Source organism: Methylobacterium sp. E-012 (assembly GCF_057836545.1).
The window spans coordinates 5,150,080-5,205,838 of record NZ_JBYQEY010000001.1 but is presented as its reverse complement, the minus strand read 5'-3'; the positions used below and the strand labels follow the sequence as shown (position 1 = coordinate 5,205,838).

The following is a 55,759-nucleotide window of genomic DNA, read 5'->3' as shown; positions in this document are numbered from 1 at the left end:
TATACGGGATTGCCGAAGTGTCAATATCCTGCATACTGGTGGAAACGGCCGACGAGCCGGTCCGGGAGGGAGAAGGGTCATGCCGAGCGTGTTGAGACGGCCGCCGCGATGCGCCGGGAATCCGGTGCGGCAGAAGGAACAACGCCGATGATCGTGCTCGGTGTCGCCCTGCTCGCCGCCTGCACGTTGATCGGCGTGTATCTCGGCGATCTGCTCGGCGTCGCGCTCGGCGTGAAGGCCAATGTCGGCGGCGTCGGGATCGCCATGATCCTGCTCATCGCGGCCCGCCTGTGGCTGTCCCGCCGGGGCCGCCTGACCAAGGGCGTCCAGTTCGGCGTCGAATTCTGGGCCGGCATGTACATCCCGATCGTCGTCGCCATGGCGGCGCAGCAGAACGTCGTCGCCGCGATGAGCGGCGGCCCGATCGTGCTGATCGCCGCCACGGGCTCCCTGGTGCTGTGTTTCGGCGCGGTGGCGCTCCTCAGCCGGATCGGTCGCCGCGATCCGGGCAGCGGCGCGGTCGAGCATGGCGGATCGGTGATCGGTGGCGAGACCGAACCGGCCGACGGGCCCGCCGCATCCACTGTCGGGAAGGGGTGAACGCCATGGACCAGGCAACGGGACACGCGATCTGGCACGGGATCGAGCACGTCTTCGTCGAGCAGAGCCTCGTGGCCGCCTTCGCGGTGGTGGGGGCGCTGATCCTCGTCTCGAATTTCGCCGCCAAGCGCCTGACCAACGGGCGCGTCCACGGCTCGGCCATCGCCATCGTGCTGGGGCTGGTGCTGGCCTATGTCGGCGGGGTCTATACCGGCGGCAAGAAAGGGCTGGCCGACATCCCGGCGCTCGCCGGCATCGGGCTCATGGGCGGGGCGATGCTGCGGGACTTCGCCATCGTCGCCACGGCCTTCGAGGTCGACGTGGTCGAGGCCCGGCGCGCCGGCCTGCTGGGCGTCCTCGCCCTCGCGCTGGGCACGATCCTGCCCTTCATCGTCGGCACCCTGACGGCCGTGGCCTTCGGGTATCACGATGCGGTCTCGATCACGACGATCGGGGCGGGCGCGATCACCTACATCGTCGGTCCCGTCACCGGAGCGGCCATCGGCGCCGATTCCACCGTCATGGCACTGTCCATCGCGACGGGGGTGACCAAGGCCGTCATGGTGATGGTTGGGACGCCGCTCGTGGCGCGGCTGATCGGGCTCGACAATCCGCGCTCGGCCATGGCCTATGGTGGGTTGATGGGCACGGTGAGCGGCGTGGCCGGCGGCCTCGCGGCGACCGATCCGAAGCTGGTGCCCTACGGGGCGCTGACGGCGACGTTCCATACCGGAATCGGCTGCCTGGTCGGCCCGTCGATCCTGTTCCTGGCAGTGCGGGCCCTCGTCGGCTGAGCTCCTGTCCGCTGTGGCCGACAGCATCCGCCGCGACGGATGAAGATGGCCGACAGCATCGTTTGCCTTGAGAACCGGAAGCCGCAGCCTGCGGAAGGGTCTAGGATCGGTCGATGCACGGCGATTTCCAGAAGATCGACACGGGATTGCTCTCGGACCGGATCCGCGACGCGCTCACCGATGAAATCGCGTCGGGGACGATGGCGGCCGGCACCGCCCTCGACGAGCAGAACCTCGCACAGCGCTATGGCGCGTCGCGCACGCCCGTCCGCGAGGCCCTGCGGCAGCTCGCCTCGTCGGGGCTCGTGGAGATCCGGCCGCGCCGGGGCGTCGTCGTCGCGCGCCTGACGCCGCAGCGCATCGCCGACATGTTCGAGACGACCGCGGAGATCGAGGCGATGTGCGCGCGGCTCGCGACCTACCGGATGACACCCCTCGAACGCGGTGGGCTGATGGAGCTCCACGCGGACTCCGCCCGCGCCGTGTCGGAGGGCGATGTCGACGCCTACGACCGCTTCAACCGCACGTTCCACGAGGCGCTCTACACGGCGACCCACAACGGCTTCATGGCCGAGCAGGCGCTGGCGATCCGGGAGCGTCTCGCCGCCTTCCGCCGGACGCAGCTGCGCCACGCCGATCGGATCCGCCGCTCCCACGAGGAGCACGGCGAGATCCTGACGGCGATCGCGGAGGGCGATGGCGAGATGGCCGCCCGGCGGATGCGGGCGCATATGCTCCGGGCAGCCGCCGCGCTGGGGCGCTACATCGCGGAGATTGGGTGAGGGCGGCGCGGGGCGGGCGTCCCACCGCTCGGGGTCTGGATTGCGGTGCCGAGATTTCGGCCACAGCGCCCCATGATCGGGGTGGCTGACTGGCCATTTGGATGGGCCGACCCGATTGAAGCAGGCCGCGGATCCCAGCCCCGGATCGGATGCGCGACGTGTCCTCAGACCTGCCATTGCGGCATGAATTCCGTGCGGTACGCCGAAGGGGCGAATCCCCAGACCGGATCGAGCATCTTGCCGAGTGCCTCGCGGGACAGCTTCGCGATCCTCTCGCGAACGTCGACCGGCAGGTCCGGATGCCCGAGGATGTCGAGGCAGTTCGCCAGACAGGCGCGGTATTGGCCCGTGCAGTACGCGTTGACCGCGTACTCGTCCTGTAATCCGTATTGGTAGATCCACGGCTGGAGGAACAGGCCCTCGCTGGGCATGCGCGGCGGCAGCCCGGCCTCGGCGTAGTGAAAGCCTTCCACGAACTTGCGTAAGCGTCTGTAATACCGGCTGGCGCCGTGGCGCGCCTCCGCCCGTTCCGGGCAGATCGCGATCGCGCGGTCGTATAGGGCTTTGATCTTGTCCTCGGGTTCTCGGATGGCTTCCATGATGTAGGCGGCGCTGAGTAGGCTGATGTAGACCTCTTCATGCCAGAATCCATATTCCGTACGCTGTAGATAATATTTTAGCGAATTCTCAAAGTCATTCGAATCTCGGTAACTTTGAGCAAGATAAAATGTATAGCGCGCGATCAGGAACGGATCCTTCTCGGCCTTCAGCGCCGTCTCGAGGATGACAGCGTCGCGCTTGTACGTGTCCGGATCGCGATGCCGTGCACCGTCTTCCCCGCGGCGCATGGCCAGCGGCAGCGAGCCGCGGCTGGCCTTGACCTTACAGTCGAGGAACTCGTGAAGGACACCGCGATAATGCCACGGCAAGGCGTTGCTGACGATCTGTAGTCGCTGGTAGCGGGTGAAGCTGTCCACGATGGTGAGGTGGTAGGCGGAAGCTTCAAGCTTCGGCATCGTGAAGCCCGCTGGGATGACCAACTCGTCGTCGGCGTCGATGATCATCGAATAGTGTCCATGGGGACGCGCCAGGCGCAGCGCTTCACTCCGGTTATAGGCGAAGTCGACCCATGGCCGTTCCACGAGCCTGCCCGGGATATCCGCCATCGCGGCACGGATGACATCCTGAGTTCCGTCGGTCGATCCGGTATCGACGATGATCCAGTGATCGATGATCGGCCTGACTGAATCGAGACATCGACGGATGACATGTGCCTCGTTCTTGACAATCATTGAAAGACAGATTGTCTGTGTAGACGATTTCATGCCGCGAAGACTCTCTGCTGCGAAACCGCACGGTTTCACATTTTAGCCTTTCGCCCCATAGCGTAGCACTGACAGATTTGCAAAGTTCGATCTTCGATAATTTATGCGTCGTGTGCTGAAGTGAGAGCAGAAGTACTGTTCCGTATGAAATTAGTACAATTAAAAGAAAGCAATGAATTTGTATAATCGGCTAGGTTTGGCAGTGAAAACTAAATTTTAAACGTGCCTAACCGGCATCTCGGCATCCTGGGGATCGATAACGATCCGGGTCCAGATGGGCGGCGTCGATCAACGCCGCCGGCGCGTGCTGGAAATGTCAGGGGCACTGCGCGACGGATCGGCGACATCGCAGGTCGCTGCGAAACCGATCGGAGGGTCTAAAATTGAGGCGCATCAGTCGAACCGCAGTCGGTCGGTTCGGCACGCGGGATGGGCCGCTGTTTTCGGGGGCGCGATGCGCGGCCCGGGATCGCATCATTCTTCAGAGCCAAACGCCCCGTCATGGCTGTTCGCGCGAAGAAGCCCTGCATGGCACAGGGTCACGATACCGACGCGTGTCTGACCGCCATCGAGACCGACGATGCGCAGCTGCGGCGGTTCCTCGGGTAGCGGGCGCAAAGGTTGGCTGCGCTACCGCCTGCGCGACCCCATGGCCACGTTCCGCAGGGTCCAGCGCCGCTCAGCCGACACCGCAGGGCGCGTCGAGGGCGACGCGACCCTTGGGACGATGGGCGGCGCCGGAGGGGCCGGTTGCCCGCGCCGGGTTCGGGGTCAGCCCATGGACCGCGTGGCGTCCCGCACCTGGCGCGTCGCTTGGTCGAGCCGCGTGCTCGCCTGGGCGATCGTGTCCATGCCGGCCGCGATGGCCGAGACCCCCCCGGAGGCGGTCTGCAGGCTGCCCGACATCTCGCGCGTCACCACCGATTGCTCTTCCACCGCCGACGCGATGGCGGACGAGACCGCATTCAGCGTGCCGATCGTGGCCCGGATGGCGCCGATGGCATCCACCGCCTCGCGGGTCGTCGATTGGGTGGCGGCGATCTGACCGCGGATCTGGTCGGTCGCGCGCCCGGTCTGCAGGGCCAGGGTCTTCACCTCGCTGGCGACCACCGCGAAACCGCGGCCGGCGTCGCCCGCGCGGGCCGCCTCGATCGTGGCGTTGAGCGCGAGCAGGTTGGTCTGGGCGGCGATACCGGAGATCAGGCCGACGACGTCGCCGATCTGCGTCGCCTGCGCGCTCAGGCCGGCGACGATCTGACCAGTGCGCTGGGCCTGATCCACGGCCTGACCGGCGATCCCGGCGGCGTGGCTCACCTGCTCGCTGATCTCGTTCACGGAGAGCGACAGCTGCTCCGCCCCCGTCGCCATCGACCTGATATCGTGCGAGACCCGGCCGACCGTGTCGGCCGCCTCGCCGGTCTGGCGGCTCACATCCGCCACGGCGTCGCCGATCGCGTCGATCTCGTCGCCCACCGCCTTCTGCGCCTGCGCCCTTCGCTCGCGCTCGTCCACCTGCGCGGTGATGTCGGTGGCGAACTTGACGACGCGAACGGGTCGGCCATCCGCGTCGGTGATCGGATTGTAGGTCGCCTGGATCCAGACGGCCCGGCCACCCTTGCCCATCCGCTTGAACGCACCGGACTGGTATTCGCCGCGGGCGAGCGCCGCCCAGAACGCGCGATAGGCCTCTCCCGAACGCTCGGCCTCGCCGACGAACAGGCTGTGGTGGCGGCCGACGATCTCGTCGAGCCGATACCCCACCGCGTCCAGGAAGTTCTGGTTGGCGCTGAGGATCGTGCCATCGAGGGCGAAGGCGATCACCGCCTGCGAGCGGTGCAGCGCCGTGATCTGCCCTTCGAGATCCAGGGTCCGCAGCTTGTCGGCGGTGACGTCGGTGGCGAACTTGACGATCTTCGTCGGCTTGCCGGCCGGGTCGAGCACGGGATTGTAGGTCGCCTGGATCCAGACCTCGCGCCCCCCTTTGGCGATGCGCTTGTACTCGGCCGTCTGGAACTCGGCCCGCCGCAGCTTCTCCCAGAACTGACGATAGGCCTGACTGTCCCGCGCAGCCGGCTCCACGAACAGGCTGTGATGGCGGCCGCGAATCTCCTCGAGGGTGTAGCCCATGGCCGCCAGGAAGTTCGGGTTGGCATCCAGGATGGTGCCATCCAGTGCGAATTCGATCGTCGCCAGCGAGCGGCTCAAGGCTGCAAGTTTGGCGTGCTGATCCCGCCGGCCGTGCAGGCGCGCGAACATCGATGTCTCCACATGTCGGGCGGATGCGCGCGCCGGACAGGCGCGTTCGTCCGAGGGGGCAGGGCTTTCGGTGACCGTTAAAACGCAACCTAAGATACTTTATTGATTGCGTTTGCGGCGCTTATTTCGCATCCCTGTATGATGTGCTTCTTATTTCTTAGGGGTTAAGATAGCACTTTGCTAAACAAATATTGATCTGTCCTGTACGCGAGTTGAGCTCGCATGAATTCACCTGGAGATTGTATCGATCTAGCCCCTCCGTCATCCCACTGACCGTCTGTCATCGACGGTGGGCGGATCCCGCGCGGACTCGACGCCCGTTGGCTCACGCAGACCGGCCGATCGCCGCCTTGATCCGTGAGCAGGCCGTCGGTTCCCGCGTTCGCCTGTGCGAAGACCGGGGTAGGATCGCGACGATCCGGGCGTCGACCACCCCCAGTGAGTCGTCGCCGCCCATAGGGCCGCCGGCAACGGCTCCGGGCTTGCCTCTCAATACCCTCGTTTCTACCCGGCGCGCACAAGGACCCTTGACCGGGCCCGCGGGCCGGCACGCATAGTGCGTGGCCGGGTCCCCCGGTACCCAGGTGACGAGCGCGCATGGACCTCACCGCCGTCGAGACCGTCCTTCGGCCCCGCAGCCGTTCCGAATTACCGGCCTGGCAGGCTGGCGACGCCTGTCTGGCGGGGGGAACCTGGCTGTTCTCCGAGCCGCAGCCCGGCACGCGGCGCCTCGTCGACCTCGCCGGCCTTGGATGGCCGCCATACGCGCTCGTGCCGGAGGGTCTGATGCTCGCGGCGACCTGTACCATCGCGCAGCTCGATCGCCTCGATCTGCCGCCTTCATGGGTCGCGGCGCCGCTGGTCCGGCAATGCTGCCGCGCCCTGCTCGGCTCGTTCAAGATCTGGAACACCGCCACGGTGGGCGGCAATCTCTGCCTGGCCCTTCCGGCCGGCCCGATGATCGCCCTGGCAACGGCGCTGGAGGCCAGTTGCGCGATCTGGTCCGCCGACGGTGCGGAGCGGTCTCTATCCGCCACCGATGTCGTCCTCGATCCCGGGCGCAACGCCCTGCGCCCGGGCGAGATCCTGCGCAGCCTGTCGATCCCGGCGGCCGCGCTGACCCGGCGGACGGCGTTCCGGCGCATCAGCCTCAGCCCCAACGGCCGGTCCGGCGCGTTGCTGATCGGGACCCGGGACGCGTGGGGCGGCTTCGCGCTCACCGTCACGGCCTCGGTGCGGCGCCCCCTGCGCCTCAACTTCGACGCCCTGCCCGACAGGGCGGCCCTGGTGCAGGTCCTCGATGAGGCGATCCCCGAGACCCTCTACCACGACGACGTTCACGGCCGACCCGACTGGCGCCGACACGTCACCCGGCACCTCGCCGAGGAGATCCGCGAGGCCCTGTCGGAGGAGACCGACCGATGCGGCTGACGGTCAACGGCGCCCCCCACGAGGGTGAGGCGCGGCCGGGCCAGTGCCTGCGCACGTTCCTGCGCGAGGCCGGCTGGTTCGGCGTCAAGAAGGGCTGCGACGCGGGGGATTGCGGCGCGTGCACGATCCATCTCGACGGCGAGCCGGTGCACAGCTGCCTGATCCCGGCCTTCCGCGCCGAGGGGCGTTGCGTGACCACCATCGAGGGGCTTGCCGGCCCCTGCCGCACGAACGACCCGGAACCCTGCGATTTCCATCCGATGCAGGCCGCCTTCCTGGCCGCGCAGGGCTTCCAGTGCGGCTTCTGCACGCCGGGCATGATCATGACGGCCGCCGCCCTCGATCAGGGCCAGCGGCGTGATCTCGGTGCAGCCCTGAAGGGCAATCTCTGCCGCTGCACCGGCTACCGGGCGATCCGCGACGCCATCGCGGGGATCGCCCATACGGAGGGTGGAGCCGGCGACCCGGTGGGCCGGAACCTGCGCGCTCCGGAGGCGCCCCTGGTGGTGTCCGGACGGGCGCGCTTCACCCTCGACAGGGCGGCCCCCGACGCGCTCCACCTGAAGGTCCTGCGCTCGCCGCACGCCCATGCCCGCATCGCGGCGATCGACACCGCGGCCGCGGAGGCGATCCCCGGCGTCGTGGCGATCCTCACCCACGCGGACGCGCCGCCGGGCCGCTTCTCCACCGGGCGCCATCAGGATCCCCGGGACGACGCCGCCGACACACGGGTGCTCGACCCGATCCTGCGTTTCGTCGGCCAGCGGGTCGCCGCCGTGATCGCGGAGACGGAAGCGGCCGCCGAGGCCGGTTGCGGGGCCTTGCGGGTCACCTACGAGATCCGCCAGGCATTGCTCGATCCGGACCGCGCCCTCGAACCCGGCGCCCCGCCTGTCCACGACCCGGGCGACCGCCCTGGCGCGGACGCGCCGCCGCTCGCGTGCCACCCGAATCTCGCCGCCGAGGTCCGCGGCGAGGTCGGCGACGTGGCGGCGGGTTTCGCGGCGGCCGATATTGTCTACGCGGAGACGTTCCGATCGCAGCGGGTCCAGCACGCGGCCCTCGAGACCCATGGCTGCATCGGCTGGCGCGGGGCGGACGGCCGGCTGACGCTGCGCACGAGCAGCCAGGTGCCGTTCCTGACCCGGGACGCGCTCTGCGACCTGTTCGGCCTGGAGCGGGCGGCCGTGCGCGTCGTCTGCGGCCGGGTCGGCGGCGGCTTCGGCGGCAAGCAGGAGATGCTCACGGAGGATCTCGTCACCCTGGCGGTGCTGCGCACCGGCCGGCCGGTGCGCTGGGAACTGACCCGCCAGGAGCAGTTCGCCGCGACCACGACGCGTCACCCGATGCGGGTCGCCGTCACGGTCGGCGCCCGCCGGGACGGGACGCTCACGGCGATCAGCCTCGACGTCCTGTCCGACACCGGGGCCTACGGCAATCATGCGGGCGGCGTGATCCACCACGGCTGCAACGAGGTGCTCGCCGCCTATGCCTGCCCGAACAAGCGGGTGGCGGGTCGGGCGGTCTACACCAACACGGTTCCGGCCGGGGCCTTCCGGGGCTACGGCCTGAGCCAGACCATCTTCGCCGTCGAATCCGCCCTGGACGAGGTCGCCCGGCGCCTCGGGCTCGATCCGTTCGCCCTGCGCCGCCGCAACGCCGTGAGGCCGGGCGACGCGCTGGTATCGAACAGCCTTGAGCCCCACGACGTGGTGTTCGGCAGCTACGGCCTCGACCAGTGCCTGACCCTGGTGGAGGAGGCGCTGCAGGCCGATCCGGGGCCGGACCCGGAGCCGGGCTGGCGGAGCGGCACCGGGATGGCGATGGCGATGATCGACACGATCCCGCCCCGGGGCCATCACGCCGAGGCGCGGGTGAGCCTGGAGGCGGATGGGTGCTACATCGTCCGGGTCGGCACCGCCGAGTTCGGCAATGGCACCAGCACGGTGCATCGTCAGATCGCGGCGTCCGCGCTGGGCACCGATCCCGCGCAGGTGCGCATCCTCGGCGCGGATACCGACGCGGTCGGCCACGATACCGGCGCCTACGGCAGCACTGGCACCGTGGTGGCGGGCCTGGCAACGCTGCGCGCCGCCGAGGCCCTCGCCGAGCGAATCCGGGCCCGGGCAGCGGCGCTGTCCGGCGCGGAACCGGAATCCTGTCGCCTCGCCGGCGATGCGGTGGAGACGCCCAGGGGCCCGCGCGCGCTCGCCGCCCTCGGGCCGCTGGCGGCGGTGGGCCGCGCCGACGGCAGCCCGCGCTCGGTGTCGTTCAACGTCCAGGCCTTCCGGGTGGCGGTCCACCCGGTGACCGGCGAGATCCGCATCCTCCGAAGCGTCCACGCCGCCGATGCCGGGCGGGTGATCAACCCAATGCAGTGCCGCGGCCAGGTCGAGGGCGGCGTCGCGCAGGCGATCGGCGCCGCGCTCTACGAGGATTTTCGGATCGACGGCGCGGGCCGCGTGATCACGCAGGCGTTCCGCGACTACCACATCCCCGCCTGCGCCGACGTCCCGGACACGCAGGTCCTGTTCGCTGACAGCCATGACAGCGTCGGTCCGCTCGGGGCGAAATCGATGAGCGAATCGCCCTACAATCCGGTCGCGGCCGCCCTGGGCAACGCCATCCGCGACGCCACCGGGGCGCGCCTGACCGCGACGCCCTTCGCGGCCGACAGGATCTACCGGGCCGTGGCGGCCGGGCGGGGCGGGGACGCGGCAGCGCCCTGAAGCGCGGCGCGTCCCCGGCGGGCGGGTAGCGCCGCCGGCCGGAACGCACCGTCCAGCTCGCCGCGCCCGGCACCACCGTGCGCGTCAGGCGGCGACATCCTTCGGCGCGCTCCGGGCCGGGACCGGGAGGGTGATGGTGAAGCAGGCGCCGCTGCGGTCGCGCCGGTTCGCGGCCGTGACCGTGCCACCCATCGCTTCGACGAAGCCGCGAGAGATCGCCAGACCCAGGCCGGTCCCGGCCCGGACCCGGTCGCCCTTGCGGGCCCGGTAGAACTTGTCGAACACCCGCTCGAGGTCGGCATCCGGCAGGCCGTCGCCCTCGTCCAGAACCGCGATGCGCAGCTCGGCCCCCGCGCGCAGCGCCCGGATCGTCACGGTCGAGCCCTCCGGGGCGTACTTGGCCGCGTTGTCGAGGAGGTTGACCAGGACCTGCTCGAACAGCACCGGATCGAGCGCCAGGGCCGGCAGGTCGGGGGCGATGTCCACGGTGACGCGATGGCCGGCCAGGATCGTCTGCGTCCGCCGCAGGGCGGTATCGACCGTCTCGCCGATGTCCTGCGCCGACAGATTCGGCGCCACCGCCCCGGCCTCGAGGCGGGTCATGTCGAGCAGGTTGGCGATGAAGCGGTTGAGCCGCTCCGCCTCCTCGATGATCGTGCCGAGCAGCTCCGCCTTCGCCTCGGGCGGCAGGGCGGCGTCGAGGTCGCGCAGCGTGCTCGCCGCCCCCAGGACCGAGGCCAGCGGTGTGCGCAGGTCGTGGCTGATGGAGGTGAGCAGCGCCTGGCGCAGCCGGTCGGTCTCGGCGGCCCGCTCGGCGCGGTCGAGATCCTCCACGAGCCGCACCCGCTCGATGGCGAGCGCACCCATGTCGGCCAGGGCATCGAGCAGGCGCCGGGCCTCGGGCGTCAGGATCGGCCCGGTCCCGTCCGCATCGAGGCCGATCACCCCGATCGTGCCGCGCCCGGTGCGCATCGGCAGGAACAGGCGCTTGGCCCCCGGCAGGGTGTCGGCACCGCGGCCGGCGGGCCGGTCGTTGTCGAAGGCCCACTGGGCCGCCGCCACGTCGGCCGCGTCGAGCCGGTCCTCCGGCGGGTAGCCCGCATGGACCGTGACGGCCTTGCCGTCGGGCAGGAGGAGGACGACGCGGACCCTCAGCATCGCCGCCACCTGGGCGCAGGTGGCCCAGAGCACGTCGTCGAGCGTCCCGCAGGCGGCGAGCTTCCGGGAGAAGCCGAACAGGCGCTCCGTCGCCCGGGCGCGGCCCTGGCTGACCATCGCGATCCGCCGGGTCCGGGCGGCGAGGTTCGAGACCAGAACCGCCACCAGGGTGAAGAGCAGGAAGGCCGCGACGTTGGTCGGGTCGGCGATCGTGAACGTGTAGACCGGCGGAAGGAAGAAGAAGTTGTAGGCCAGCGAGGCCGCCAGGACGGCCGCCAGGGCTGGCCCGAGGCCCGACCGCACCGCCACCGCCACGACGGCGGTCAACAGGAACAGGTCGGCATTCTCCACACCCGCATAGGGCTGCGCCAGGAGCGCGGCGCCGAGCCCGATCGCGATGGCGACGATCGCGATGCCGTAGGGCCGGACGGCGAAGCCGGTCCGCGGCGCCGCCGCCGTGACGGTGCGGCGGGGCTGTCTCTCATCCGGAACGGCCTCACCGGGCACCACATGCACGCTGATATTGCCGCTGCGGCGCACGAGGTCGTGCACCACCGAGCCGTTGACGAGCTCGAACAGCCACGACCGGTTCGCCTTGCCCACGACGATGTGGTTCACGTTCGCCGAGCGGGCGTAGTCGATCACGTCGTCCGCGAGGCGCCGGCCGCCGGGCAGGGTCACGGCGTCACCGCCGAGCCGGTCAGCCAGGCGCAGGGCCTCGGCGATCCGGTCGCGCTCCGCCTCCCGCAGGGACGCCGCGCGGGCGCCCTCGATCGACAGCGCCGTCCACGGGGCGTGCAGGCGGTCGGCAAGGCGCTTGGCGTAGCGCACGAGGCCGGCCGAGCGGGGGTCCTCGTTCACGCAGACCAGCACCCGCTCGCCCGCCGCCCAGGGCCCGGCGATGGCGTTGGCCCGCATGTGGCCGAGGAGTTCGTCGTCGACCCGGTCCGCCGTGCGACGCAGCGCCAGTTCCCGCAGGGCGGTCAGGTTGCCGCGCGAGAAGTAATGCTTCAGGGCGCGCTCGGCATTCGTCGGGACGTAGACCTTGCCGTCCTTCAGGCGCTGGATCAGGTCGTCCGGATTGAGGTCGACCACCTCGATATCGTCCGCCCGGTCGAGGATGCCGTCCGGGACGGTCTCGCGCACGCGGATGCGGGTGATCTGCGCCACGACGTCGTTGAGGCTGTCGACGTGCTGGATGTTGAGCGTGGTGTAGACGTCGATGCCGGCGTCGAGCAGTTCCTCGACATCCTGATAACGCTTCGGGTGGCGCGAGCCCGGTGCGTTGGTGTGGGCGAGTTCGTCCACCAGCGCCAGGGCCGGCCGGCGGGCGAGCAGGGCGTCGAGGTCCATCTCCTCCAGCACGGCGCCGTGATAGGGCACCGCCCGGCGGGGGATCACCGCGAACCCGTCGAGCAGGGCCTCGGTCTCGGCCCGGCCATGGGTCTCGACGACCCCGATGACCACGTCGGTCCCGGCCTTCAGCCGGGCCCGCCCGATGGTCAGCATCTCGTAGGTCTTGCCGACGCCGGGGGCGGCCCCGAGGAACACCTTGAGCCGGCCGAGCGTCCGCTCTTCCCGGCGCGCCGCGTCGAGCAGGGCGTCGGGGGAGGGGCGGTTCGGGTCGCGGCCGGTCTCGGGCATGATCCCCCTATACGCCGCTCAGCGGCGGACGAGATCCTCGAGGGCGAGGTTCAGCGCCAGGACGTTGACGCGCGGCTCGCCGAGGAGCCCGAGGGTGCGGCCCTCGACGTGGGACGCAACGAGTTCGCGCAGCCTGTCCTCCGGCAGGTTCCGGGCCTTGGCGACGCGGGGAATCTGGAAGTCGGCGGCCTGCGGCGAGATCTCCGGATCGAGGCCGGACCCGCTGGTGGTGACGAGATCGACCGGCACCGGGGCGGCCGCGTTCTCCGCCTTCAGGGTGTCGAGGTCGCCCTTGACCCGCTCGGCCAGCGCGGCACTGGTCGGGCCGAGGTTCGAACCCGAGGAGTTCGCCGCGTTGTAGGGCGCCGGCACCGTCTTCGAGGCGTCGGCCGGGTCGGGTGCTGTCGTGGCCGAGGGCCGCCCGTGGAAATAGCCGGCGCCCGCGAAGGTCTGCCCGATCAGGCGGGAGCCGACGATCGTGCCGTCGCGCTCGATCAGGCTGCCGGCGGCTTTGGCCGGAAAGATGACCCCAGCGAGGCCGGTCATGGCGAGGGGGTAGGCGAGCCCGGTGACCACCGTGAGCGCGGTGAGGAGGACCAGGGCGGGGCGGATCTGTTTGAGCATGGCGGGTCTCCCAGGGACCGGTTCAAGCGAGGCGCAGGGCGGTAACGGCGAGGTCGATGGCCTTGATGCCGATGAAGGGCACGATCACGCCGCCGAGCCCGTAGATCAGGAGGTTGCGGCGCAGGAGCGCGGCCGCGCCCACGGCCCGGTAGGTCACGCCGCGGAGCGCCAGCGGGATCAGGGCCACGATGATCAGCGCGTTGAAGATGATCGCCGACAGGATCGCGCTCTGCGGCGAGGCGAGATGCATGACGTTCAGCGCCTGCAGCTGCGGGTAGAGCGTCAGGAACATCGCCGGGATGATGGCGAAGTACTTGGCCACGTCGTTGGCGATCGAGAAGGTCGTCAGCGCGCCGCGGGTCATCAGCAACTGCTTGCCGATGCCGACGATCTCGATGAGCTTGGTCGGATCGCTGTCGAGGTCGACCATGTTGCCGGCCTCGCGGGCCGCCACCGTGCCGGTGTTCATGGCGACGCCGACATCGGCCTGGGCCAGCGCCGGGGCGTCGTTGGTGCCGTCGCCGCACATGGCGACGAGCTTGCCCTCGGCTTGCTCCTTGCGGATCAGCGCCAGCTTGTCCTCGGGTGTGGCCTGCGCGAGGAAGTCGTCGACGCCGGCTTCCGCCGCGATGGCCGCCGCGGTCATCGGGTTGTCGCCGGTGATCATCACCGTGCGGATGCCCATCCGCCGCAGCTCCGCGAAGCGCTCGCGGATGCCACCCTTCACGATGTCCTTCAGGTAGACGATTCCGAGCAACCGGCCGTCGCGGGCGACGGCCAGGGGCGTGCCGCCGGCCTTGGCGATCGTCTCCGCGATGGCGCGGATCTCGCCGACCACGCGTGATTCCGGATCGGGCTGGAAGGCGAGGGCGGCGTTCGAGCCCCGGCTCGCCATGGGCTGCGTGGCGAGCGAGGCGATCACGGCCTCCACGGCGCCCTTGCGGATCGAGGCCCCGTTGAGATCCACGCCGGACATCCGCGACTGCGCGGTGAACGGCACGAAGGTGGCGTTGAGCCCGGCCATGTCGCGGGCGCGGATGCCATACGTCTCCTTGGCGAGGACCACGATGGAGCGGCCCTCGGGAGTCTCGTCCGCCAGGGAGGCGAGTTGCGCCGCGTCGGCCAGTTCCTGCTCCGAGACCCCGGAGACCGGGCGGAACTCGGTCGCCTGCCGGTTGCCCAGGGTGATCGTGCCGGTCTTGTCGAGGAGCAGCGTGTCCACGTCGCCCGCCGCCTCGACGGCCCGGCCCGACATGGCGAGCACGTTGAAGCGCACCAGCCGGTCCATGCCGGCGATGCCGATGGCCGAGAGCAGGGCACCGATGGTGGTCGGGATCAGGGTGACGAACAGGGCGACCAGCACGATCACCGGAATCGCGCCGCCCGCATAGCTGGCAAAGCTCGGGATCGAGGCCACCGCGAAGACGAACACGAGGGTTAGCCCAGCGAGCAAGATGTTGAGGGCGATCTCGTTCGGGGTCTTCTGCCGGGAGGCACCCTCGACCAGGGCGATCATCCGGTCGACGAAGGTCGAGCCCGCGGCCGCGGTGATGCGGACCTTGATCTGGTCGGAGAGCACCTGCGTGCCGCCGGTCACGGCCGAGCGGTCGCCGCCGGATTCGCGGATCACCGGGGCCGATTCGCCGGTGATGGCGGCCTCGTTCACCGAGGCGACGCCCTCGATCACCTCGCCGTCGGAGGGGATCAGATCGCCGGCCTCGACCAGGACGACGTCGCCGACCTTGAGGGTCGTGCCGGGCACCGTCTCGTAGCCCCCGCCCGGCCCCTTGAGGCGCTTGGCGGTCATCTCGGTGCGGGTGCGCCGCAGGCTGTCGGCCTGGGCCTTGCCGCGGCCCTCGGCGAGCGCCTCGGCGAAGTTGGCGAAGATCAGGGTGAACCACAGCCAGAGGATGATCTGGCCGGAGAAGGCGAGGTCGTTGCCCCCGGTGACGAGGTCGCGGGCGAACAGCACGTTGGTCAGCGCCGCCACGACCTCGACCACGAACATGACCGGGTTGCGGATCATGGCGCGGGGATCGAGCTTCCTGACTGAGCCGAGGAGGGCCGGCCCGACCAGGGCGGCGCTAAACAGGGATGACGTCTGACGAGACATGGATGATGTCCGAAGCGGTGAGGGAGCCCGGCGCGGCGCGCCGGGCGCTGTCTTGGTCAGGGAACGAGGGTGCCGGTGGTCAGCGCGATCGCGGCCAGGAGGGCGAAGCCGCCGAGCAGCACGACGCCGAGGAGCGCCAGCACCAAGTCCGAAGTCCGCACCGGCGGTGCACGCCCGGGCCGCTGCGGTTGCCGGTGCAGCACGAGGTGGTGGCGCGGCATGCGCCGGGACGGGAGGGCACGCGGCATCTCAGCCCCCCGTCGCGAAGGTCTGGCCGGCCGCGCCCGCGAGGTGCTCGACCACGGGGCCGAGCGCCAGGGACGGGAAGAAGGTCAGGCCGCCGATGATCAGGATCACGCCGACGAGGAGACCGACGAACAGGCCGCCATGGGTCGGGAACGTGCCCGCCGAGGCCGGGACCGTCTTCTTGGCGGCGAGCGAGCCCGCGATGGCCAGAACCGGGATCTTCACGAAGAACCGACCCACCAGCATCCCGATGGCCAAGGTGCTGTTGTAGAACAGCGTGTTGGCGGAGAGACCGCCGAAGGCCGAGCCGTTATTGGCCGCCGCCGACGTGTAGGCGTAGAGGATCTCCGAGAAGCCGTGCGGGCCGGCATTGGCCGGGCCGGCGAGCCCGGCGGGCAGCACGGTGGCCAGCGCGGTGAAGCCCAGCATCATCATGGGCAGGCACAGGATGCCGAGCATGGCCATTTTCACCTCCTTGGCCTCGATCTTCTTGCCGAGGTATTCCGGGGTGCGGCCGACCATCAGGCCCGCCACGAAGATCGCCACGATCACGAAGATCAGCATCCCGTAGAGGCCGGCGCCGACGCCGCCGATGATGATCTCGCCGAGCTGCATGTTGATGAGCGGGATCAGGCCGCCCAGCGCCGTGAACGAATCGTGCATGGCGTTGACGGCGCCGCAGGAGGCCGCGGTGGTGATCACCGCGAACAGCGCCGAGGCCGCGATGCCGAAGCGCGTCTCCTTGCCCTCCATGTTGCCGCCGGTGAGACCCAGGCCGTTGAGGACCGAGCTGCCGTTGGCTTCGGCCCAGTAGGTGACCCACACGCCGGCCAGGAACAGCACGCCCATGGCGCCCAGGATCGCCCAGCCCTGGCGCTCGTCGCCGACCATCCGGCCGAAGACGTTGGTGAGCGCGGCGCCGATCACGAAGATCGAGACCATCTGGACGAAGTTGGACAGGGCGGTGGGGTTCTCGAACGGGTGCGCGGCGTTGGCGTTGAAGAACCCGCCGCCGTTGGTGCCGAGCATCTTGATTGCTACTTGGCTGGCCACCGGCCCCAGCGCGATGGTCTGGTGCGCACCCTCCAGCGTCGTCGCATCAGCGTAGGCGCTGAACGTCTGCGGCATGCCCTGCCAGACCAGGAACAGCGTGTAGGGCACGCAGATCGGCAGCAGCACGTAGAGGGTCGCCCGGGTGACATCGACCCAGAACGAGCCGATCGTGCCAGTGGAGGCCCGGGCGAAGCCCCGGATCAGCGCCACCGCCACCGCGATGCCGGTGGCCGCCGACAGGAAGTTCTGGTGCGTCAGCCCGACCATCTGGGACAGGTACGAGAGCGTGGTTTCGCCGCCGTAGGACTGCCAGTTGGTGTTGGTGATGAAGCTGGTCGCGGTGTTGAACGCGAGGTCCGGCGCCACCGCGGCCTGATCGGCCGGGTTGAGCGGCAGGACCGCCTGCAGGCGCAGGATCGCGTAGAGGACGGCGAAGCCCAGCACGTGGAACAGGATGACCGCGCCCGTATAGGCGAGCCAGTGCTGCTCCTGCCGGGCGTCGATGCCCGACACACGGTAGAGCCCGCGCTCGACGGGGCCGAGCACGGGCGAGAGGAGGGTGCGCTCTCCCGTGAAGACGCGGGTCATGTACGACCCGAGGGGCTTCACGAGCGCCAGCACGACCGCGCAGTAGAGCGCGATCTGGATCCAGCCGTTGAGGGTCATGGGAGGAGGTCCACGAGGGCCGCTCAGAACCGCTCGGGGCGGACGAGGGCGTAGGTGAGATAGACGAGGAGCCCGGCCGTCACGAGGGCGCCGAGGGCGAGGTCGAAGGTCATGACGGGCCCCTCAGAGGCGTTCGCAGAGGACGGCGTAGCCCTCGGCGAGGCTGAAGAAGGCGAGCGCCCCGGCGATGAAGACGATGTCGAGCATGGCGATCCGCTCCGGTTCGGCGGACCGGCCGCGGAAGCGCCGCGCCCGGCCTTGGCCAGGCGGGATTGTGGCCGGAAACCGCATTAGGGTTCGAGCGCGAGCGAGGCCCTCCGCATAAGGGCCGTGTTAGGATCGGCTGCCTGTGGCGGTCCGCGCGATCCCGGCCCACATTCCGCTCCTGCAAGGACCTCGACGATCATGCGCCCCGTCCATACCGAGCGTCATCTCATCGACCGGATTGGCTGGCTGCGCGCCGCCGTCCTCGGGGCCAATGACGGCCTCGTCTCCACCGCCAGCCTGATTGTCGGGGTCGCCGCCTCCGCCGCCAATCCCAGCGAGATCCTGGTCGCGGGATCCGCCGGGCTTGTGGCCGGCGCCATGTCCATGGCCGCCGGCGAGTACGTCTCGGTGAGTTCGCAGGCCGATACCGAACGCGCCGACCTCGACCGGGAGCGCGGCGAGCTTGCGGCCGATCCGGCAGCGGAGCGAGAGGAACTCGCCCGAATCTACATCGATCGGGGCCTCGACCCGGCGCTGGCCCGGCAGGTCGCTGATCAGCTCATGGCCAAGGACGCGCTCGGCGCCCATGCCCGTGACGAGCTCGGCATCTCGGAAGTCACGACGGCGCGCCCGGTCCAGGCGGCGCTGACCTCGGCGGCGACCTTCTCGGCCGGCGCGGCCCTGCCGCTGCTGGTGGCGGCGCTCGCCCCCGGAGCGACAGCGGCCTACTGGGTGTCGGCCGCCTCGCTGGTGTTCCTGGCGGTCCTCGGCGCCCTGGGCGCCAAGGCGGGCGGCGCCCCCCTGGTCCGGGCCACGGCCCGCGTGACCTTCTGGGGGGCGCTCGCCATGGCGGTCACCGCGGGGATCGGCAGCCTCGTCGGCAAGGCCGTCTGACGCGGACAGGCCGCGTCAGCGTGCGGTGCCGGCCCCGGTCGATCCGGTGACATCGCCCTGGCTTGGCTTGATCGCCCAGAGTTCCGTCGGAAGGCTGATCGGTGCGCCGGGCTTGTAGTCCGCGGAATCCTGGATGTGCGACGTCGTCACGTAGACCGTGCCGTCCGGCCCCTCGCTGAACGTGTCCGGCCACCGCAGCTGCGGATCCTGGACCAGCGTCGTCAGGCCCGCTCCGGTACGGGAGAGGTCGCGGACCTTCACGGCGTTGTCCTGCGGCGACGTCACATACATCCGGCCGTCCTTGCGGGAGATCATCAGGCCGTCGGCGGGGCCGTTCTCACCGACGGTGACGATCTTGCCGCTCAGCGTCCGGTCGCTGAGCGACTCGGGCACGAAGGACGCGGTCGCCCAGCCGGTGAGCGCATCGGTCGGCAGGCTGTAGAGCGTCTTGCCCTTGATCGCCTGCCAGTAAAGCGTCTTGCCGTCCGGCGAGAGGGCAATGCCGTCCGCCGCGAAGTCGACGCCGCGCCCGTCCGGGCGGCGCAGGGGCTTGCCGTCGTACTGCACGGTCACGCTCGTGTCCGGCATCGTCGAAGCGTGGCCCGAGAGCAGGCGCTTGGCCGATCCGCTGTCGAGATCGACCACGATCAGCGCGCCCTCGGCGCCGGAATCAGTGAGGTAGGCGGTCTTCCCGTCCGGCGCGATGCGCACGTCGTTGATGTAGGACGCCTGTAGCACGGTGCTGCTGTCGAACGGGATGGTCTTCACGACCTGGTTGGTCTTCAGGTCGATCCCGACGAGCTTCGGCCCGTCCTTGATCACGTGGGCCATCGCGGGGGCCGCGGCATCGACCACCCAGAGGCGGTCCTGCTGGTCGGCGACGACGCTCTGCACGCAGACGAAATGGGTCTTCGGATCGACCGTGTCGGCCTTCGCGTTGCGCCAGCTGTTCCACCCGGCATCCGGGAAGGGCACCGGCTTGCCGTCCTTCAACTCGGCCACGGAAACGGGGGCGTCCTCGCTCCAGCGGGGAAAGTTGACGAACATGCGCCCGTCCCGGCTCACGGTGATGCCGGTGACCTGATGCTCGAAGCTCGCGATCTTGGTGAGCGGCGCTTGCCCGGCGGCAGACCCCTGCCCGGGGGTCCGATCCTGGGCCGAAGCGAGCGTCGGCAGACTGGCCGCGCCGGACATGAGCGAGAGGGCAAGTCCGAAACGGATGCCGGCGGAAGACGTCATTGTGCACACTCCTGGGATTCGGCGGGGCAACGCGTCAGCGGGCGCGGGGGTCCCGGGAGCGATTGGCTGTGCCGTCCGTGGCCGCCCCGAGCACCGGGTCGCCACTCCTGATCGGACGTGCCGCCATTCCACCAGGGACTTTGAATCGAGCGGGCGGCTCGTGAGAGCCGCCCGCTTGCCGTCCGATCGAACCAAGTAACGCGTCGAGATTGCTGCCCGTCACTGCGGGCCGCAATCATCCCTTCAAAGGGTCTACGAGCAACCGGTCGTGGACCCGCAGGTGTCGCATTTCAGGCAGGTGCCGTTCCGGACCAGCGTGAAGTTCGCGCATTCCGGACAGGCCTCGCCGACATAGCCCTTCATCTTCGCCTCGGCGCGGCGGTCGGCGACGCTCCGTTCCCCCTTGGCGAAGGGCAGGGTGTCGGCGATCGTCTCGGCCAGGCCCGCGGTAACGGGCTCCGCCTTCAGCGCCGTGCTGCCGCGGATCGCGTGGACCGTGCCGCCGGCCGGCGTCGTCTGGCCGGCGCTCGCCGCCCCGATGCCGAGGCTCGCCCCGGCCGGGCCGCCCTGGATCAGGGTGAGCCGGTCGGCGGAGCCCCGGAGCAGGCCCCGGGAGACGACCGAGGACGCCGGGGCGGGCTTGGGACCCTCGCGGGTCGTGTCGCCGCTCTCGCCGCCGCCGATCACCGTCCCGCCGATCTCGGAGGGGCTGACATGGGCGAGGTCGGCGCGGCCGAGATACGACACCGCCAGCTCCCGGAACACGTAGTCCAGGAGCGAGGTGGCGTTCTTGATCGCGTCGTTGCCCTGCACGAAGCCCGCCGGCTCGAACCGCGTGAAGGTGAAGGCCTCCACGTACTCCTCCAGCGGCACGCCGTACTGGAGCCCGAGCGAGATCGCGATGGCGAAGTTGTTCATCAGGCTTCGGAAGGTGGCACCCTCCTTGTGCATGTCGATGAAGATCTCGCCGAGGCGTCCGTCGTCGTACTCGCCGGTCCGCAGGTAGACCTTGTGCCCGCCGACCACCGCCTTCTGGGTGTAGCCCTTGCGCCGGGTCGGGAGCTTCTCACGGGAACGGATCCGTTCCACCCGCTCGATCACCCGCTCGACGATCTTCTCCGCGACCTGGGCGGCCCGGGCCGCGGCCGGCGCCTGCAGCACGGCCTCCAGGGCGTCGTCGGCCTCATCGTCCTCGTCGACGATCAGGGCCGAGTTCAGCGGCTGCGACAGCTTCGAGCCGTCGCGGTAGAGGGCGTTCGCCTTGAGGGCGAGGCGCCAGGACAGCAGGTAGGCCGCCTTGCAATCCTCCACCGTGGCGTCGTTGGGCATGTTGATGGTCTTGGAGATCGCCCCCGAGATGAAGGGCTGCGCCGCCGCCATCATGTGGATGTGGCTCTCCACCGAGAGGTAGCGCTTGCCGATCCGGCCGCACGGGTTGGCGCAGTCGAACACCGCGTAATGCTCGAGCTTGAGGAAGGGCGCGCCCTCCAGCGTCATCGCCCCGCAGATATGGGTGTTGGCGACTTCGATGTCCTTTTTCGTGAAGCCGAGGAACGGCAGCAGCTCGAAGGTCGGGTCCGCGAGCTTCTCCGCCGGCACGTTCAGGGTCTGGGTGAGGAAGTCGTCGCCCAGCGTCCAGCGGTTGAACACGAACTTGATGTCGAAGGCCGACTTCAGCCCCTTCTCCACCGCGGCGATCTTGTCGTCGGGGAACCCTTTGGCGCGCAGGGTCGTCGGGTTGATCGCCGGCGCCTGGCCCATCGAGCCGTGGCCGACCGCGTAGGCCTCGATCTCGGCGATCTCGGATTCCCGGTAGCCGAGCGCCCGCAGGGCGTCGGGCGCCGCCTGGTTGATGATCTTGAAGTAGCCGCCGCCGGCGAGCTTCTTGAACTTCACCAGGGCGAAGTCGGGCTCGATCCCGGTCGTGTCGCAATCCATCACCAGCCCGATCGTGCCGGTCGGCGCGATCACGGTGGCCTGGGCGTTGCGGTAACCGTGCGCCTCGCCGAGCCTCAGCGCCTTGTCCCAGGCCGCCCGGGCATGGTCGCCCAGATCCGCCTGCGGGATGTTGGCATGGTCGAGGGCGACCGGGGCGACGTTGAGGAACTCGTAGCCCGCGGTCTCGCCGTGGGCGGCCCGGCGGTGGTTGCGGATGACCCGCAGCATCGCATCGGCGTTCTCGTCATAGCCCGGGAAAGTGCCGAGTTCCGCGGCCATCTCGGCCGAGGTGGCGTAGGCGATTCCGGTCATGATCGCGGTGAGCGCGCCGGCCAGCGCCCGGCCCGCGTCGGAATCGTAGGGCAGGCCCATGGTCATCAGCAGGCCGCCGATATTGGCGTAGCCAAGGCCGAGGGTCCGGTAGCGGTAGGACAGCTCCGCGATCTCCTTGGAGGGGAACTGCGCCATCATCACGGAGATCTCGAGCACCACCGTCCAGAGGCGGTTCAGGTGCTCGAAGGCGTCCACGTCGAAGCGCTTGGTCTCCCGATCGTACATCGTCAGAAGGTTCGCCGAGGCGAGATTGCAGGCGGTGTCGTCGAGGAACATGTACTCGGAGCACGGGTTCGAGGCCCGGATCCGGCCGCCCGCCGGACAGGTGTGCCAGTCGTTCATCGTGGTGTTGAAGTGCAGGCCCGGATCCGCCGAGGCCCAGGCGGCCTCGCCGATCCGCTCCCACAGCTCACGGGCCTTCAGGGTCTTGGTGACCTTGCCGGTGGTGCGCGCCGTCAGCCGCCAGTCCGCATCCGCCTCGACGGCGCGCAGGAAGTCGTCGGTCAGCGAGACCGAGTTGTTGGAGTTCTGGCCGGCGACCGTGAGATAGGCCTCCGAATCCCAGTCGGTGTCGTAGACGGGGAAGTCGATTTTGGTGAAGCCCTGCCGGGCGAACTGCACCACGCGCTTGATGTAGGCGTCCGGCACGGAGGCGCGGCGCGCAGCCTTGATCTCGCGCTTGAGGGCCGGGTTACGCTCCGCGTCGAAGCAGGCATCGCCCTCGGCTTCGCACTGGGTGCAGGCCTTCATCACCAAGCTCAAGTGCTTGGAGACGACCTTCGAGCCGGTCACCAGGGCGGCGACCTTCTGCTCCTCCTTGACCTTCCAATCGATGAAGGCCTCGATGTCCGGGTGGTCGATGTCGACGATCACCATCTTGGCGGCGCGTCGGGTGGTGCCGCCGGACTTGATCGCGCCGGCCGCCCGGTCGCCGATCTTGAGGAAGCTCATCAGGCCCGACGACTTGCCGCCGCCGCCGAGTTTCTCGTTCTCGGCCCGGAGATGCGAGAAGTTCGAGCCGGTGCCGGAGCCGTACTTGAACAGGCGCGCCTCCCGCACCCACAGGTCCATGATGCCGCCCTCGTTGACGAGGTCGTCCTGGACCGACTGGATGAAACAGGCGTGCGGCTGCGGGTGCTCGTAGGCCGAGGCCGACTTGGTCAGCGCGCCCGTGTGCGGATCGCAGTAATAGTGCCCCTGGCTCGGGCCATCGATGCCGTAGGCCCAGTGCAGGCCGGTGTTGAACCATTGCGGCGAGTTCGGCGCCACCATCTGCCGGGCGAGCATGAAGCGCAGCTCGTCCAGGAAGGCCGAGGCGTCCTGTTCGGACGAGAAGTATCCACCCTTCCAGCCCCAGTAGGTCCAGCAGCCGGCGAGCCGGTCGAACACCTGGGTGGCGGAGGATTCGGAGACGAAACGCTCCTCCTCGGGGAGCGCGGCGAGCGCCGCCTCGTCCGGTACCGACCGCCAGAGGAAGGACGGGACCGCGTTCTCCTCGATGCGGCGGAGCCGGGCTGGGATACCGGCCTTGCGGAAGTATTTCTGCGCGAGCACGTCGCTCGCCACCTGGCTCCAGCTCTCGGGCACGTCGATGCCGTCCAGACGGAACACCACCGATCCATCCGGATTGCGGATCTCGCTCAGCGCCTTCCGGAACGGGATACCGGCATAGGGCGATTGCCCGGCCGTGGTGTAGCGACGCTCGAACCGCATGAAACACACCTCTTCGACGGGACACGACGGTCCCGGCCCCGCTGGAGGCGGGGATGTTGGCCCGATGATGGGGGCGAATCCGGCCGTATCCCTGGAACGGGCGGCAGTCGGATCCGCAAACGTGAATTAAGGTTGGTCGAACCTGCCGAATAACACCACAAGGGCGGCGCGACCGATGAAGGGACCTTACCGCCGTCCGCGTTCTCACGTCAACAAGTGGTGTGTGAGGCGTCGGTTCCCCGCTAGATGTTGTGCCGGCTCCCAAAAACCTGTGGATATCTGGGCGGGACTCGATAAGTGTCCTTCCGGTATTCTGGAATCGCGTCGGGAAAATTTTTGCTCCACACCCAGAAGTGGAGACAGTTTATCGCAGATCGCGAAGCACCCGGGTATCGCCGGGGTCGGGCGTGGCCGCGCGGCGACAGTTGGACCATGTGGCTGGACTCGTGCGCGCACGACCACCATAACGGCCCCGGAAAGCGTCCTGGCGGCGCGGCACGATTCCGGGACCGACGATGGCGCTGAAGGACACTTTGCTGCGCGTCTTCACGTGGTGGAACGGCCAGACCGTCTCCCTGGCGCTCCAGACCGCACGGACCGGCATCTTCGTCGGCGAGGACGATTTTGGGAACAAGTACTACAAGGCGGAAGGGGCGCTGATCGACCGCTCGGTCGGCTCCGAGCGACGCTGGGTGGTCTACAACGGCTACGCCGACGCTTCGAAGGTGCCGCCCGGCTGGCGCGGCTGGCTGTGCCACAACGTCGACCTCGCGCCGAGCGAGGAGGACTACACGCCCCACGCCTGGCAGAAGCCGCATCTGGAGAACCAGACCGGGACGCCGAACGCCTACCGGCCGCAGGGCTCGCAGCTATCCTGGGGGCAGCGGCCCGCCGCGACCGGCGATTACGTGTCCTGGACGCCGGGCGAGTAGCGCGGCCGACCCCGGCTTCGGGGCGCCCTTTTGCCGCCACCGTTCCGGTGTTCAAGGCGAACCCATCCCGACCGCCCGCCGCGCAGTCCGACGGCGCGGACGGCCACCCTCGTTCCGGGGTTCGAGCCTTGAGCCGCATCACAGCCCTCGCACGCCGCGCGCTCGTCCCGAGCTTGGCGCTCGCCCTATGGGCCGGCCCGGCCGCGGCCGACAAGATCAAGAACCCGACCGCCGTCTTCTCCGGCCTCGACAAGATCACCGGCCGGATCGTGTCCTTCGAGGTCGCGGTGGATGAGACGGTGCAGTTCGGCGCGCTGCAGCTTACCCCGCGGGTCTGCTACACGCGGCCCCCGACCGAGAGCGCCAAGACCACGGCCTTCCTCGAAGTCGACGAGGTCACCCTCGACAACAAGTATCGCCGGATCTTCACCGGGTGGATGTTCGCGTCGAGCCCCGGCCTGCACGCGATCGAGCATCCGATCTACGACGTCTGGCTGGTCGACTGCAAAGGCGGCAGCGACGTGATCGCCGAAGCGAAGGAGCAGGAGGACATCCCCGCCGTCGCGGCCAAGCCCGAGAAGACTAGGCGCGCCAACAAGGACGCGACCAAGACCGCGCAGCAGATCAACGCCGCCGGCCAGGTGGATGTCGAGGCTCCGCGCGGCGTGCCGGTCCAGCCGCGCCAGAAGCCCTCGCGCAAGTTCTTCCCGTCGAACGAGGGCCCGGCACCGGCGCCTGCGCCCCCGCCGCAGCCGCAGAACCTGTTCGACGCGCTGTTCCGCTGAGGCGCTAAGCCCCGTCGTCGGCGCCTAAAGCTTCCAGCACCCGGGCGCCCGGCACCGAGCCGTCGCCGGGCCAGACATGCCAGTCGGCCACGTGGTCGAGGGCATCGGCAAGGCGCCGCTTGTAGACGTGGCGCGGCAGTTCCTCCGCGCCGAACTGCGTGAGGTGCTCCGTCACAAACTGCGTGTCGGCCAACCGGTACCGCCCGGCGCGCAGGCGTCCCATCAGGTGGACCAGGGCGACCTTCGAGGCGTCGCGGACCTCGTGGAACATGCTCTCGCCGAAGAACGCCGCCCCGAGGGAGACGCCGTAGAGGCCGCCCACGAGCCGCCGGTCGTCGCCCGCATAGACCTCCACCGTGTGGACGTGCCCGAGGTCGTAGAGCGCGCCGTAGAGTTCGCGGATGCGGCCGTTGATCCAGGTGCGCTCGCTGTCCCGGCGGGGCGCGGCGCAGCCGTCGATCACGCCGTCGAAATCCGTATCGCACCGGACCTCGAACTGGTCGGACCGCACCGTCCGGGCGAGGCGCCGGGGCACGCGGAACGCGTCGAGGGGCAGGACGCCGCGCGCCTTGGGCTCGACCCAGTAGAGGGTCGGGTCCTGCGCGTCCTCGGCCATCGGGAAGATGCCCGCCGCGTAGGCCTTCAGCAGGATCTCGGGGGTGATGTCCACGCGGGTGGGGTCGTGCATGGGGTGAGTGTCGCGCGGAGCCGGCCCGAAGACCAGAGGGCTCACGCGGCCTTCACGCCGCGGGGGAGGCCGCTCGGGGTCAGGCTTTCATGCCGCCATCGGCGAGGAAATGCTCCAGCCAGTGGATGTCGTAGAGGCCGTTCTGCACGTCCGCATTGCGGACGAGGGTGCGGAACAGCGGCAGCGTCGTGTCGATGCCGTCGATCACGAACTCGTCCAGTGCCCGGCGCAGGCGCATCAGGCACTCGTTGCGGGTGCGGCCGTGGACGATCAGCTTGCCGATCAGGGAATCGTAGTGCGGCGGGATCCGGTAGCCCTGGAAGGCAGCCGAATCGACGCGGACACCGAGGCCGCCGGGCGTGTGGTAGTGGGTGATCTCGCCCGGGGAGGGGCGGAAGGTCTCCGGGTGCTCGGCGTTGATCCGGCACTCGATGGCATGGCCCTCGACCTTGATGTCCGACTGCGACACCGAGAGGGCACCGCCCGAGGCCACCTGGATCTGCTCGATCACGAGGTCGATGCCGGTGATCATCTCGGTGACCGGGTGCTCGACCTGGATCCGGGTGTTCATCTCGATGAAGTAGAACCGCCCGTCCTCGTACAGGAACTCGACGGTGCCGGCGCCGAGATAGCCGAGTTCCTTCATGGCGTTGGCGCAGATGCCGCCGATCTCGGCGCGCATCGATTCGTTGAGCGCGGGCGAGCCGCCTTCCTCCCAGACCTTCTGGTGGCGGCGCTGGAGCGAGCAATCGCGCTCGGCCAGGTGCACCGCGCCGCCGCGCCCGTCGCCCAGAACCTGCACCTCGATGTGGCGGGGCTTCTCCAGATACTTCTCGAGATAGACCGCGTCGTCGCCGAAGGCGGCCTTGGACTCGGACTTGGCCATGCCGATCGCCTGTTCCAGCTCGGCCTCGGTGCGCGCGACCTTCATGCCGCGGCCGCCGCCGCCCGCCGCAGCCTTGACCAGGACGGGGTAGCCGATCTCGGCGGCCACGCGCTTGGCGTCTGTCGGGTCGTCGACGCCGCCGTCCGAGCCCGGCACGCAGGGGATCCCGAGCTTGAGCGCCGTGCGCTTCGCCTCGATCTTGTCGCCCATGGTGCGGATGTGCTGCGCCTTGGGGCCGATGAAACCGATCTGGTGGTGGGCCAGCACCTCGGCGAAGCGGGCATTCTCCGACAGGAAGCCGTAGCCCGGATGGACCGCATCCGCCCCAGTGATCTCGCAGGCCGCGATGATGGAGGGGATGTTCAGGTAGCTGTCGCGCGCCGCCGGCGGTCCGATGCAGACGCTCTCGTCGGCGAGCCGCACGTGCATGGCATCGGCGTCGGCGGTGGAGTGGACCGCCACGGTGGCGATCCCGAGCTCCTTCGCCGCCCGCAGGATGCGCAGGGCGATCTCGCCGCGGTTCGCGATCAGGATCTTGTCGAACATCGGATCCGTTAGGGCGTCCGCGCGGTCTGGAGCGCGCAGGAGGCTCTATCCTCTTGTTATGCGGCGGCGTCCAGGCGCGGCGCGACCGCCCGGGCGGACATCCTAGCTGATGACGAGCAGAGCCTCGCCGAACTCCACCGGCTGCCCGTCCTCCACGAAGATGGCACTCACCGTACCGGCGCGGGGCGCTACGATCTCGTTGAAGGTCTTCATCGCCTCGATGAGCAGCAGCTTGTCGCCGACCTCGACCCGCGCGCCGACATCCACGAAGGACTTGGCGTCCGGCGAGGGCCGGAGATACGCGGTCCCGACCATGGGGGAGGGGACGGTGCCCGGCTGCGTCCGCGTCGGCTCCGCCGGGGCGGCGGCCGGAGCCACCGCAACCGGCGGCGCGAGGGCCGCCACGGGCGCCGGTGCCGCGACCTGGAGGCTCGCGGGTTCGAGCCGGCGCACCACGCGGATGCGCAGGTCGCCCTTCTCGACCTCGATCTCGGACAGGCCGGTCTCGGTTACGAGGTTGGCGAGCTCGCGGACAAGCTCGGGATCGATGGCATCGTTCTTTGACATCCGGCCTACTTCGTATCGCGGCGCGTCGGTTCGGCCGTGCGAGTCGGCGCCGGACCACGGCCCTGCGGCTGGCGGCTCTTAGACGAAGGCGCCCCGGCGCGACAAGGCCGCGCGGGTCACGCCTCCTCCGCCCGGCGGCTCAGCAGGCGGCGTGACCGCATTGACGCACGTCGGCAATGGTCTTGCGCATCGGATCGACGCCGACCGCGCCGGGGATGACCTCGTCGCCGATGATGAAGGCCGGCGTGCCTGACAGGCCGAGCCGGTCGCCGAGGCCGCGGTTCTCGCTGAGCGCCGCCTTCACCTCGGGGGAGGCCATGTCCTTCTGAAGCTTGGTCGTATCGACGCCGAGATCCTTGGCGACCTGGATCGCCCGGGCGCCGTTCACCCGGCCCTTCGTCTCCAAGAGCTTCTGGTGAAACTCGAACAGCTTGTCGCCCTTGAGCTGCTGGCGCACCGCGATGGCGACCTGGCTGGCCTCCAGGGATTCCGGGCCGAGGACCGGGAAGTCCTTGATCACCACCCGGAGCTTCGGATCGGACTTGATCAGCGCCTGGACGTCGCCCAGCGCCTTGCGGCAGTAGCCGCAATTGTAATCGAAGAACTCGACCATCGTGACGTCGCCCGAGGGGTTGCCGGCGACCACGTCGTGCGGGCCGTTGTTTAGCGCTTCGCGGGCATCCTTCAGGGCGGAGGCCTGGGCGAGACGCTGCGTCTCCGCCTGCTGCTTCTCGGCCTCCGCCAGGGCCTCCTGGAGCACCTCGGGGTGCTTGATCAGGTAATCCTTGACGATGACCTCGATGCCGGCGCGCTGCGCGTCCGTGAAGGGCGCGGCGGGCGTCTGGGCGAGCGCCGGAGCGGCGACGAGGCCGAGCGCCAGGATCAGCGCGGGCAGGGGGCGGATGAACGGCATGGATCCTCGCTTGCGGGGCAAGCCGGCCCGCGCTGGGCGCGAGCGGTAGGGGACGGGTTTGGCGTTTTCGCGGCACCGGGTCAATCGCGCCGCCGTCCCGCGAATCAGCCCCAGGCCGATAAGCGATCGGGCTCGGGCGGTTGAGGCGGTGGCGGCGGCGCTCTACCCTGCCGGTCCCGGCCGGCCGCTTCCGGTTCCGAGAAGGACCGCATGACCCCGATCTCCCGACGGGCCGCCGCCGTGCGGCCGTTCCTCGCCATGGACGTCATGGCCGCCGCCGCCGCCAAGGCCCGCGACGGCGCCGACGTGGTCCGGATGGAGGTCGGCCAGCCCTCGGCGCCGGCCCCCCGCGCGGCGATCGCGGCCGCGCAGGAGGCGCTCGCGACCGGGCGCGTGCCCTATACGGAGGCCCTGGGCCTGCCCGCCCTGCGCGCGCGCATCGCCCGGGACTACCGGGAGCGACACGGTGTCCCGGTCGGCCCGGAGCGGGTGGTGATCACTACCGGATCCTCGGCGGGCTTCGTCCTGGCGTTCATGAGCCTGTTCGATGCCGGAGCCCGGGTCGCGGTGCCGCAGCCCGGCTACCCGGCCTATCGCAGTATCCTCGCCGCCCTCGACCTCGTGCCCGCTCCGATGGTCCTGCGCGCCGAGGACCGCTTCGCTCCGACCGCGGCGCTCTTGCGCGAGACCCACGCCCGGGACCCCGTGGCCGGCGCCCTGGTGATGAGCCCGGCCAACCCTTCGGGCACCGTGATCACGGAGGCCGCCCTGCAGGATGTCTGCGCCGCGGCGCGGAGCCTCGGGCTGCCGCTGATCTCGGACGAGATCTATCACGGGCTCAGCTACGGGCCGGCCACCGTCACGGCCCTGCGCTTCGACCCCGACGCGGTGGTGATCAACTCGTTCTCCAAATACCATTGCATGACCGGCTGGCGCGTGGGCTGGATGGTGGTGCCGGAGGCGCTGGTCCGCCCGATCGAGCGTCTGGCGCAGAACCTCTACATCTCGGCCCCGTACCTGTCGCAGGTCGGGGCGCTGGCCGCCCTCGACGCGGCGGAGGAACTCGACGCCGTGCGCGACGGCTACGCCCGCAACCGCGCCATCCTGCTCGACGCGTTCCCCGGCCTCGGCCTCGGGCACATCCATCCGGCCGACGGGGCCTTCTACCTCTACGCCGATGTCGGCAACCTCACCGACAACGCCGCGGATTTCTGCCGGCGGATGCTCGATGAGGCGCATGTGGCGGCGACCCCGGGCCTGGATTTCGACCCCGACCAGGGCGGCCACCACGTCCGGTTCTCCTTCGCGGGCGCCGAGGCGGAGTGCCATGCGGCGGTATCCCGGCTGCGCCGCTGGCTCGGCTGAGCGCTCAGGCGGCTCTAGTCGGGACCAGGGCGCGGACGGCTGCGGGCAGCTCCGCGAAATGCCCGATCACCCGGTCGGGGCCCAGCTCGGTCACCGGCCGGTCGGTGTAGCCGAAGGTCACGGCGACCACCGGGATGCCGGCGGCCTTGGCGGTGTCGATGTCGGTCCGGGAATCGCCGACCATCACCGCGCGTGCCGGATCGCCGCCGGCCCGTTCGATCGTACCGGTGAGGTGGCGCGGATCCGGCTTGGATTGCGGGAAGGTGTCGCGGCCGCAGATCGCCGCGAAGCGGTGGCCGATCCCGAGCAGCCGCAGCAGCTCGACGGACTGGTCCTCGTACTTGTTGGTACAGACCGCAAGGCGGAACCCTTCCGCCTCCAGCGCGTCGAGCGCTTCGGCCACCCCCGGGAACAGGTGCGACGTGTCGGCGAGATGCGCGCCATAATGGGCGATGAAGGCGTCGAACAGCCGGTCGTGGTCCTCCGGCGCGAGCGCGCGTCCCTCCGCCTCGAAGCCCCGCCGGATCAGCGCCTTGGCACCGGCGCCGATCAACCCGCGGGCCTGCGACAGGGGCAGTTCCGGCAGGCCCTCGCGCGCCATCAGCACATTGAGCGTGGCGATGAGGTCTCCGGCGGTCTCGGCCAGGGTTCCGTCGAGGTCGAACACGGCGATGGGCGGTCGGGTCGTCGAGGCGGCGGACATTGTTTCAGAAGGCTCCTGCTGGCTTCCGGCCTCGCTAGCGGATCGGTGTGAAAACCGGAACCCGCGGGGCACGACGCCGGTGTCGGTCCGGGGGCGGCTTCAGGGCCGCGCCGTCCTGGCGTGGCGCCGCGACGATACGATCGCCTGAACGGCCCCGGCTAGGCCCTGGTCCCGGGTCGCGGGGAGGGCGCCTTGGACGGTCACGCAAGCGTGCGGGAACAGGCGTGGCCCTAAACACCCGCGGCAGCGCTGAAATGCTCGCGTTTCCAGCACTCGCCCGAGATGCGCGCGCCGTTGGACGTCGCGAAGGCGTAGGGTGAGGCTTCCAGCACGGCTCCGCCGCGGGCGCGGATGATCCAACGGTAGCAGCGGGACTCGTCCGCGCAGGGGACGATCTCGACCAGATGGGTGCGTACGGAATGCATCGACATGGCCCGTTAACGCGCGGGCGAGCGCTTCCGCCTCAACGTCCCTGCGCGCACGGTTACCGAGACCCGCGTCCCGCCGCCTGCGCGCGGCCCAACGCCCTGTCGCCGGAACGCGCGATGCCGTAATCCGTTCGGGCGGTGGGACTATCGGCCGGCGCCGAGATGGAGAGCAAGGACGCAGTATGGCGATCAAGGCCCTGAACGACCGGAAGAAGCTGTCGAACGACTTCAACGAAGCCAACGACGCCTTCATCGACGAGGTGCTGAACGCCCTTCAATCCGGGAAAATCCCCTTGGATCTGGCCCGCGCCTATCTCGCGCATCCCGTCGCGATGATGCACACGGACGGGGCCCAGGCCGTGGCTGACTATTTCGAGCGCATTCTGGCGCAGCGGCCGAACATCGACTGGATGCCCGGGGATTGACCGGCACCGGTCCGGAAAGGAAGTGCGGATGACCGCCGACGAGATCCAGGACCTCAACCGCGCCCGCGCCGCGCTCGCGCGGCAGCGGAACGCCATCGCCCGGCGGATCGGCGGCCTCGAAGTGGCGCCGATCTCCATGTCCGAGGACTTGACCCGGACGCTCGTGGCGATCGAGGCCGTGGACCGGGCCCTGGTCGAGGCCGGCCAGCCGCATGTCGACATCGGTTCGGCATCGGACATGTAGGCGCGTCCGGACCGCGGCGGCGCCGTCGCTTGCGCCAGGTTCACGGGCGGGCGTACAGGCTCGCGTGCTCCGAGGAGACCCGACGATGACCGACCGCCTGCCCGGCTTCAACACCCTGGCGATCCACGCGGGCGCCGCCCCCGACGCGGCCACGGGTGCGCGGGCCACGCCGATCTACCAGACCACGAGCTTCGTGTTCGACGATGTCGACCACGCCGCCTCGCTGTTCGGGCTCCAGGCCTTCGGCAACATCTACACGCGGATCACGAACCCGACCAACGCGGTCTTGGAGGAGCGCATCGCCGCCCTCGAAGGCGGTACGGCGGCCCTGGCCGTCGCCTCCGGCCATGCCGCCGAGTTTCTGACCCTGCACGCGCTGATGCAGCCGGGTGACGAGTTCGTGGCCTCGAACAAGCTCTATGGCGGCTCGATCAACCAGTTCAGCCATTCCTACAAGAACTTCGGCTGGACGGTGGTCTGGGCCGACAACGACGATCCCGCCTCCTTCGAGGCGGCGATCACGCCGCGGACCAAGGCGATTTTTTGTGAATCCATCGCCAATCCGGGCGGGGTCATCACCGACCTCGTGGCCTTGTCGCAGGTGGCCAAAAAACACAACATCCCGCTCATCGTCGACAACACCATGGCGACGCCGTACCTGATCCGGCCGTTCGAGCACGGGGCCGACATCGTCGTGCACTCGGCCACAAAATTCCTCGGCGGCCACGGCAACTCGATCGGCGGCCTGATCGTGGACGGCGGCTCGTTCCAATGGGCGGGGGACGCGCGCTACCCGATGATGAGCCAGCCGCGGCCGGAATATTCCGGCATGGTGCTCGCCGAGACCTTCGGCAATTTTGGTTTCGCCATCGCCTGCCGGGTGCTGGGCCTGCGCGACCTGGGCCCAGCCCTGTCGCCGTTCAACGCCTTCCTGATCCTCACCGGCATCGAGACCCTGCCGCTGCGGATGCAGCGCCATTCCGACAACGCCCTGGTGGTCGCCAGGCACCTGTCGCAGCACCCTGCGGTGTCCTGGGTGAGCTATCCGGGCCTGGAGACCGACCGGTACCATGCGCTCGCGCAGCGCTACACGCCGAACGGGGCCGGCGCAGTCTTCACCTTCGGGTTGAAGGGCGGCTACGAGGCCGGGGTCAAGCTCGTCTCGAACCTGCAGCTGTTCTCGCACCTCGCCAATATCGGCGATACCCGCTCGCTGATCATCCACCCGGCCTCGACCACGCACCGCCAGCTCACCGACGCGCAGAAAACTGCCGCCGGCGCCGGGCCGGAGGTGGTGCGGCTGTCGATCGGCCTGGAGGATCCGGCCGACCTGATCGACGATCTGGATACGGCGCTCGGGGCCTGAGCGCGGTGCGGTACCCACGCGGCACAGCATAGGGTTCTCGACCCTGCGCTGAGGGCTGACCCAACCAACACCCCTCATCCTGAGGCGCCAGAGCGCAGCGCAGGACTCGAAAGAGGGCTCCGGGGATCGCGCCGACCCCAAGGGGCTCCTTCGAGGGTGCTTCGCACCCCCTCAGGATGACGGCGCGGGTGAGATGGCCGGCCAGCGCTCAGAACGCCTCCGCCTCCAGCGCCATGGTGCTCTCCGCCCCCGCCTTGATCCGCGCGAGCCGCAAGCCCGTCTCCGGCAGCATCCGCTCCATGAAGAACCGGCCGCCGGTCAGCTTGGACTCCCAGCGCGGGGCGGGCGCCTCGGCGTTCCGGGCCAGCGCGGCCTTGGCGATCCGCGCCCACATGTAGCCGAGCGCCACCAGACCGAAGAGATGCATGAAGTCGGTGGCGCCGGCGCCGGCATTGTCAGGCTTCGAGAAGGCGTTCTGCATCAGCCACATGACGGCGCCCTGGAGGTCGTTCACCCCGGCGTGGAGCGGCTTGACGAAGGCGGCCATCGCCGGATCCTCGCCGTGGTCCTTCAGGAAGGTCTGGACCTCGCCCAGGAACGTCATCATCGCCCGGCCGCCGTCCTTCGGGAGCTTGCGGCCGATCAGGTCCATGGCCTGGATGCCGTTGGCGCCCTCGTAGATCATGGCGATGCGAGCATCGCGCACGAATTGCGACATGCCCCATTCCTCGATGTAGCCGTGGCCGCCCAGCAGCTGCTGCGCCTCGACCGCGTTGGCGAAGCCGCGGTCGGTGAAGACCCCCTTCACCACCGGCGTCATCAGCCCGAGGTAATCGTCGGCCGCCTGACGCTCCTTGGCGTCCTCGGAGCGGTGTAGGATGTCGGCCTGGAGCGCGGTCCACAGCATCAGGGCGCGGGCCGCCTCGTTGAAGGCGCGGATCTGCAACAGCGTGCGCCGCACGTCCGGATGCACGATGATCGGGTCGGCGGCCTTCTCGGGCGCCTTCGCGCCGGTGAGCGCCCGGCCCTGGAGGCGGTCCTTCGCGTAGGCGGCGGCGTTCTGGTAGGCGACCTCGGACTGGCCGAGCCCCTGGACGCCCACCGCGAGGCGCGCCTCGTTCATCATCACGAACATGGCGTTGAGGCCGCGATTCTCCTGGCCGACCAGCCAGCCCGTCGCGCCGTCGTAGTTCATCACGCAGGTGGCGTTCCCGTGGATGCCCATCTTGTGCTCCAGGGAACCGCAGGAGACGCCGTTGCGGCTGCCGAGCGAGCCGTCCGGATTCACCAGGAACTTCGGCACCACGAACAGCGAGATGCCCTTGGTGCCGGCGGGCGCGCCCTCGATCCGGGCGATGACCAGGTGGACGATGTTCTCGGCAAGGTCGTGCTCGCCGGCCGAGATGAAGATCTTGGTGCCGGTCAGGCTGTAGGAGCCGTCGCCGTTGGGCACGGCCTTGGTCTTCAGGAGCCCGAGATCCGTGCCGCAATGCGGCTCGGTCAGGTTCATGGTGCCGGTCCAGGCGCCCTCGACCATCCTGGGCAGATAGAGCGCCTTCTGCGCCTCCGTGCCGTGGACCAGCAGCGCAGCCATCGCGCCCTGTGTCAGGCCCGGATACATCCCGAAGGCGAGATTCGCCCCCGAGGCGAATTCCTGAATGGCGGTGTTGAGGGTGTGCGGCAGGCCCTGGCCGCCGTAGGCCTCGGGGACCGAGAGGCCCATCCAGCCGCCGCTGGCATAGGTGTCGTAGGCGCCTTTGAAGCCGGTGGGCGTGCGCACGGTGCCGTCCGCCTCCCGGCGGCAGCCCTCGAGGTCCCCCGTCCGGTTGAGCGGCGCCAGCACTGCCTCGGCGAGCTTCGCGCCCTCGCGCAGCACCGCCTCGACCACGTCGGGCGACGCGTCGGCGAAGCCCGCCAGGTTGTCCCGGGCATGGAAGCCCAACACGTCTGAGAGCAGGAACAGCGTGTCGTCGACCGGTGCGCGATACTGCGGCATCTCTGGCTTCCCCCGTCTGCGCGGACCTCTCGGTTCGATCCGCTGTGCGCGCCGCATGTAACGACGCGGCCGGGCCCGGGGCAACGGCGCCGCCTCCGCCCGCGGTGACACGCGGCGGAGCCTGCGGCGCCCTGTCTGCCAAGACGATTACCGGGTCAGTAGGCCCTTAACCTCGTGTTTACCAAGAATGTTAATGGTCAGGCTCGAACGATCCGAGGCGGACTCCGCGGATACCCATTTGGGGACGCGGCCACCGTGCACAGGATTGAACGCCGAACGCTGCCGACCACAGGCCCCCGATGACCCGCACCGCGATGCCGCAGCTCGACAGTTTCGATCCCGAAGTGCTCGACGCCGCCCGCGACGTCGCCGCCCGGGCCGGGGTTCCGCTGGAGACGTGGATCGCCTCGGTCGTGCCGCAGCCGCAATCCGGCGCGCCGGGCAACCGGCGGCACCGCCGCCGCCTCCGGGCGGAGCAGCCCGACCGGCCGGTGACCCGCCCGGAGACCGCGATTCGGCCGGAGCCGCTGGCCGACCGGGCGGTGGCCCATCACGGCGCGGTCTCGCCCGAGGATCGCCCAGCCGCCCGCCCGGCGCCGGCGACCGAGACCTACCCCATCGCCGAGACCTACAGTGACGGCATCGCCGCGCTGATGAACCGGCTCGACGGGCTCGACCGGGCCTTGGACGCGGACCGGCGCGAGTCGCAGGTGGCCGAGGCGCAGCGGCTCGCCGAGATCGAGGCCCGGATCGAGCGCGCCCTCAAGGGCGCCCCGGTCCAGCAGGTGACCGAGCGGCTCGGCGACATCGAGCGCCGGATGTCGCAGCTCGGCGAGCAAGTCGCCGCTACGCGTCAGCCCAGCCGCCGTGCGCGTCCGGCCGCCGCCGACATCCGCAGCGCGGTCCAGGACATCCGCCAGCGCCAGCGGGAGCTGTCGCAGGAGGTGGCGGGCGACGTCGCGACCCGTGCCGCCGCGGATGGCGGGGTCGTCGCGAGCATGCGCCTGGACCTCGCCCGGCGCCTCGTGGTCCGCACCGAGGACGGGGCCGCTTCGGCCGATGTTTTGTCCGAGCTGCAATACGAGATCGTGCGCCTGCGCGCGGCGATCGACCGGCTCGCCACGAGCCGCGACATCGGCGCCCTGGAGGAGGCCGTCGTCACGCTCGCGGGCGGCATCGAGCGGGCCCGGGCCGGGACCGATCTGACCGCCGTCGCCCAGCCGATCGAGGAGATCCGAGCCCAGGTCGCGCACCTGTCCGATGAGGTCGCCGAGAACGCCCACGCCCGCGTCGAAGAGGATGTCCGGCGGCTGGGCGAGCGCCTGGACGGCCTCGCGGCGACCGCCCCCGCCGATGCCGATGGACGGATTCTGGCCGGGCTGTTCACGGACCTCAAGGAGATCCGTGACCGGATCGGTGCGCTCGCCGGCCCGGAGCGGATTCAGGACCTCGCGGAGAGCCTGGACTCGGTGAGCGCCCAGGTCGCGCAGCTGCGGCGGATCCGCGGCGATGCGGATCTGCGCCCGCAGCTGGAGGAGATCCGCAGCGCCGTGACGGTCGCCGCGCCGGCCGCCCTGGCCGAGCAGATTCAGATGCTGGCCGCAGAGGTCGATAACCTCTGCGCGCAGGAGGAGGGGGCCGCACAGGCCGGCACCGCGGACATCGCCCATCCCGGCGAGCCGGCCTCGATCGACGCCATGCTGCACACCCTCGCCGAGGAGGTCGACCACGTCGGCACCCGCTCGGAGCACGAGGGCCTGGACGCCCTCGAACAGCAGGTGGTGACGCTGGCCGGCCGCCTGGATGCGCCGCGCGGCGCCGACCCGGCGCTGGTCGGTCTCGAACGCACCATGAGTGACCTGCTGCAGCAGGTCACCGCCCTCCGGGAAGCGGCTCCGAGCGAGGCCGCGGTGGAGCGCGCCGCCCGGAACGCCGTCGCCCAGACCCTCAGCGGGTCCGGTCTCGCCGCCGAGACCGGGGAGATCGGCCTCCTGCGTGCGAGCCTCGCCGACATGCAGGCGCGGCAGGCGGTGTCGGATCAGCGCCTCGGCGCCACGCTGGAGGGCGTCCAGACCGCCCTCGAACGCCTCCTCGTCCGGCTCGGCCCCGTGGAGGCCGTCGACCCGCGGGCGCCCTCGCTGGGCGAGCGCCTGATGTCCTCGACGAGCGCGGAGGTGTCGCTCGCCGCCGCGGATACGAGCCCGGCCGCCCGGCGGGAGGGTGCCGAGACCCCGCGGATCACCGACGATCTGCTCGAACCCGGCAGCGGGCGTCCGACGCGGGCGGGCCGTGGCCTCCCCGGCCGCCGGTCCGGCAAGGAGCGCCCGGCCGAACCGGTCCGCGCCCGCCCGACCGTCGAGCCCGGCGCCGAGAGCGACATCAAGACGAGCTTCATCGCGGCGGCCCGCCGGGCCGCGCAGGCCGCGCAGGCCGAGCTGGCTGCCGAGGCGCCGACCGAGCGCCGCGACACGCGCACCGCGAAGGTGGCGCCGCAGATTTCGGGCGAGCCGGGCCGACTCGAGCGGTTGCGGAGCGAGGTTGATCGCCGCCGCCGGCCGTTGCTGCTCGGACTCGCGGCGATCGTGCTGGCGCTGGGCGCGCTCCAGGCGATCAACCTGCGCAATCCGGAGGAGCCGAAGCCGGTCGTGGCCGCGAACCCGGCGCCGACCGTCCGCCCGGACTCGGCCGGCGACCCTGCGCGCGGGGCCGTTAAGCCCGAGACCGGCGAGACCGCCAAGGAGACCACGAAGGACATCCAGAAGGAGCTCCCGAAGGAGAGTGCCAAGGAGTCCCGGGCGGAGACCTGGAAGGACGCGCCGGGCGCGAAGCCGCCCTTGGCCGATCCGACGACCACCCAGGCCCTGCCGAACCCGGTTCCGGCCGACGCCCGTACGCCCACTGCCAAGGCCCCGGTGCCACAGGTCTCGGGGATGAACACCCTGCAGGCCGATCTCGGCAACCTGCCGCCGGCGCTCGCCAAGGTGAAAGCCGCCGCCCTCGACGGCGATGGTACGGCGATCTGGGACATCGCCACCCGGGAGAGCGACGGACGGGGCATGCCCCGCGACCCCGCCGTGGCGGCCAAGCTGTTCGAGAAGCTGGCTTCGGCGGGCTACGCCCCGGCCCAGTACAAGATCGCGGGCCAGTACGAGAAGGGGACCGGCGTGGTCCGCGACCTCGACAAGGCCAAGGCCTGGTACGGCCGCGCCGCCGAGCAGGGCCACGCCCGGTCGATGCATAATCTAGCCGTGCTCTACGCCGAGAACCCGGCCGCCAACGGGAAGCCGGACTTCGCGTCCGCGGCCTCCTGGTTCCGCCAGGGCGCCGAGTTCGGTGTCCGCGACAGCCAGTATAACCTCGGCGTGCTGTACGCCCGGGGAATGGGTCTCGCGCAGGACCTAGTGCAATCCTACGCTTGGTTCGCGGCCGCCGCGGCGCAAGGTGACGACGATGCCGCCAAGAAGCGCGACGACGTAGCGAACAAGCTCAGCACCGCCGATCTGGCCAGCGCGAAGACCCTGGCGGCCGGGTTCAAGCCGCGAAAGATTGACGCGGCGGTGAACGAGCCCCCCAGCCAGAAGGCCGCCGCCACGGCGCCGATGTCGCTCCTCGGCGCTCCCGCGCCCAGTCCGGTCGCCTTCACCGCCCCGCCGCGGCGGTCATAGGGAACGCGTCCGGGGAGGCGCGACGCCGCGGCGTCCCGGGCAATCCGAGCTTGACCGCGGTACGGCGATGCGGGAACCCTCCGGCCGGCTCGCGACTGAGTGGGATCGGATCGCACGGGTCTCCGACCCTTGCCGCTGCTCGGAGGAAGGATGGCGCGCCGGAACACCGTCCCGATCGGGGCCCTCGTGCTCGGCGTGGCCGGCCTGATCCCGTTCCTGGGTTTTGCGGCGCTGGCGGTCTCGGGCAGCGACGGCGGCTTGAGCAGCCTCGGGCTTGCGCCGCGCACGATCCTCTCGGCCTACGGGGCGGTCATCGCCTCGTTCCTCGGCGGGATCCGCTGGGGTGCCGCGGCGGCGCGCAATGCCGGCAACGCCGATTACCTCATCGCCATCATCCCCTCCCTGGTGGCCTGGGCCGCGCTGGCGGCGCCGGCACCCTGGGACCTGCGCATCCTCGGCGTCCTGGTCCTCGCCTGGGGCCTGATCGATCAGGATCTGCCCCGACGTGGCCTCTCCCCGCTCTGGCTCGGCCGGCTGCGGCTGGTCCTGTCCGGCGTGGCCGGGGCGGCCCTGCTGGTCGCCGCCTGAGACGGCTCGACGGGACGATCACGCGTCAAGACCGTGATCGATACACGGCCCGCTCCAGGGCCAGCGCCCATCCCATCCGGGCCTGATCCTGAGGCGCCGGCGGCAGCTTGCCTTCAGGCGGGCGCCCGGGATCGCGCAGCCGGGTTGAGGGCTCCTTCGAGGCCTGCGCTGCGCTCCGTCGCCTCAGGATGAGGGGGATGGGTGGGATCCTGATGAATTTTTCGCGGTGCTCGGTCGTGTCCGGCGGCAGACCCCGGGGGGCAGCGCCGGCGGTCCTTTGCGTGAAAACGGCGGACGTCCCGGGGACGCCCGCCATCCGTCGTGTCGCCGCAGAACCGCGTCAGGCGCCCATCGCCGCCTTGAGGTTCTGGTCGACCTTGTCGAGGAAGCCGGTGGTCGAGAGCCACTTCTGCTCCGGCCCGACCAGCAGCGCGAGGTCCTTGGTCATGTGCCCGGCCTCGACGGTGTCGACGCAGACCTTCTCGAGGGTGGCCGAAAACTTCGCCAGATCGTCGTTGCCGTCGAGCTTGGCCCGGTGCGAGAGGCCGCGGGTCCAGGCGAAGATCGAGGCAATTGAGTTGGTCGAGGTCTCGCGGCCCTTCTGGTGCTCGCGGTAGTGGCGCGTCACGGTGCCGTGGGCGGCCTCGGCCTCGACGGTCTGGCCGTCCGGGGTCATCAGCACCGAGGTCATCAGGCCGAGCGAGCCGAAGCCCTGCGCGGCGGTGTCCGACTGGACGTCGCCGTCGTAGTTCTTGCAGGCCCAGACATAGCCGCCCGACCACTTGAGGCACGAGGCGACCATGTCGTCGATCAGGCGGTGCTCGTAGGTGATCCCGAGCGGCTTGAACTTGGCCTCGAACTCCTCCTCGTAGACCTTCTGGAACAGGTCCTTGAACCGGCCGTCATAGGCCTTGAGGATGGTGTTCTTGGTCGACAGATAGACTGGGTACTTGCGCGCGAGGCCGTAGTTCAGCGACGCACGGGCGAAGTCGATGATCGACTGGTCGAGGTTGTACATCGACATCGCGACGCCGGCGTCCGGGAACTTGAACACCTCCCTCTCGATCACGGTGCCGTCGTCGCCCTCGAACTTGATGGTCAGGCGCCCCTTGCCGGGGACCTTGAAGTCGGTGGCGCGGTACTGGTCGCCGTAGGCATGGCGACCGATCACGAAGGGCTGGGTCCAGCCCGGCACGAGGCGCGGGACGTTCTTGCAGATGATCGGCTCGCGGAAGATCACGCCGCCCAGGATGTTGCGGATCGTGCCGTTGGGCGAGCGCCACATCTCCTTCAGGCCGAATTCCTTCACCCGCTGCTCGTCGGGGGTAATGGTGGCGCATTTCACGCCGACGCCGTGGCGCTTGATCGCCTCGGCGGCATCGACCGTGACCTTGTCGCCGGTGGCGTCCCGGTGCTCGACGCCGAGGTCGTAATATTCCAGATCGACGTCGAGATAGGGATGGATGAGCTTGTTCTTGATCTCGGCCCAGATGATCCGGGTCATCTCGTCGCCGTCGAGCTCGACGACGGGGTTCGCTACCTTGATCTTCGCCATGGACCGATGCCTTCCGCGTTGTTCCGGCGCACGGCATGCAAGCGCCGTGCGGTCGCCTGCCCAAGGGGTCTCGGCCGAGTCCTGGGGCGGTTTTCGCCCCGCGACATAGCGCGGCCCTTCCGGCGACGGAAGGCGCGCACTGTCATCCCGGCGGCTTCGTCACCCGACCCTCGACGGACCGGGGCCGGCCATGCCAGAGGGCCGGCATGACGAGCCGCGACGCGCCGGGCGAAACCCCGAGGACGGTCACCGAGATCCCGCCCGGCATTGCTCCGGCGGTGATCCTGGTCGAGCCGCAACTCGCCGAGAACATCGGCATGACGGCCCGGGCCATGGCGAATTTCGGCCTGTCGGAACTGCGTCTCGTCAATCCGAAGAACGGTTGGCCCAAGAAGGGCGTGCGCGAGGCGGCGTCCGGCGCCACGCATGTCCTCGACGGGGCGACCCTGTACGGCAGCCTCGCCGAGGCGATCGCCGATTGCCGCTACGTGCTGGCCACAACGGCGCGCGAGCGCGGGCAAATGAAGCGGGTCTTCGCCCCCGAGGAGGCCATGGCCGAAGTGGTGGCGCGCCCGGGCCAGCGCACGGCGGTGATGTTCGGGCGCGAGCGGGTCGGTCTGACCAACGACGAAGTCTCCCTCGCCGACGCCATCGTCACCTTCCCGGTCTCCCCGGACTTCCCCTCTCTCAACCTCGCCCAGGCGGTGCTGCTGGTCGGCTACGCGTGGCGTCAGGCCAGCGGCCGGGCGATCCTGCCATTCACCGGCGAATTGCTGTCCCCGCCGGCGACCCGGGAGGCGCTGGTCGCCCTATTCGGGAGCCTGGAGACGGCCCTCGATGCGGCCGGGTTCTATCCGCCGGAGAAGCGGGAGATCATCGCACGCAACATGCGCGACATGCTCCACCGCATGAGCCTGACCGAGCAGGACGTGCGGACCTTCCGGGGGGCCTTGCGGGCGCTGATCCGCCGGGGAGCCTGATCAGTCGGGCTGGCTCGGCATCTCCGGCGGCTTGCCGCCGCCAAAGCAGCGCCCGACCGCCTCCCAGAACGCCGCCTGCTCGTCCGGCGTGCAGGCGGCGATCCGCGCCTCGACCTTGGCGCGGCCGGCCACCGCGTCCGGGGTCTCGGCGATCTCCGCCTCGCTTGAGTATCTTGCCTCGGCCATGGGCAATCCTCCTCCACAGAACGAAAGCGTGACCGGACGGCGCGGTTCCGTTCCGGGCGACAATCGGGCATGGAGGCGGCGCCGTGTGGGTCGCCGCCCGGCGGCGGGGGAGAGGTCGGGGTATCGGGTGCGGCTCAGCGTCGACAATCTGGCCTGCCGCCGCTCCGGGCGCCGCATCTTCTCGAATCTCGCCTTCGCCCTCGGGCCCGGCGACGCGCTTGCGGTCACCGGCCGGAACGGCGCCGGCAAATCGAGCCTGCTCGCGATCCTCACCGGCCGGCTGCGACCCGAGGCCGGTCGCATCACCGTGACCGATGTCGGCGAGGCGAGCCTGCCCGAATGCCTCCACGCGGTCGGGCACCGCGACGGGCTCAAGTCCTCCATGACGGCCGGGGAGAACCTGCTGTTCGCCCGGGATCTCCTCGGCGCGCCGCGCCTGACACCCCACGACGCCCTGGAGCGGCTGGGCCTCGGCCACGCCCACGACCTGCCGGTGGCCTACCTCTCGGCCGGGCAGCGGCGGCGGGTCGCCCTGGCCCGGCTGCTGGTCTGCGCGCGCCCGCTCTGGCTGCTCGACGAGCCGACCGCGGCGCTGGACGCGGGCTCGCAGGCGATCCTGGCCGCGCTGATGGACGGGCACCGGGCCGGGGGCGGCCTGGTGATCGCCGCCACCCACCAGCCGCTCGATCTGCCCGGGGCGGCGGAACTGCGCATCGAGCGCTGCACGGTGGGGGCGGCGCCCGAGGTCCCGGAGCCGGAGGAATGGGCGTGATCCGCGCCATGCTCGCCCTCATCGGCCGGGACCTGCGCCTCGCGGGACGCGTCGGCGGGTCCGGCGCCCTGTCGCTGGTCTTCTTCCTGATGATCGTCGCCCTGGTGCCCTTCGCCCTAGGGCCCGACCTCAACCTGCTGTCGCGGATCGGCCCGGCGATCCTCTGGCTCGCCGCGGTGCTTTCGACCCTGATCGGCCTCGACCGGCTGTTCCAGGCCGACGAGGAGGACGGCTCCCTCGACCTGATGACGGCCGCGCCGGTACCGCTCGAATGCGTGGTCCTCGCCAAGGTCGCGGCCCATTGGCTGACCACCGGGCTGCCGCTGGCGCTCGCCGCCCCGCTGTTCGGCCTGCTCGTCGCCCTCGACGGTACTGCCATGGGCGCCACCGCGCTGACGCTGCTCGCCGGTACGCCGGCTCTGAGCTTCATCGGCGCGGTGGGCGCGGCGCTCACGGCTTCGATCCGGCGGGGCGGGCTGATTCTTGCGGTCCTGGTCCTGCCGCTGATGATTCCGAGCCTGATCTTCGGCGTCTCGGCCGCCCAGGCGGCGACGGGGGGTACGGTGCCGTTTCTCGTGCCGCTGGCCGTGCTGGCGGCATTGACCCTCATCGCGGCCGTCGTCGGGACGCTGGCGGCGGCGGCGGCTTTGCGCTGGCCGGAGTGATGCTTGACAATCGCGCGCTATGTCTTGCCGATGGTATGCCGAAGACCGCGACCGCGCATTGCCCGAGTTAATCCATCCGCTTCTCGGCCAGTATTTTTAGCAGTCGATCGTAATCTCAGTCGATGTCTTCCGTAACCCGGAAGGTCGATACCTCGACGTGGCTGTCGTCAAAGCACGCGATCTCGAGCCTGATCGTATCTGACCGATCCCGCGCGAGTATGATCGCTGATTTAGCCGATCATAACTTAAACACTGTGTTCCAGGGGAAACGACGTTGAACGCCAATAGGGTTCAAGCTTCGTGCCGGTAATGTTCGAGGCCTCCCAGCCATGCAGCAATCGCGCCAGCGCTGCGCGGTCGCCAGCCATCAGCGGTTCGGTCAACAGGCACCACTGGTCGTAGACGTAATCGCATAAAACATCTGAAACGGTCGTGTGCGGCACATACTTGTGCATCACAGATTGCCACTCGGCCTGCGCGGCCGGAATTTCGCCGAGTGCGACATGCATCAGCGTCTTCCAAGGCGGATACTCGGCAAAGGAGTTGTTCTGGTGTGAACGGAGGTGGACGATCGTCTTTTCCAAGGTATCGAGAGTGGAGAACACCGGCAGGATCCTGGCTTCGACTTGATCGATAAAGTCGCCCGGCATGGTGGGATCATTCCATTCGAACAGCCCGGTTTGGCCCTTGGGCTTGTATTGAGGTGATCGGCCAATTAGCGCACACGCTCCGCTCCGACTGATGAACGCATAATGTCCCGGCTCGAAGCGAGTATCAACCCATCAGTCGACTGTAAAATACCCTCTTTTCGATCTATTGTGAATGCGAATATAACGGCTCCAGTGCGTTACCGGGAGATAGACCATAATGTTACCGGCGGCCATGATGAGGTTATTGTGCCGTTGGAGCAGAGGTTTGGCCAGCCGCTTGATTTGGGGAGCCGAGCTCATGTTTGCGGTTTCACTTGAATGATGATGATTCGCTTTAGGTAAGGGTAAGTCCTGATGGCGGTGGCGGCGAGCTGCATTGCCCGCGTCAATGAGATCTCTGCATTTCCGGTTTTGTGATCATAGACGCAGCGCGACCAGGGCAATCGCTTGAAGGGGATCAGGCGGTCTGAGCGACGATGGCCCTGAGGTAGACGTGATTCCAGACAGAAGCTTTCCTGCGGGTCTGGAGGCTGTCGGTTCCGGGCGCGGTGCGGATGAGGTTCATGGCCACGTGCTTGATGATGGCCATGGTGTGAGGACCGTTGGCGATGCTCAAGCGCATGAAATAGTCGTGGAAAATGACATCAAGCACTTAGTGGAGCTGGTTTTCGATACTCCAATGTGTCTGCGTGGCGCGGGCAAACAGCTTGGCGTTGGGCGGGAGTGAGGACAGGAACTGGCGCCGCTCGACCGAGGTCTTGTCGCCGCGTCCGACCGTCGCCTCGACCACGGTCTTAAGGTCGGGGAAGCGCGGCTCGCCGGGATCGCGGCGATCCGAGGTGAGTCAAGCGACGTCGTGGCAGACGACGTGGCGGCGAAGTTCGCGGCGCCCGTGGTCAAGATCGGTGGTCTGATGGGTCTCGAGGCGGGCTTGTCCAGGATCGTCGAAGATCAGGCGTACGTCCTTGGCGAGCACGGGCCGGTTCCTCGTGCGCGAGGAGATTGTCGGCGCCCTTGTCAAGAATGGTTTGGGCGATGGTGGTCTGCGTGGCCATGGCGTCGATCGTCACCGAGGCGCCCGTCCACTGTAGCCGCTCAAACAGCAGCCGGATCGCCGTGATCTCTGTGGCTTTCTCACCCACGGCCCCCTGGCCCAGCACCAGTCACTGGCGCGTGACCCCGGCAGAGACGACAAGGAGCGGTTGGCCGCCCTTGGCCCGGACGCGACGCGACCTCTTGCCATCGATCGCGACGATGTCGGGCTCGGTCTCGCGAAGGGCTTCGACCCTGGCCGCGTAGCACGCCAAGAACAGGCCTGGATCTAGAGCATTCAGAACGTTGTTGAGGGTGTCGTGTGACGGTAGTGGGTCAGTTTGAAATTCGGCCTAGTTGACGCGGCCTAGCGCGACCAAGCCCAAAGCCCTATCTTTCGTTTCCACAGGAGATAGCGCCATGGAATGGAAGGTCGGCGACCAAGCCACTCAAGGCAATCGAAAGCCAATCCTCATGATCGAAGCCATCTCCGAGGATGGCAAGACCGCCACTTGTTCATGGCGGACCAAATCAAAAGAGCGCAAAAAAGACGACTTTCCGACAGACACACTCACTAAATATGAATTTGTCGTAGGGGTGTCATCCAGCATGAACCGGCGATTCCCCTGATGTCCGCCCCCAAGCGCCCCCGCGATCCCAACCAACTCGCCAAATTCGTCGTGGATGTGGTCACGGGAGAGGCTGAGGACGAGCCGAAGACCCATAAGGCAGAGGCAATGTCACAAGCTGAATATGGCCGCAGAGGCGGCATCATCGGCGGCGACAAACGATCGGCGGCACTTTCACAGCAAAGACGCACAGAGATAGCAACTAAAGCTGCGCAAACTAGGTGGAAAAAAGATCCGACTGACGCTTAGGACTGAAAGCTAGGACATGTTTTTTCGTTATAATTCCTCGGTTCATGCATTCTAAAATCACGTAGGGCTCCATAAGGGCCTTCTTAAATCGAAAACTGAATTTACGCCTGTCTCCAGATTTTTCCAGTATACTTCCTCGACTTGGATCGCAAAACTCATTGAGATGATAAGAGAAAGCAGGAACGTCGTAGCTTTCGCCCATTATCTCGCTTAATCTTGATGCCACTGCTTTTGCATTGAATTTTCCAAGGTTGTCTTTTTGAGCGAGCGCGCAGGCCGCCAAAACGTGTTTGAATATATTGTCTTCGCGCTCTGAAAACGTGGCGTCTTGAAATCCTTCTTTGATAGTTTGGTTTGCCTCCGCTAGCGCGCGAACCGTTGCGGCTTGCACATCCTTCATCTCGACGCGGAGGCCTTGTCGATCGCAGGCGGCTTGCATTGCGTGCAGACCGAGCAGATGTGCGTAATGCGGCAGGCCTTTTGATATGAATACGCAGTCCCATAGCGCATCCGTGTTGATTTGCATTCCGGCTCTCACCAGACGGTTCCAAATAATATCGATGATTTCCTGGTCCGACATCCGCGGCATTTCCACTTCGGCCATTGCCCGACCGATCGACTCGTGACCTTTTAACAGATCGCTTACAGTCTCTGAAACTCCAACAATGAAGAATGTAGCATTTGCCCCCTCGTCGGAAAGAAGCTTAATCATATTTGAAACGAGTCTCTTAGATTGTTCATCCCTAAGTACGTCAAATTCGTCTATTACAATGATCGGAGTTGCTGACGACACCATATTAGCAATTTCTAAAAGCACGTCGTCGGGGGTAATGTCTTTGCCTTCGTATGCGTCGGCAAGACGTACTTTTTTGTCCCCGTCAAAAAATGCCATTCTCTTGAATATTTTGAACATGATTTCTCGGAAATTGTCTCCTTCTGTTACTGCAACTCTGATATAGGTGACGTTGCTGGGCGATTTATCGGCAACATATCTGAAAACATTTACCAACGACGACTTACCGACGCCGCGCTCGCCATAAATTACAGCATGACTACCCGCTAGACGAATGCGTTGCGACAGTCGAGCGATTTGCTCTTTTCTACCATCGAATAAATCTTGTTCTTTAATCGCGGTGCCGGGCGTAAAAAGCTGCTCCGCGTCAGCTCTAAGTGCGAGCCAATCCTCCTGAGTCATCGTTCCTGTAGCACGTGCCGATTTGAGGGAATCGAAAAGCCCCGCCATGCGTCCGCCGTCTCTCGCTTGCCTGTCTGCTAAATAGCACAAAATACGCGCCGCACCGCCTTAAAACGGGGGTGGTATCGGTCGCGAAAGTGACCCTTTTTGCTTGACCCTCAAGCATGCGTGGCGCACTGTGTGCGGGCTATGAACAAGCTCTCTGCCACCGACCGTGCGCGCATCCTGCACCTGCTATGCGAGGGCAGTTCGATCCGCGCGGTGGTCCGGCTCACGGGCGCCAGCAAGAACACCGTCGCCAAGTTGCTCGTGGACGCCGGCCGGGCGTGTGCCGACTACCACGACCACCACGTCCGCGGCGTCCAGGCCAAGCGGGTGCAGGTGGATGAGATCTGGTCGTTTACCCACTGCAAGCAGAAGAACGTCGCCACCGCCAAGGCCGCGCCGGACGATGCGGGCGACGTGTGGACGTGGACCGCGATCGACGCGGACACGAAGCTTGTGCTGGCCTACCTCGTGGGTGGCCGGGACGCGGAGTACGCGAACGCCTTCATGCTCGACGTGGCAGATCGGCTGAACAGCCGGGTGCAGCTCACGTCGGACGGGCACAAGCCGTACCTAGAGGCCGTCGAGGGCGCGTTCGGTGCGGATGTGGACTACGCCGTCCTACAGAAGACTTACGGCACAGCTCCTGAGGCCGCGAAGGGCCGCTACAGCCCACCGGTCTGCACCGGGGCCATCAAGCAGCGGATTGAAGGCAAGCCCGACGACGCGCACGTCTCCACGTCCTACGTAGAGCGTCAGAACCTCACGATGCGGATGCACATGCGCCGGTTCACACGGCTCACCAACGCGTTCTCGAAAAAGGTCGAGCACCACGCCTACGCGGTGGCGCTGCACTTCATGTACTACAACTTCGTGCGGCTGCACGGGAAGCTGCGAGTGAGCCCGGCGATGGCAGCCGGCGTAACGGATCGGCTGTGGGAGATTGCCGATATTGTTGCACTGGTTGAGGCGGCGGACAAGAAGCCGGGAAAGCGCGGTAGTTACCGCAAAGCTAGCTCTTCCACATGAGTTTGATTGCAGATGCTATTGCGGAAAAGCACAGTAGCCAAAGCACGACTTCACCAGCTGCGCCTTTGAACTCGAAGCCAAAGCCCTTAAATTCAAGGGAATTCTCTGTCTGTCTAAATAACGCAATTACAATAAACGATGCTAAAAACGCGAATGGCAGGCCAATTATAACGGGGAAATTTTTAAGAACTAGATCAGTTACAACGTTATCAAATCTGTTTAACCACAGAGCATAAATCAAGACGGATACCATCAATAGGCCCGCAATCGCGATGCCTACATTGGTCAGTTGACGCCAGTCCATCCCTATGCCCCTTCGTCCAGGCGCAGGATGGCACAACTCACCAGCGCGAGCCAGAAAATTCAAACTGACCCACTACCCGTGTGACGAATGTCATGCCGGAACGGCAGCATCGTGCCCAGGAACGCCGGCTTCTCCCAGTCCCAGCGTCGGATCCCGACGAAGCGCTCGGCCGAGGCCAAGGGCGCGCACAAGGTCGTGCATAGGACCAGCAAGACGATCCCCAGCAGTGGGTCGATTACCTTCCTACTCTGGCGCGGATCATCCGTCGCCGAAGAATGCTCCACCCGTGCGGTGCCTGGCATCGCATGCGTCACCTCATCGAGGCGCCCTATGAATCACGCAATACGCAACACCGGAATCCATTCCTTTCAAGCAGTCGCCGTACCTTTCCGGTCCCCATCGCCTTCGGTAGGGCCGACAGGGGTGGCGGCAATTGGGGGAGCAACTTTCTGAAACGGAAACGCCGTCGGCTGCCAGTGACGGCCGAGCTTGAAACGGTCTGCTTCGGTGCGCTCATTCTCCCAAAGCAGTTTTGCCAACATCATGTGGTCGCCTCCCTTCAGTACCTCCCCCACGGCGAGGCAGCTGCGAAGATAATCTGACATCGGTTTACCATCGATCGCTGTTTGATTTTCGTGTCGTTCCTTAAAGCTCGGGGTAATCAAATCCCAATGCGATCTTGCGGTTGCAAACTCGCCAAGCGCTGCATGCGTGAAACACATCCAAATATGATCGTTGCGAAAGCTGTAACCTCTTATTTCCTGAGATAAGATAAAAGTTACAATTTTCTCGATCGAGTCTAAGGATCGGAGAAAGGGTAGAACTTCGGTTTCAATTTGCTCGACGAAATCGTTACGAATCATCGGGTCGTCCCAATCCCAGACGCCGTCTTGCCCGGCTGGTTTGAACCGACGGGATCGACCAATCAAACCGATCGATCGACCATAGCCTCCAAAACCGAATTTGTCCCCACGAATATACAACTCTGTTAGTCTCCATTCGAGCAGGAAGTACCCACGGTTTGGTTTATTATCGATCCGGATCTGCCTGGCGATGTGACCAACACTCTGAAGACAAAGAAACTTTCCGCCTGTCAGAACAACATCCTGATTTCGATCCAGTAGCGGAGCAGATAATTCTCGAATTTGCTGCGCCGCCGCAAGTATCAATGTCGCCATTTCCTGGGCCTCACTTGTATCATGATAAATCGCACGACGTCGGGGAATTCGCGTTTTGCCGCTATGACCGAATCGACGGCTTGACGACGGGTCAAACCCTTCCGTCCAATTTTTGGATCGTAAATACATGCGGTGTCGATACGAGGCCTTTCAAATATATCGGACCTCTTGCTACCAGATAGTATGAATTTTCCATCTTCATTGCGCTTGGCAAGAATGAGTTCGGCGACAAAGTTTGGATCTTTCTTCTCGTTAATCGTATGCGCAATCTCAACATGAATCTTTGTACCCAGCTGCGTCGCATTTGCGTACCCGCCTTGCGCTGTCACACGCGCAGTGACATCGTCGACGATCGCCTGCACTTCCCCATTTCTTGGACAAGCTTCGTCCAATTGTTCTTGGCTGAGTTGGCCAATCCAGATCGGCATATCCTTTTCAGGATCGTCCCCGCTTTTATATTCTTGCGCTGTGAGCCCGAGAACGGTGCCGTACCCGTCCTCCCGGGCAGAGAGATACGTCAGGAGCTGCAACCCAAGCTCGAAGGTTGCGATGATGGGGGCTGCGATCAGCGGTAGAGCAGGGGCAAGGGCAGGTTGAACAATCGGCTCAGCGACGAGGCCTGTCGGCGTGAACGTGGTCCGCGACAGGACTTCCCCCGTATTGCCATCTCGAATCGTCTGGGTTTCGCCGGATGTCTCGAAGATCCGGCTCTCACCGTCCGGAGCAATAACCGTATGCTGTTCGTCGAAGGGTTGGCGCCCCGCATGTATTCGGATCGAGAGGACGCGCGTCCCATCCTCGAGCGTCGTGCTGTCCGCGAGCGCGGGCGGATCCTCAGGAGAAGGTCCGCCGGGTCGATCCTCTTGGAGAGAGGCCCACTGGCCCCCGCTGGGGCCCTGCACCCATTCGCCACCGTTTGGCTGTCCCGCCGGCGCGCGCGGCTGCGTCTCCCAACCTTTGGCTTGAAGCTGCCGCCGCAGGCGGATCAGCTTGGCCTCCAACGCGAGACCGGCGAGGATGTCGCGCAGGACGATCGACTCGCGTCGAACATTGGTTTCCTCACGCATCATCGTATCGTCCCAACTGGCCGCGCAGGCGTGGCGGAGGCGAAACAGAACCAGAACATAGGAAAAAAGTCAAGAAAAAGGACGCGCGACTTGCTCGGCCGGGATGTGCCCCAGGTCCGGTATCCCGGCTAAAGCTCTTCGAGGCTGACGACGGAGTGCAGGGAGGCTGTGTTCCAAACTGCCCTTCTGCGTCGTAGCTCTTGGGCGACCTGTCGGACCGCGGGCATGGTCTGGGTGCCGTAGCCCTTGCGCAGGCGGGACAGGTCGTCGGCTGATACGACGTCGAAGTTCCCGCGCAGCCTCTTCCTCGTCCCGAAGCCCTCGACGGACGAGGGCCGCGGACGTCCGCTGCGCCAGGCTCACCCGTGGAATCTTCGGGGCTCGTTGGGCACGGCGTTCCAGGGAGCGAGGTCAGCGATGGGTGGGCGTGGCGGGTATGGCGGTCTGCAGTTTGTCAGGGACACCGTTCGTTCCGGTGTCACCGCGGGACTTCGACCCGCGGCAAGGCATGGTCGAGTCGGTCACAAGGCCCAAACACGAGGCGCCTGTGGACAACCCCCTGCGTAGCCGCGGGCCGCATCCTTGCAGCCAACCTGGCCTGGGCCCCGGAGCCCGACGCCCCGTATCCGGTCCGGTAATGAAAAAGCCCCGGCGTCCTGGCCAGGGCTTCGCAGCAAAGCGTTTATTGAAGTTGGTAGCGAGGGAGGGATTTGAACCCCCGACACAAGGATTATGATTCCTCTGCTCTAACCAGCTGAGCTACCCCGCCCCAAGCCGCCTGCGCCCCGGAGGGCGACGCGTGCAACGGCGGCGGTATAGGGAGGCCGGGCGCATAGTGTCAACGGTCATGCGCGCCGTTTCGCAATGGTCTCGGGAGCGACGGACGCGCGGGGGTTGTCATGCGGGGCGGGAGGCCAGCGGCACGGCACGCATGTTCGACCGTGCGCGCGCCCCTATGTCGGCCGAACGGTCCCTGTTGGGGCCGGCTAGATCGGAGCGTTCAATGACCCGTAGCGCCATCACCCCGCTCGCCGCCCTGCTCGCTTTCGCCATCCCGCTCGTCGCCGCGCCGGCCTTCGCGGCGGCCGGGGCGGCCTACCGCGCGGCCCTCAGTGGGGGCAGCGAAGTGCCGGCGACCCCGTCGACGGGCACCGGGGCGGTTTCGGCGACCTACGACCCGGCCACCAAGCGCCTGAGCTGGACCGGGACGTATAGCGGCCTCACCGGTCCGGTGACTGCGGCCCACTTTCACGGACCGGCCAAGGCCGGCGAGAATGCCGGCGTGCTCGTACCGGTGACGGCCACCACCAGCCCGTTCTCCGGCGAGGCGACCCTGGACGACGCCAAGGCCGCGGATCTCGAAGCCGGCAAGCTCTATTTCAACCTCCACACCGCGGCCAACCCGAAGGGCGAGATTCGCGGTCAGGTGGAGCCGGCGCACTTATCGACGCAACGGACGCCTCGACGCGCCGGCGCGCGGCCGTTAGGCGGGTCTCCCCACCCGCCGGAGCTTTCGATGAAGCTTATCGAGGCCATCATCGCCTGGACGCCCATCCGCTGGGCGGAGCTGAAGCCCGAGACCTCCGGGCAGGTCGTCGTCCTGGCCGCGCCCGACGCTGCCGGTGAGGCGCGACGCTACATGATGCGCGCCGGCGCCAGTTCGTCGGCGCTCGCTGCCCTGTCGGACGAGGCGCGCATCGCCCGCCTATTCATCGATTTCCAGACACTCGTCGTGCGCGACGGCATCGATCCGCAGGCGGCGCACCGGGCCCTCCTGGCCATCGACGAGTACCGGTTCCGCATCGCCCCAGACACGGAAGGTGCCGCGTTCGAGGATCCGCCCGAGGAGGATTAGCGCGACCTCTCGTCCGGACGCGCTCGCGCAAGCGTGAGAATAACGAATACACTTGGGCCGGCGGCGCCCTATGTGAGTCGGTGTCCTGACCCCGTCGGAGGCCGGCCATGCCCGTATCCCGTCGCGCCGTCGTCGCCGCGGCCGCGCTCGCTCCACTGGCGAGCCGCTTCGCCCAGGCCGCCGAACCGCTGATCCGCCGGCCGATCCCGTCCAGCGGGGAGATGCTGCCGGCGATCGGGATCGGCACCTCCCGCCGCTACGAGGTCGAGCCGACACCCGACAATGTCGCGCCCCTCAGGGAGGCGGTGCGGAGCTTCGTGGCCCTCGGCGGCACGGTGATCGACACCGCGCCGAGCTACGGCACGGCAGAGGACGTGCTCGGCGCCATCCTCTCGGAGCCGGGCCTGCGCCAGAAGATCTTCCTGGCCAGCAAGGTCGACACGACCGGGCACGAGGCGACCCGCGCGGAGTTCGAACGGTCGTTGACGCGGATGAAGGTCGAGACGCTCGATCTCGTCGCCGTCCACAACCTGATCGACGTGGCCGACAACCTCGCATTGCTGCGCGACCTCAAGAGCCTGAAGCGGATCCGCTACGTCGGAGTCACCGTCTGGCGTGACAACCAGCTCGAGGCGCTGGAGGCCGTGATGAAGCGGGAGACCCTCGACTTCATCCAGGTGAATTACGCCATCGACAACCGGGCCGCCGCCGAGCGCGTGATCCCGCTCGCCGCCGAGAGGGGCATGGCGGTGATGACCAACGTGCCCTTCGGCCGCGACCGCCTGTTCAAGGCGGTGCAGGGCAAGGATCTGCCGCCGGTGGCGAAGAACCTCGGCTGTGCGAGCTGGCCGCAATTCTTCCTCAAATACGTCCTGGGCAACCCGGCCGTGACCTGCCCGATCCCGGGCATGGCGAAGGCCAGCTACGTCGCGGACAATCTCGGCGCCGCCCGGGGGGCACTCCCGGATCCGGCACAACGCAAGCAGATGGAGAGCTTCATCGATGCGGTCTGATCGAGTCACGCGCCGCGCGGCGCTCGCCCTGGCGGCTGGCCTGTCGCTGGCGGTTTCCGCCATCCCGGTCCAGGCGCAGGACGGGGCGAAGAAGATCCGGATCGGCGTGATCGGCGCCGGCAATATCGGCGGTACCATCGGGACGCTGTGGGTGAAGGATGGGCACGAGGTGATGTTCGCCTCGCGTCACCCGGAGACCCTCGCGTCCATGGTCTCGGAACTCGGCCCCAAGGCGAAGGCCGGCACCCCCGAGGAGGCGATCAAGTTCGGGGACGCGGTCTTCATCGCCGTGCCCTACAAGGCCTATCCGGATCTCGCCAAGGAGATCGGGCCGGCCCTGTCCGGCAAGATCGTGCTCGACGCCGGCAACGCCACCCAGCGGCGCGACGGGGCGCTCTACGACGAGGTCCAGGCGAACGGCATCGGCACCACCTCCGCCAAGTACTTCCCGGGCGCGAAGCTGGTCCGGGCGTTCAATGCGGCGAACTACAAGGTCTTTGCCAAGGAAGGCGCCGACGGCGGCAAGGCCCGCGCCGGCGGCCGGATGGCGATCCCGATCGCCGGGGACGACCCGGAGGCGCTGAAGGTCGCCGAGGGTCTGGTCCGCGATGCCGGCTTCGACCCGGTGGTGGTCGGTCCGCTCAAGGAGGCCGACCGGTTCGCCATGGGCTCCCCGGGCTTCGGTCATGAACTCACCGCCCCGGAGCTGCGCGAGAAGCTCGGCGTCGCCAAGTGAACCGCCGGGGCCGCAGCGGCGTGACGGGGACGACCTTGCCGGTGAGATCGCCCCATGGCTGAGCCAGCCGCGGCCCGCGGGCCGCTCGCGCGCCTGATCGACATCCAGCCCGGGGAGGGCAGGGCGCTCGCCTGGGCTTGGGCCTACATCTTCTCGATCCTGGCCGCCTACTACGTCCTCCGCCCGATCCGCGACCAGATGGGGGTCGCTGGCGGCATCGAGAACCTGCCCTGGCTGTTCACCGCCACCCTGGTGGGCATGCTCGCCCTGAACCTGCCCTTCGCCTACCTGGTGAAGCGGATGCCGCGGGCCCGGTTCGTGCCGATTACCTACCGCTTCTTCGCGGCCAATATCCTCGCCTTCGCGCTGACGCTGTACCTGGCACCCCCGGACTGGGGGGTGTGGATCGGGCGGGTGTTCTTCGTCTGGCTGTCGATCTTCAACCTGTTCGTGGTGTCGATCTTCTGGGCGACGATCGTCGACGTGTTCTCCAATGCGCAGGGCCGGCGGCTGTTCGGCTTCATCGCGGCCGGCGCGACGCTCGGCGCCATCGCGGGCTCGGCCACCACCGCGCTCCTCGCCAAGAACGTCCCGACCTGGGGCCTGATGCTCGGTGCCGTCGTGCTCCTCGAAGTCGCGGTGTTCTGCATGCGCGGCCTGGCGGCACACGCGACGCGCCTGCACGAGATGCCCGGATCGACGCAGGGCGCGGGCGACGGGCAGGACCGGACGATCGGCGGCAGCGTGCTGGCCGGCGTGACCCGGACCTTCGCGTCG

50 protein-coding genes, 1 tRNA gene and 1 pseudogene (1 of these 52 cut by a window edge) are annotated in these 55,759 nt (G+C 68.1%); 24 read left to right on the top strand and 28 right to left on the bottom strand.

All coding sequences use genetic code 11. From position 1 onward, the window contains the following. The first annotated feature begins 147 nt into the window (after positions 1-147). The 3 genes from madL (at position 148) to AC3IF1_RS24835 (ending at position 2,176) form a co-directional block, all read left to right on the top strand. Positions 148-600: a malonate transporter subunit MadL gene (gene madL / locus AC3IF1_RS24845; protein ID WP_489219774.1), complete on the top strand. Its 453-nt coding sequence runs from the start codon at positions 148-150 to the stop codon at positions 598-600. A gap of 29 nt (positions 601-629) precedes the next feature. Further along, on the top strand, positions 630-1,394 hold the full coding sequence (madM, locus tag AC3IF1_RS24840; protein ID WP_489220465.1) for a malonate transporter subunit MadM: 765 nt from the start codon (positions 630-632) through the stop codon (positions 1,392-1,394). 113 nt (positions 1,395-1,507) lie between these two features. Continuing rightward, on the top strand, positions 1,508-2,176 hold the full coding sequence (locus AC3IF1_RS24835; protein WP_489219773.1) for a GntR family transcriptional regulator: 669 nt from the start codon (positions 1,508-1,510) through the stop codon (positions 2,174-2,176). A gap of 164 nt (positions 2,177-2,340) precedes the next feature. On the opposite strand, the gene AC3IF1_RS24830 is transcribed toward AC3IF1_RS24835, so the two are convergent. Continuing rightward, entirely contained in the window at positions 2,341-3,468 is a 1,128-nt protein-coding gene (locus tag AC3IF1_RS24830) for a tetratricopeptide repeat protein (RefSeq protein ID WP_489219772.1), read from the bottom strand. A gap of 804 nt (positions 3,469-4,272) precedes the next feature. Next, positions 4,273-5,757 (bottom strand): methyl-accepting chemotaxis protein, encoded by a 1,485-nt coding sequence (locus AC3IF1_RS24825; protein ID WP_489219771.1) that lies wholly within the window; start codon positions 5,755-5,757, stop codon positions 4,273-4,275. A 597-nt stretch (positions 5,758-6,354) separates the two neighbouring features. Here AC3IF1_RS24825 and AC3IF1_RS24820 point away from each other — a divergent pair. Both AC3IF1_RS24820 and AC3IF1_RS24815 read left to right on the top strand, forming a co-directional pair. Further along, entirely contained in the window at positions 6,355-7,188 is an 834-nt protein-coding gene (locus tag AC3IF1_RS24820) for an FAD binding domain-containing protein (RefSeq protein WP_489219770.1), read from the top strand. Beyond that, positions 7,179-9,917: a molybdopterin-dependent oxidoreductase gene (locus tag AC3IF1_RS24815; RefSeq protein WP_489219769.1), complete on the top strand. Its 2,739-nt coding sequence runs from the start codon at positions 7,179-7,181 to the stop codon at positions 9,915-9,917. Before AC3IF1_RS24820 ends, AC3IF1_RS24815 begins: the two co-directional genes overlap by 10 nt. An 84-nt stretch (positions 9,918-10,001) precedes the next feature. On the opposite strand, the gene AC3IF1_RS24810 is transcribed toward AC3IF1_RS24815, so the two are convergent. From AC3IF1_RS24810 to AC3IF1_RS24780, 7 genes are read right to left on the bottom strand one after another with little or no spacing between them, the layout of a single operon-like run. Beyond that, positions 10,002-12,719, bottom strand: a complete 2,718-nt coding sequence (locus AC3IF1_RS24810) for an ATP-binding protein (RefSeq protein WP_489219768.1) — start codon at positions 12,717-12,719, stop codon at positions 10,002-10,004. 18 nt (positions 12,720-12,737) lie between these two features. Continuing rightward, complete coding sequence (locus tag AC3IF1_RS24805) at positions 12,738-13,343, bottom strand: K(+)-transporting ATPase subunit C (RefSeq protein WP_489219767.1); 606 nt, start codon at positions 13,341-13,343, stop codon at positions 12,738-12,740. A 22-nt stretch (positions 13,344-13,365) separates the two neighbouring features. Continuing rightward, a complete protein-coding gene (kdpB, locus tag AC3IF1_RS24800; protein ID WP_489219766.1) occupies positions 13,366-15,456 on the bottom strand; it encodes a potassium-transporting ATPase subunit KdpB in 2,091 nt (696 codons plus the stop codon). 56 nt (positions 15,457-15,512) lie between these two features. Then, positions 15,513-15,704, bottom strand: coding sequence for a hypothetical protein (locus tag AC3IF1_RS24795; RefSeq protein WP_243966700.1), 192 nt, complete (start codon positions 15,702-15,704; stop codon positions 15,513-15,515). 1 nt (position 15,705) lies between these two features. Beyond that, positions 15,706-17,421 carry a potassium-transporting ATPase subunit KdpA gene (gene kdpA, locus AC3IF1_RS24790; protein WP_489219765.1) on the bottom strand — a complete coding sequence of 572 codons (1,716 nt, stop codon included), beginning with the start codon at positions 17,419-17,421 and terminating at the stop codon, positions 15,706-15,708. 23 nt (positions 17,422-17,444) lie between these two features. Next, entirely contained in the window at positions 17,445-17,534 is a 90-nt protein-coding gene (locus tag AC3IF1_RS24785; protein WP_238229089.1) for a K(+)-transporting ATPase subunit F, read from the bottom strand. Positions 17,535-17,544: 10 nt separating this feature from the next. Then, positions 17,545-17,712 (bottom strand): hypothetical protein, encoded by a 168-nt coding sequence (locus AC3IF1_RS24780; protein WP_489219764.1) that lies wholly within the window; start codon positions 17,710-17,712, stop codon positions 17,545-17,547. 114 nt (positions 17,713-17,826) lie between these two features. Here AC3IF1_RS24780 and AC3IF1_RS24775 point away from each other — a divergent pair, with 114 nt between their 5' ends. Further along, positions 17,827-18,522 (top strand): VIT1/CCC1 transporter family protein, encoded by a 696-nt coding sequence (locus AC3IF1_RS24775; RefSeq protein ID WP_489219763.1) that lies wholly within the window; start codon positions 17,827-17,829, stop codon positions 18,520-18,522. A gap of 15 nt (positions 18,523-18,537) precedes the next feature. Here the strand turns inward: AC3IF1_RS24775 and AC3IF1_RS24770 are convergent, their stop codons facing one another. Both AC3IF1_RS24770 and AC3IF1_RS24765 read right to left on the bottom strand, forming a co-directional pair. Beyond that, entirely contained in the window at positions 18,538-19,761 is a 1,224-nt protein-coding gene (locus tag AC3IF1_RS24770; protein ID WP_489219762.1) for an L-dopachrome tautomerase-related protein, read from the bottom strand. Positions 19,762-20,013: 252 nt separating this feature from the next. Next, positions 20,014-23,745, bottom strand: a complete 3,732-nt coding sequence (locus AC3IF1_RS24765) for a vitamin B12-dependent ribonucleotide reductase (protein WP_489219761.1) — start codon at positions 23,743-23,745, stop codon at positions 20,014-20,016. Positions 23,746-24,260: 515 nt separating this feature from the next. Here AC3IF1_RS24765 and AC3IF1_RS24760 point away from each other — a divergent pair. Beyond that, complete coding sequence (locus tag AC3IF1_RS24760; RefSeq protein ID WP_489219760.1) at positions 24,261-24,677, top strand: NADH:ubiquinone oxidoreductase subunit NDUFA12; 417 nt, start codon at positions 24,261-24,263, stop codon at positions 24,675-24,677. 128 nt (positions 24,678-24,805) lie between these two features. Continuing rightward, complete coding sequence (locus AC3IF1_RS24755) at positions 24,806-25,462, top strand: DUF2155 domain-containing protein (protein WP_489219759.1); 657 nt, start codon at positions 24,806-24,808, stop codon at positions 25,460-25,462. A 4-nt stretch (positions 25,463-25,466) separates the two neighbouring features. Here the strand turns inward: AC3IF1_RS24755 and aat are convergent, their stop codons facing one another. The 4 genes from aat to AC3IF1_RS24735 form a co-directional block, all read right to left on the bottom strand. Further along, positions 25,467-26,150, bottom strand: coding sequence for a leucyl/phenylalanyl-tRNA--protein transferase (aat, locus tag AC3IF1_RS24750; RefSeq protein ID WP_243966708.1), 684 nt, complete (start codon positions 26,148-26,150; stop codon positions 25,467-25,469). Positions 26,151-26,229: 79 nt separating this feature from the next. Continuing rightward, entirely contained in the window at positions 26,230-27,582 is a 1,353-nt protein-coding gene (gene accC, locus AC3IF1_RS24745; protein ID WP_489219758.1) for an acetyl-CoA carboxylase biotin carboxylase subunit, read from the bottom strand. 102 nt (positions 27,583-27,684) lie between these two features. Continuing rightward, positions 27,685-28,149, bottom strand: a complete 465-nt coding sequence (gene accB, locus AC3IF1_RS24740) for an acetyl-CoA carboxylase biotin carboxyl carrier protein (protein ID WP_489219757.1) — start codon at positions 28,147-28,149, stop codon at positions 27,685-27,687. 139 nt (positions 28,150-28,288) lie between these two features. After that, positions 28,289-29,062, bottom strand: a complete 774-nt coding sequence (locus AC3IF1_RS24735; protein ID WP_243966712.1) for a DsbA family protein — start codon at positions 29,060-29,062, stop codon at positions 28,289-28,291. Positions 29,063-29,272: 210 nt separating this feature from the next. On the opposite strand from AC3IF1_RS24735, the gene AC3IF1_RS24730 reads away from it, so the two are divergent. Then, a complete protein-coding gene (locus AC3IF1_RS24730) occupies positions 29,273-30,427 on the top strand; it encodes a pyridoxal phosphate-dependent aminotransferase (RefSeq protein ID WP_243966713.1) in 1,155 nt (384 codons plus the stop codon). 4 nt (positions 30,428-30,431) lie between these two features. On the opposite strand, the gene gph is transcribed toward AC3IF1_RS24730, so the two are convergent. Beyond that, on the bottom strand, positions 30,432-31,130 hold the full coding sequence (gene gph, locus AC3IF1_RS24725) for a phosphoglycolate phosphatase (protein WP_489219756.1): 699 nt from the start codon (positions 31,128-31,130) through the stop codon (positions 30,432-30,434). 230 nt (positions 31,131-31,360) lie between these two features. Further along, positions 31,361-31,561 carry a hypothetical protein gene (locus AC3IF1_RS24720; RefSeq protein WP_489219755.1) on the bottom strand — a complete coding sequence of 67 codons (201 nt, stop codon included), beginning with the start codon at positions 31,559-31,561 and terminating at the stop codon, positions 31,361-31,363. Between the two features lie 179 nt (positions 31,562-31,740). On the opposite strand from AC3IF1_RS24720, the gene AC3IF1_RS24715 reads away from it, so the two are divergent. The 3 genes from AC3IF1_RS24715 to AC3IF1_RS24705 all read left to right on the top strand — a co-directional run bounded on the left by AC3IF1_RS24715 (position 31,741) and on the right by AC3IF1_RS24705 (position 33,593). Next, on the top strand, positions 31,741-31,983 hold the full coding sequence (locus tag AC3IF1_RS24715; protein ID WP_243966716.1) for a hypothetical protein: 243 nt from the start codon (positions 31,741-31,743) through the stop codon (positions 31,981-31,983). A 28-nt stretch (positions 31,984-32,011) separates the two neighbouring features. Then, a complete protein-coding gene (locus AC3IF1_RS24710; protein WP_243966718.1) occupies positions 32,012-32,227 on the top strand; it encodes a hypothetical protein in 216 nt (71 codons plus the stop codon). A gap of 85 nt (positions 32,228-32,312) precedes the next feature. Beyond that, positions 32,313-33,593: an O-acetylhomoserine aminocarboxypropyltransferase gene (locus AC3IF1_RS24705; protein ID WP_489219754.1), complete on the top strand. Its 1,281-nt coding sequence runs from the start codon at positions 32,313-32,315 to the stop codon at positions 33,591-33,593. Between the two features lie 208 nt (positions 33,594-33,801). Here AC3IF1_RS24705 and AC3IF1_RS24700 read toward each other — a convergent pair whose 3' ends face one another. Next, positions 33,802-35,589, bottom strand: coding sequence for an acyl-CoA dehydrogenase C-terminal domain-containing protein (locus AC3IF1_RS24700; RefSeq protein ID WP_489219753.1), 1,788 nt, complete (start codon positions 35,587-35,589; stop codon positions 33,802-33,804). 299 nt (positions 35,590-35,888) lie between these two features. On the opposite strand from AC3IF1_RS24700, the gene AC3IF1_RS24695 reads away from it, so the two are divergent. Together AC3IF1_RS24695 and AC3IF1_RS24690 are read left to right on the top strand one after the other, a co-directional pair. Beyond that, on the top strand, positions 35,889-39,254 hold the full coding sequence (locus tag AC3IF1_RS24695; protein WP_489219752.1) for an SEL1-like repeat protein: 3,366 nt from the start codon (positions 35,889-35,891) through the stop codon (positions 39,252-39,254). A gap of 150 nt (positions 39,255-39,404) precedes the next feature. Continuing rightward, the gene (locus AC3IF1_RS24690) at positions 39,405-39,842 is read left to right on the top strand and encodes a DUF3429 domain-containing protein (protein ID WP_243966722.1); all 438 of its coding nucleotides are present in this window, start codon (positions 39,405-39,407) and stop codon (positions 39,840-39,842) included. 340 nt (positions 39,843-40,182) lie between these two features. Here AC3IF1_RS24690 and AC3IF1_RS24685 read toward each other — a convergent pair whose 3' ends face one another. After that, entirely contained in the window at positions 40,183-41,397 is a 1,215-nt protein-coding gene (locus AC3IF1_RS24685; RefSeq protein ID WP_489219751.1) for an NADP-dependent isocitrate dehydrogenase, read from the bottom strand. 206 nt (positions 41,398-41,603) lie between these two features. Between AC3IF1_RS24685 and AC3IF1_RS24680 the strand changes: the two genes are divergently transcribed. Beyond that, positions 41,604-42,377, top strand: a complete 774-nt coding sequence (locus tag AC3IF1_RS24680; protein WP_489219750.1) for an RNA methyltransferase — start codon at positions 41,604-41,606, stop codon at positions 42,375-42,377. On the opposite strand, the gene AC3IF1_RS24675 is transcribed toward AC3IF1_RS24680, so the two are convergent. Continuing rightward, positions 42,378-42,563, bottom strand: coding sequence for a hypothetical protein (locus AC3IF1_RS24675; RefSeq protein WP_489219749.1), 186 nt, complete (start codon positions 42,561-42,563; stop codon positions 42,378-42,380). A gap of 127 nt (positions 42,564-42,690) precedes the next feature. Between AC3IF1_RS24675 and ccmA the strand changes: the two genes are divergently transcribed. Both ccmA and ccmB read left to right on the top strand, forming a co-directional pair. Beyond that, positions 42,691-43,335, top strand: a complete 645-nt coding sequence (gene ccmA / locus AC3IF1_RS24670) for a heme ABC exporter ATP-binding protein CcmA (protein ID WP_489219748.1) — start codon at positions 42,691-42,693, stop codon at positions 43,333-43,335. Next, complete coding sequence (gene ccmB, locus AC3IF1_RS24665) at positions 43,326-44,000, top strand: heme exporter protein CcmB (RefSeq protein WP_279598204.1); 675 nt, start codon at positions 43,326-43,328, stop codon at positions 43,998-44,000. The genes ccmA and ccmB overlap by 10 nt, the downstream gene beginning before the upstream one ends. A gap of 245 nt (positions 44,001-44,245) precedes the next feature. On the opposite strand, the gene AC3IF1_RS24660 is transcribed toward ccmB, so the two are convergent. The 4 genes from AC3IF1_RS24660 to AC3IF1_RS24645 all read right to left on the bottom strand — a co-directional run bounded on the left by AC3IF1_RS24660 (position 44,246) and on the right by AC3IF1_RS24645 (position 45,626). Further along, complete coding sequence (locus tag AC3IF1_RS24660) at positions 44,246-44,650, bottom strand: hypothetical protein (protein WP_489219747.1); 405 nt, start codon at positions 44,648-44,650, stop codon at positions 44,246-44,248. Between the two features lie 457 nt (positions 44,651-45,107). After that, entirely contained in the window at positions 45,108-45,302 is a 195-nt protein-coding gene (locus AC3IF1_RS24655) for a hypothetical protein (RefSeq protein WP_489219746.1), read from the bottom strand. Then, on the bottom strand, positions 45,303-45,440 hold the full coding sequence (locus AC3IF1_RS24650; protein WP_489219744.1) for a hypothetical protein: 138 nt from the start codon (positions 45,438-45,440) through the stop codon (positions 45,303-45,305). Positions 45,441-45,494: 54 nt separating this feature from the next. Further along, positions 45,495-45,626 carry a hypothetical protein gene (locus AC3IF1_RS24645; RefSeq protein WP_489219743.1) on the bottom strand — a complete coding sequence of 44 codons (132 nt, stop codon included), beginning with the start codon at positions 45,624-45,626 and terminating at the stop codon, positions 45,495-45,497. 476 nt (positions 45,627-46,102) lie between these two features. Here AC3IF1_RS24645 and AC3IF1_RS24640 point away from each other — a divergent pair, with 476 nt between their 5' ends. Beyond that, positions 46,103-46,312, top strand: coding sequence for a hypothetical protein (locus tag AC3IF1_RS24640; RefSeq protein WP_489219742.1), 210 nt, complete (start codon positions 46,103-46,105; stop codon positions 46,310-46,312). After that, entirely contained in the window at positions 46,312-46,560 is a 249-nt protein-coding gene (locus tag AC3IF1_RS24635) for a histone H1 (protein WP_489219741.1), read from the top strand. Before AC3IF1_RS24640 ends, AC3IF1_RS24635 begins: the two co-directional genes overlap by 1 nt. On the opposite strand, the gene AC3IF1_RS24630 is transcribed toward AC3IF1_RS24635, so the two are convergent. Then, entirely contained in the window at positions 46,529-47,803 is a 1,275-nt protein-coding gene (locus AC3IF1_RS24630; protein ID WP_489219740.1) for an AAA family ATPase, read from the bottom strand. The genes AC3IF1_RS24635 and AC3IF1_RS24630 overlap by 32 nt on opposite strands. 141 nt (positions 47,804-47,944) lie before the next feature. Between AC3IF1_RS24630 and AC3IF1_RS24625 the strand changes: the two genes are divergently transcribed. Next, a complete protein-coding gene (locus AC3IF1_RS24625; protein WP_489219739.1) occupies positions 47,945-48,829 on the top strand; it encodes an IS1 family transposase in 885 nt (294 codons plus the stop codon). Between the two features lie 672 nt (positions 48,830-49,501). Here AC3IF1_RS24625 and AC3IF1_RS24620 read toward each other — a convergent pair. From AC3IF1_RS24620 to AC3IF1_RS24610, 3 genes are all read right to left on the bottom strand, one after another. After that, complete coding sequence (locus tag AC3IF1_RS24620; protein ID WP_489219738.1) at positions 49,502-50,311, bottom strand: hypothetical protein; 810 nt, start codon at positions 50,309-50,311, stop codon at positions 49,502-49,504. Next, the gene (locus tag AC3IF1_RS24615; RefSeq protein ID WP_489219737.1) at positions 50,299-51,381 is read right to left on the bottom strand and encodes a hypothetical protein; all 1,083 of its coding nucleotides are present in this window, start codon (positions 51,379-51,381) and stop codon (positions 50,299-50,301) included. The genes AC3IF1_RS24620 and AC3IF1_RS24615 overlap by 13 nt, the downstream gene beginning before the upstream one ends. 689 nt (positions 51,382-52,070) lie before the next feature. Then, positions 52,071-52,147: transfer RNA gene (locus AC3IF1_RS24610), tRNA-Met, on the bottom strand. Between the two features lie 234 nt (positions 52,148-52,381). On the opposite strand from AC3IF1_RS24610, the pseudogene AC3IF1_RS24605 reads away from it, so the two are divergent. The 4 genes and pseudogenes from AC3IF1_RS24605 to AC3IF1_RS24590 all read left to right on the top strand — a co-directional run. Continuing rightward, positions 52,382-52,816: pseudogene (locus tag AC3IF1_RS24605) on the top strand (CHRD domain-containing protein); the annotation flags it as partial. A 524-nt stretch (positions 52,817-53,340) separates the two neighbouring features. Further along, positions 53,341-54,246, top strand: a complete 906-nt coding sequence (locus AC3IF1_RS24600) for an aldo/keto reductase (RefSeq protein ID WP_489219736.1) — start codon at positions 53,341-53,343, stop codon at positions 54,244-54,246. Continuing rightward, positions 54,236-54,982 carry an NADPH-dependent F420 reductase gene (locus AC3IF1_RS24595; RefSeq protein ID WP_489219735.1) on the top strand — a complete coding sequence of 249 codons (747 nt, stop codon included), beginning with the start codon at positions 54,236-54,238 and terminating at the stop codon, positions 54,980-54,982. The genes AC3IF1_RS24600 and AC3IF1_RS24595 overlap by 11 nt, the downstream gene beginning before the upstream one ends. A 54-nt stretch (positions 54,983-55,036) precedes the next feature. After that, a protein-coding gene (locus AC3IF1_RS24590) for an NTP/NDP exchange transporter (protein WP_489219734.1) crosses the window boundary here: on the top strand, positions 55,037-55,759 show its 5' portion. Its footprint extends 654 nt past the window's final position; the window shows 723 of its 1,377 coding nt (coding positions 1-723); its start codon is at positions 55,037-55,039; its stop codon lies beyond the right edge, outside the window.

Bases quoted from the DNA above. Each gene is read 5' to 3' on its own strand.
- AC3IF1_RS24805 (WP_489219767.1), bottom strand. From the start codon at position 13,343: ATGCTCAAACAGATCCGCCCCGCCCTGGTCCTCCTCACCGCGCTCACG.
- AC3IF1_RS24685 (WP_489219751.1), bottom strand. From the start codon at position 41,397: ATGGCGAAGATCAAGGTAGCGAACCCCGTCGTCGAGCTCGACGGCGAC.
- AC3IF1_RS24735 (WP_243966712.1), bottom strand. From the start codon at position 29,062: ATGCCGTTCATCCGCCCCCTGCCCGCGCTGATCCTGGCGCTCGGCCTC.
- ccmB (WP_279598204.1), top strand. From the start codon at position 43,326: ATGGGCGTGATCCGCGCCATGCTCGCCCTCATCGGCCGGGACCTGCGC.
- AC3IF1_RS24830 (WP_489219772.1), bottom strand. From the start codon at position 3,468: ATGATTGTCAAGAACGAGGCACATGTCATCCGTCGATGTCTCGATTCA.
- AC3IF1_RS24815 (WP_489219769.1), top strand. From the start codon at position 7,179: ATGCGGCTGACGGTCAACGGCGCCCCCCACGAGGGTGAGGCGCGGCCG.
- AC3IF1_RS24720 (WP_489219755.1), bottom strand. From the start codon at position 31,561: ATGTCGATGCATTCCGTACGCACCCATCTGGTCGAGATCGTCCCCTGC.
- AC3IF1_RS24820 (WP_489219770.1), top strand. From the start codon at position 6,355: ATGGACCTCACCGCCGTCGAGACCGTCCTTCGGCCCCGCAGCCGTTCC.
- AC3IF1_RS24660 (WP_489219747.1), bottom strand. From the start codon at position 44,650: ATGCCGGGCGACTTTATCGATCAAGTCGAAGCCAGGATCCTGCCGGTG.
- kdpA (WP_489219765.1), bottom strand. From the start codon at position 17,421: ATGACCCTCAACGGCTGGATCCAGATCGCGCTCTACTGCGCGGTCGTG.
- AC3IF1_RS24825 (WP_489219771.1), bottom strand. From the start codon at position 5,757: ATGTTCGCGCGCCTGCACGGCCGGCGGGATCAGCACGCCAAACTTGCA.
- AC3IF1_RS24765 (WP_489219761.1), bottom strand. From the start codon at position 23,745: ATGCGGTTCGAGCGTCGCTACACCACGGCCGGGCAATCGCCCTATGCC.
- gph (WP_489219756.1), bottom strand. From the start codon at position 31,130: ATGTCCGCCGCCTCGACGACCCGACCGCCCATCGCCGTGTTCGACCTC.
- AC3IF1_RS24630 (WP_489219740.1), bottom strand. From the start codon at position 47,803: ATGGCGGGGCTTTTCGATTCCCTCAAATCGGCACGTGCTACAGGAACG.
- kdpB (WP_489219766.1), bottom strand. From the start codon at position 15,456: ATGTCTCGTCAGACGTCATCCCTGTTTAGCGCCGCCCTGGTCGGGCCG.
- AC3IF1_RS24730 (WP_243966713.1), top strand. From the start codon at position 29,273: ATGACCCCGATCTCCCGACGGGCCGCCGCCGTGCGGCCGTTCCTCGCC.
- AC3IF1_RS24785 (WP_238229089.1), bottom strand. From the start codon at position 17,534: ATGACCTTCGACCTCGCCCTCGGCGCCCTCGTGACGGCCGGGCTCCTC.
- AC3IF1_RS24695 (WP_489219752.1), top strand. From the start codon at position 35,889: ATGACCCGCACCGCGATGCCGCAGCTCGACAGTTTCGATCCCGAAGTG.
- AC3IF1_RS24625 (WP_489219739.1), top strand. From the start codon at position 47,945: ATGAACAAGCTCTCTGCCACCGACCGTGCGCGCATCCTGCACCTGCTA.
- AC3IF1_RS24715 (WP_243966716.1), top strand. From the start codon at position 31,741: ATGGCGATCAAGGCCCTGAACGACCGGAAGAAGCTGTCGAACGACTTC.
- AC3IF1_RS24635 (WP_489219741.1), top strand. From the start codon at position 46,312: ATGTCCGCCCCCAAGCGCCCCCGCGATCCCAACCAACTCGCCAAATTC.
- AC3IF1_RS24640 (WP_489219742.1), top strand. From the start codon at position 46,103: ATGGAATGGAAGGTCGGCGACCAAGCCACTCAAGGCAATCGAAAGCCA.
- aat (WP_243966708.1), bottom strand. From the start codon at position 26,150: ATGCACGACCCCACCCGCGTGGACATCACCCCCGAGATCCTGCTGAAG.
- AC3IF1_RS24760 (WP_489219760.1), top strand. From the start codon at position 24,261: ATGGCGCTGAAGGACACTTTGCTGCGCGTCTTCACGTGGTGGAACGGC.
- AC3IF1_RS24620 (WP_489219738.1), bottom strand. From the start codon at position 50,311: ATGGCGACATTGATACTTGCGGCGGCGCAGCAAATTCGAGAATTATCT.
- AC3IF1_RS24810 (WP_489219768.1), bottom strand. From the start codon at position 12,719: ATGCCCGAGACCGGCCGCGACCCGAACCGCCCCTCCCCCGACGCCCTG.
- AC3IF1_RS24710 (WP_243966718.1), top strand. From the start codon at position 32,012: ATGACCGCCGACGAGATCCAGGACCTCAACCGCGCCCGCGCCGCGCTC.
- AC3IF1_RS24680 (WP_489219750.1), top strand. From the start codon at position 41,604: ATGACGAGCCGCGACGCGCCGGGCGAAACCCCGAGGACGGTCACCGAG.
- AC3IF1_RS24795 (WP_243966700.1), bottom strand. From the start codon at position 15,704: ATGCCGCGTGCCCTCCCGTCCCGGCGCATGCCGCGCCACCACCTCGTG.
- AC3IF1_RS24600 (WP_489219736.1), top strand. From the start codon at position 53,341: ATGCCCGTATCCCGTCGCGCCGTCGTCGCCGCGGCCGCGCTCGCTCCA.
- AC3IF1_RS24835 (WP_489219773.1), top strand. From the start codon at position 1,508: ATGCACGGCGATTTCCAGAAGATCGACACGGGATTGCTCTCGGACCGG.
- AC3IF1_RS24615 (WP_489219737.1), bottom strand. From the start codon at position 51,381: ATGATGCGTGAGGAAACCAATGTTCGACGCGAGTCGATCGTCCTGCGC.
- accC (WP_489219758.1), bottom strand. From the start codon at position 27,582: ATGTTCGACAAGATCCTGATCGCGAACCGCGGCGAGATCGCCCTGCGC.
- AC3IF1_RS24770 (WP_489219762.1), bottom strand. From the start codon at position 19,761: ATGACGTCTTCCGCCGGCATCCGTTTCGGACTTGCCCTCTCGCTCATG.
- accB (WP_489219757.1), bottom strand. From the start codon at position 28,149: ATGTCAAAGAACGATGCCATCGATCCCGAGCTTGTCCGCGAGCTCGCC.
- AC3IF1_RS24700 (WP_489219753.1), bottom strand. From the start codon at position 35,589: ATGCCGCAGTATCGCGCACCGGTCGACGACACGCTGTTCCTGCTCTCA.
- AC3IF1_RS24690 (WP_243966722.1), top strand. From the start codon at position 39,405: ATGGCGCGCCGGAACACCGTCCCGATCGGGGCCCTCGTGCTCGGCGTG.
- AC3IF1_RS24675 (WP_489219749.1), bottom strand. From the start codon at position 42,563: ATGGCCGAGGCAAGATACTCAAGCGAGGCGGAGATCGCCGAGACCCCG.
- AC3IF1_RS24705 (WP_489219754.1), top strand. From the start codon at position 32,313: ATGACCGACCGCCTGCCCGGCTTCAACACCCTGGCGATCCACGCGGGC.
- AC3IF1_RS24595 (WP_489219735.1), top strand. From the start codon at position 54,236: ATGCGGTCTGATCGAGTCACGCGCCGCGCGGCGCTCGCCCTGGCGGCT.
- AC3IF1_RS24775 (WP_489219763.1), top strand. From the start codon at position 17,827: ATGCGCCCCGTCCATACCGAGCGTCATCTCATCGACCGGATTGGCTGG.
- AC3IF1_RS24780 (WP_489219764.1), bottom strand. From the start codon at position 17,712: ATGCGGTTTCCGGCCACAATCCCGCCTGGCCAAGGCCGGGCGCGGCGC.
- madL (WP_489219774.1), top strand. From the start codon at position 148: ATGATCGTGCTCGGTGTCGCCCTGCTCGCCGCCTGCACGTTGATCGGC.